The sequence below is a fragment of the Bradyrhizobium sp. Mp27 genome, from assembly GCF_029953005.1.
GTDB classification, from domain to species: Bacteria; Pseudomonadota; Alphaproteobacteria; order Rhizobiales; family Xanthobacteraceae; genus Bradyrhizobium; species Bradyrhizobium barranii.
In genome coordinates, this window is the sequence record NZ_JASAUS010000051.1 from 1 (window position 1) to 57004 (window position 57004).

Sequence of the window (57004 nt, forward strand, 5' to 3'; positions counted from 1 at the left end):
CGTCAACGCATACAACGACAGAGCCGAGCCCTTCGTCTGGACCAAGAAAAAGGTCCGTCAACGCCGTTTCAAAGGCCGCCGTATCACTCAGCTCTGATTCCGGGTACTAGGTTGACGCCGCGGCGCCGGAACACGATATCTGCCCTGATCATGCGGACCGCCGCGCGAGCCACGATATGAACGGGCAGGATATGACCGCGCCAGACCAAAATCGCCCCACCACGCTATCCGACGGCGTCGTCGACTGGCTGACCAACGGCACGAGCGCCGAGCGCTTCATCGACAACATCTTTGCCGAGATGTGCATCCGCCTCCAGCAGGCGGGCATTCCGCTCAAGCGGTCGACGATGCATGTCCGGATCCAGCATCCGCAATGGCTCGGCGCCAGCTTTACGTGGTTGGATGGCATGCGCGAAGCGAAGATCTCGCGGGTCGACTTCGACGTGCTCGAGCGATCCGAGTTCATCGGCAGCCCTGTCAGCGAAATGCTGGACGGTGCGAGCGAACTCCGCGAGAACCTCGAAGGCGATCCGTCGCTCGGCCGCAGGCACGCGGTCTATGACGAGATGCGCGCGAAAGGTCTGACCGACTACGTCGCCTGGCCGCTCCACCACACACTCGGCAAGCGCCATCTCGTCACCTTCGCGACCGATCGCCCCGGCGGCTTCGACGACGCGCATCTCGTTGCGCTCAAGAACGTGCTGCCGGTGCTGGCGCTGGTCAGCGAGATCCGCGTCAAGAACCGCCTGGCGCGAACGCTGCTCGAGACCTATGTCGGCTCCCATGCCGGCGAGCTCATCCTGGCCGGGGCCACGCGGCGCGGCACCGGCACGACGGTGCGTGCCGCGATCATGATCTGCGACCTCCGTGACTTCACGAAGATCTCGGACAACTGGCCGCGCGACGACGTCATCGATCTTCTCAACGACTATTTCGACGCGATGTCGGAGCCGATCGCGCGGCACGGCGGCGAAATCCTGAAATTCATCGGCGACGGCCTGCTCGCGATTTTCCCGCTCAGCGAGCCCAGCGCCTGCGCAAACCTGCTGCGCGCCGTGACTGAAGCCCGGCAGGCCATGGCCGCGCTGAACGAACGGAACAACGGGACCGGCCGCGCGCCGCTGAACTACGGCATCGGCGTCCACGTCGGCGACGTCATGTACGGCAATATCGGATCGTCCAGCCGGCTGGACTTCACCGTCATCGGTCCCGCCGTCAACATGGCCTCTCGTCTCGAAGCCCTGACCAAGCAGCTCGGACGACCCGTGCTGCTCTCGCGCGCCTTCGCCGATCTGGTCGAACGGGAGTTCGAGCTCGAGCATGTCGGCAAATACGAGGTGCGCGGCTTCAGCGATCCGATCGAGCTGTTTGCGTTTCACGGCTGAGGCGGAATGCTCGACGTCGCCGGCCCGTTGAAATCTTGCTGACGCAAGATTGCCGATGACCCGCGCGCCGCCAATTGCGCGGCATGGCGGAGAAATCCAGATCATCATCGGCAACGCCAGCTTGCCATCGTCCTGCACACCCCGGCATCTCCGAACGACGGTCGCTATCTCCGCTCGTCATGGCCTCGATGGGCCGTGATTAGCGGTGCATGCGTGCGTCGCCGTGACGTCGATCCAGTTCCGGAATCGGGCGATCGCGCAAACGCGCAATTGTCGGGGTACGTCCCCTGCGCACGACGGAAGTCGTGCTTATGGGCAATATCGGACGCGTTGTTGAAAGATATGTTCGCGCAGGACGCTTAGGTTGGGTTCACTGGCGGCGTTGCGATTGGTGCCGCAAGATTTGGTCGAGGACAGTCGATGCGGCTGCCTCGATGCAACAGAAAAGGTGATCGACACATCGGACGCGACCACAAGAGGAGACACCAATGCCAAACTGTTCCCAAGTTTCTGGAAGTCGAACCGCTCGCTGTGCCGCGTGCGACGGCAAGTTTGGCCTGGTCCGCTACTACTCTTGGCGAAAGCCCCTTTGCTCGAAAAAGTGCGTCGAACGTTTGGCGACGCGCCGGCAGGGTGAGCGCGACTGGTTCGGTCGATTTCCGTCGGTTGTCGACATGTTTTCAGAAAACCGCGCGAGGCGCCTATGACCATGCAGATGTCACGACGAGGAAAGGAATATCTCGAGACGGCGCAGAGCCTGCTGCGCGCGGCCCGGACCATGACGGACACCGTGGTCGCGACCCGTCTCGAGATGCTGGCCAATGACTATCAGCGGCGCGCCGAAAAGGCATCAAGCGTCGATGCGGCGAGGTCATCGGCGCGTTCGGCCGGCACCCGATACGAATCGTACCCGTGATTGCGTTCAGTTTCCTCTCTTGCCACCCCGTGGAGCCGATATGGGCGAAATTGTTCGACTGGTCACAAGAGCCGAGCGCGAGCGTGAGCGTCTGATCCGGGAAGCACGCGCCATCTATGACGCCGTGTTTCCGCCGGCCGATCCCGACGGTGAGCGGCCCATCGAGCCGCGGCCGACCACTCGGGCGGCGACGCAGAGCCCGAGCACGTCGAAGGAGCTCTCGTGACATGATCAAGATCATTGCTGTGCTCTGCAGCCTCTCGTCGCCGACGGATTGCCACGAGCAGATCGTCACGACCTCGGATTTCGCTGACGTGACGATGCAGTCCTGTCTGATGGGAGCGCCGCAGCTCGCCGAATGGATGGCGCAGCATCCAGCCGAACGTCTCGCGGCGTGGCGCTGCTCGATCGGCAAGCAGGAGGCTCGCAGGGGAGCGTAGGGTGCGAGGAGCCCTGTTGCCAATGCAGGAATGTGCGAATACGTTGGTTGCAGGTCCGCCCAAACGTTCCGTCGACTGGCCGCGCGTTCATGCCAAAATTCCTTCGCATCGGAGTCCATCAGTCGAACGTATCGGGATACACGTCGAAGGCGTGGTGTGTCAGGCGCGTCGGCTCGGCGGTTTTCCTGAAGTGGGGCGGCGTGGAGGTCCAAGGCACCGGTGCCGGGCGCAAGGTCTACTGGACGCGCTCGCCGCAGGAGAAGACAGTTCGGTGCGGCACGGCGCAGCGTGCCCAGGATTACGCAAAGGCCGCGATCGCGCGGCGCCGCAGCCATCGCTATGAGCCGCTGGTCGGAGCTATCGCGCTCCGGCGCCGCTCCGTCGAGCGCGGCACCGATCTCAAGCGGGCGCTCGCCACCATCCTGATCGTCGATATCGTCGGCTCCACCGCCAAGGCCGCGAAGCTCGGCGATGCGCGCTGGACCAAGGTGATGGGCCATTATTACGCAGCCGTCCGCAAGGAGCTGAAGAGCTCGCGCGGAAAGGAAGTCGTGACGACGGGCGACGGCGTGCTGGCGACGTTCAAGGCGCCGGCTGCCGGGATCAGTTGCGCGACCGCGATCCAGAAGGCCGTGCGCACGCTGGGGCTAGAGATCAGGGTCGGCCTGCATGCGGGCGAGTACACGATCAGCGGCGGCGAAATGGTCGGTCTCGCCTTCCACATCGGCACCCGCGTCGCCGCGAAAGCGCGGGCCGGCGAAGTCCTGGTCTCGAGCGCGGTCAAGGATTTGCTGAAGGCACAATCGACCATCAGCTTCAGGGATCACGGCATGCACCAGCTCAAGGGTGTGCCGGAGCGGTGGAGGCTGTATCGGGTGGAGGCGTGAGGGGGCCCGCAAGTGCAGTTACAAGCTCGTCGCTCGCACCGTCGCGGCTGCGCCGCGCGGACACCAGGCCCTCGAGCTCGACGCGAACGCGGTCGACGACGCTGGCCCAGTCGCCTCTCTTCGGTTGCCGGAACAGCCTCATGGAGCGATACCACGGGCTGTCGTCTCGGTCGAGCAGCCAGCGCCAATCCGGGTTGAAAGGCAACATCGTCCAGACCGGAGCGCCAATCGCGCCGGCGAGGTGAACGACGCTGGTGTCGACCGAGATCACCAGATCGAGGCAACAAACCAGCGCCGCGGTGTCGCCGAAATCCGTGAGTTGTTCCGTCAGGTCGACGATGTCAGGACGTTCGATGAGGAAGGCCCGGTCCTGATCCCGGAGGCCTTTTTGCAGGCTGACGAACTGGACGTCGCAATCCAGGAGGGGAGCAAGCGTGCGCAGGGCCATCGATCGATTGTGATCGTTGGTGTGATCCGGGTTCCCCGACCAGGCAAGACCGACGCGGAGGCGATTGCGGGGGCCAAGTTGGTCTTCAAGCCGGTCTTCCCACGCCTTCACGCACGCGGCCGGAGGCGCAGGAAGGTAGGCTTGCGCGAACGGGATCGTTTCGAGCCGCGTCCCGAACGCCAGCGGCAGGCTTCCAAGCGGACAGTGCAGGTCGAACGACAGCGACGTCGCAGACGGGCGGCCGATACATTTTGCGACGCCGGGCACATCGGCCAGGAGCCGCTGGACCGGAGGCTGGACCTCTAGGATCACTTGAGCCCCGAGCGCGGCCACCATGGGCGCATAGCGCGCGAACTGGATTGTATCGCCCAATCCCTCGTCGGAATAGAGCAAGATGGTCTTGCCTTCGATCGATTGGTCGCCAAGCCAGAGGGGTTGGGAAAAACCGCGATCGACTGGAAAGAGTCTCCAGCGCGCTTCGCGCCCGGGCAAGCCTCGCTCGAAGTCTCCGGTCAGCATCTGAAGCTGCGCAAGGTTCCAGATCGTCCGCGCATCGTGCGGGTCGACCGCCAAGGATCTGTGAAAGGTCGCGAAAGCTTCATCCGGCAACTGCAGATTCAACAACACCACTGCCTTATTGGCGAGCGCTGCGGCAAAATCCGGACGAAGTTCGAGCGCGCGATCGATGCTCGCAAATGCCTGCTCCATTCGGCCCAATCTCGAATGAAGCAAGCCGAGGTTGCTGTGCGTCTCCGCCAGGCTGGAGTCCAGCGCAATGGACTTCTCGAAGTCGGCCTCCGCTTCCTCGAATTGCTTCGTCTCCAGCAGGCAAACGCCGCGCATTTGATAGAGAGCTGCGGAATTTGGATTCAGTTTCTCGACTACGTTGAAGGATTCCAGGGCCTCCGCGTACCGGCCGAGATCAAACAGCAGCATGCCGCAGTTGTTCGCCGCCTCCAGATATTGCGGATTCAGCTCCAGTGCCCGCTGGAAATGCAGTACAGCCTCGTCCGTACGCCCGAGTTGCCAGAGCTGATTGCCGAGCTGATTCGAGAGCAGCGCATCCTGTGTCTTGGGGGACGACGCTTTGCTCTGGTGTGACCGTGCTTCCGGCTGCCATGCCGAAACCAGGCCCTCGAGCTCGACGCGAACGCGGTCCACGACGCTGGCCCAGTCGCCAATCTCCGGTTGCCGGAACAGCCTCATGGATTGATACCACGGGCTGTCGTCGCGGTTGAGCAGCCAGCGCCAATCCGGGTTGAAGGGCAACAACGTCCAGACCGGAGCGCCCAGCGCGCCGGCGAGGTGAACGACGCTGGTGTCGACCGAGATCACCAGGTCAAGGCAACCAATCAATGCCGCCGTGTCGCTGAAATCCGTGATCTGATCCGTCAGGTCGACGATGTCAGGACGTTCTCCGAGGAAGGCCCGGTCCTGGTCGCGGGCGCCCTTTTGCAGGCTGACGAACTGGACGTCGCAATCCAGGAGAGGCGCAAGCGTGCGCAGCGCCATCGATCGATTGCGATCGTTGTTGTGATCCGGATTTCCCGACCAGACGAGACCGACGCGGAAGCGCTTGTGGGGGCCAAGCCGGTCTTCAAGCCGGTCTTCCCAGGCCTTCACGCACGCCGCCGGAGGCGCAGGAAGGTAGGCTTGCGCGAACGGGATCGTATCGAGCCGCGTCCCGAACGCTAGAGGCAGGCTTCCAAGCGGACAGTGCAGGTCGAACGACAGCGACGTCGCAGACGATTGGCCGATACACGTCGCGACGCCGGGCACATCGGCCAGCAGCCGCTGGATCGGAGGCTGGACTCCCAGGATGACCCGAGCCCCGAGCGCGGCCACCATGGGCACATAGCGCGCGAACTGAATCGAGTCGCCCAGTCCCTCGTCGCAATAAAGCAGGATGGTCTTGCCTTCGATCGGTTGGTTACCAAGCCAGAGGGACTGGGGAAGACCGCGATCGAGCAAGCCGAAAGAGGGAATTCGCCAACGCGCTTCGCGCCCGAGCCAGCCGCGTTCGAAGTCTCCGGTCAGAAGCTGAAGCGTCGCCAGATTGAAGGTCGCCGGCGCATGACTCGGATCGATCGCCAGGGACCTGTGAAAGGCCGCGAAGGCTTCATCGAGCGACAGCAGATTCAGCAGCACCAGCGCCTTGTTGGAAAGCGCCGCGGCAAAATCCGGTCGAAGTTCGAGCGCCCGATCGAAGCTCGCCAATGCCTGCGGGATGCGGCCATGCTTCCAGTGAAGCGAGCCGAGGTTGTTGTGCGTTTCCTCCTGGCTGGAGTCCAGCTCGATCGACTTCGCGTAGTCGGCCTCCGCTTCCTCGAGCCGGTTCAGCTCCCGGAGGCAGGCGCCGCGCTTCTGATACAGAGCTGCGGAATTCGGCTTCAGCGGCTCGGCGGCGTTGAAGGCTTCGAGAGCTTCCGCGTGCCGGCCGAGATCGAGCAGCAGCAGTGCGAGGTTCCAGATGGTGTCCGCATTGCCCGGGTCGACCGCCTGCGATTTGCGAAAGGCGGCGAGAGCCTCGTCCCGCAATTGCAGGCTCCACAACGCCCGCGCCTTTTCGTTGAGCGCTGCGGAAAAATTCGGACGAAGTTCGAGCGCGCGATCGATGCTCGCCAAGGCCCGCTCGAACCGGTAAAATTTCGCATGAAGCGTCCCGAGGTTCTTGTGCGTCTCCGCCTCGCCGGGGTTCAGCGCAATGGACCTCTCGAAGGCGGCCTGCGCTTCCTCGAACCGGCCCAGGCGTTGCAGGCAAAGGCCGCGCGTCTGATGCAGAGCCGCGACGTCAGGATTGAACTTAGCGAACAGGTCGAAGCATTCCAGGGCTTCGGCATACCGGCCGAGATCAAACAGCGATTTGCCCTGTTTCGCGGCCTCCAGATGCCGCGGCAAAAGTCGAGGTGCGACCGTCTTGGATTGTTGCTTGGCCGCGGCCCGACGCTCTTGACGATTCATAAGCTGACCAGAAAGGGAAAAGGAGACAGCGCAAAATTGCTGACTGATGCTCAGTCACGCGAAGGAGACGTCCATCGCACTTGCCTTCTCGTTCCGTCAGTTCGCGTTCAGCCGTGCCTGCGGGATTCACCGAGCGCGACCCTAGCGTCCCGTTGCGCCAGTTTCTGGTGCGAAGCTGGTGCGAAGCTGGCGCGGCGTGAGCGTTCCGTGCCTTCATTCATCAGGGCGCGGGGGGGGCTTGGCCCGTTCGCGTCTGTCCGACGGCGGTGAAAGCCGTTCTCTAGGTCGTTGCCTGCTCACCGAACGCCGCGTAGCGCTCGCGCAGGTCGATGCGCCGTCGCGCCGTAGCGGCCTCTGCGATCGCGAGCGTCACCAGCAGGCTTCGTGCGCCGTCCTCGACCGGTTGCAGCGATGGCGTCACGCCGCGCACCACGTCGCGGAAATGATCGAGCTGGGCGACGTAAGGATCGATCGACGCCGCATGATTGGCCTGTGCCTGGATCGGCCTGTTCCAGTCCTGCGCGCCGCCTTCCTGCGTCCATTGATCGAGACTTGGGAATTCGATCGCGCCGCGGCGGCCCATCAGGCGGTAGCTGCTCTGGCCGCTGAACGGAAACTCCGGCGCCTCGCCGAGACCTTGCTCCATCGTCCAGGGCGTCACCGCGCAGTCGCTGAGGAAGAACGTGCCGAGCGCGCCGTTCTCGAACTCGAGCAGCGCGGCGGCGGTATCCTCGACTGCGAAGCCGCGCTGCCGGTTCGCGGCGATGGCCTCCACGGCGACGATCTCGCCGACCGCGAAGCGCAGGAAGTCGATCTCGTGGATCAGATTGATCAGGATCGGCCCGCCACCGGCCTGCGACCGCCAGGTCGCGGCCTTGAAATAGTCGGCCGGCTTGTGCGTGGCCCAGATCGCCGAGACGCCGACGATATCGCCGATGCGGCCCTCGCCAAGCAGCGCCTTGAGCGCCTTCACCTGCCTATGATGGCGGCGGTGATGCCCGACCAGCGACCGGATGCCGGCCTTGCGGACCTCCGCGATCAGGCCGGCGACGGTCTCCAGCGTATCGGTGACCGGCTTTTCGATCAGGATATGGATGCCGGCCCGCGCGCATGCGATGCCGTTCTCGGCGTGGAGCTGATTGGGCGATGCGATGATCACGGCCTCGGGCCGCGCCTCGTCGAGCAGCTTCCGGTAATCCGCGAAGACGCGTGCGTCGGGCTGCTCGGCTGCGACCTGCTCGGCGTTGACGTCGGCGATGCCGGCGAGCTCGTAATCGCCATGCTCGGCCAGCTTGCGCAGATGCTTGCGCCCGATCAATCCTGCGCCGATCACGCCAATCCTGATTTTTGTCATCTCGTGCATTCCGTTGGGTTTAGGCCCAGCCGTGACAGTCGCGGCGTTTGGCGCCGCGGGCATGGCCTTCGAGCAAGTTCCTGGCCGCGTTGAACGCCGTGGCGATCCGCTCTCTCGCGTCGAGTGCCGGCAACGGCATCTCGACGCTGAGGGCGGTGACGGCGGGCAGCGCCTCCAGCAGTGCGCCGAGCGGCAGAGCGCCGTCGCCGGGCGGCAGCCGCCCCGCGCGCGCCTCGGCGATGATGGCCGTGTCCGTTGCCGGCGTTTCGGCGGCGGCATCGCAGAGTTGCGCGGCGCGAAGCCAATGGTCGGGAAGCGGGATCAGGTCGGCGGCGCGGCCGCCGGAGCGCGCCAGGTGCAACGCGTCGACCAGGATGGAGCCGTTGGTCTGGCCTGCGTCGCGGATGACCGCCGCGGCCTGCGCCAGGGTGCCGATCGCGCGCCAGCGCATGAATTCGAGGTCGACGCGCAGTCCGAACGACGCGGCGAGTTGGCAGAGCTCGGCGAAACGCGCGGTGAGCCGGGATCGATCCGGATCGTCGCCCGAAGCGATGATCGCTGTGGCGCCGAGATCGGCGCCGGCTTCGAGACAGCCTGCGAGCGAGGAGATGTCGATGCCGGGCTTGAGCTGGACCAGCTCGATGTCGCTGACCCGCACGCCTTCGTCGTCAAGCACGCGCTTCAGCGCTCGGTGGGCCTCGGTGCCGACCTGCGTCGGATAGGCCGGCCCGTCGCTGGTCGCTGGGATGAAGCGCAGCGCGACGCCGGCAAACCCGGCCCGCGCCGCCTCGGCAATCAGCGCTGTGGGTGCAAGCTCCAAGGCGGTGAGATGGGCAAGGCCGAGCGCGATCATGGCCTGCTCGCCTGGACAGGTAATCGCGGCAGTCGGGAGCTGGCGCGGCGATCGCCGATCAAGCGCATGTGTCTCCTCCCTCGTAATTAATCTACGGGTTAATTGCTAATTACCCAACGGGATAATTGATGTCAAGCGCCCGCGATTGCGCTATGGAGGGAGGGCGAGGCCGCGACCGGCCGCCGCGAAGGACCGAAGGGCCAGATGCCAGGTGTGAAGAAGCAGCCCGTCCGGGCGGCGAAGCCCGTGCCGATCAGGCGGCGCGACCGCGAGCGGACGCGGCAGGAGATCCTCGACATCGCCTTCGAGGAGTTCGCCGAGAACGGCTTGTCCGGCGGCAACACCGACGCCATCGCCGCCCGTGCCAACATCACCAAGCGGCTGATCTTCTACTATTTCAACTCGAAGGAAGAGCTGTTCACCGCGGTGCTGGAGATGGCCTATGCGGAGATGCGCGCCGCCGAGGAGGATCTTCATCTCGAGGCGCTGGAGCCGGAGGCCGCGATCCGCCGGCTTGCCGAGTTCACCTTCGATTTCCACCAGGCCCATCCGCAATTCGTCCGCCTCGTCAGCATCGAGAACATCCATCGCGGACGGCACATGGCCATCAGCCGCAGGCTCAAGGAGATGACGCAGCCGAGCATCAGCCAGATTGCCAAGGTGCTGGAGCGCGGTGCGGCCTGCGGCGCGATCCGGCCCGGCATCGATCCGGTCGAGCTGCACATGACGCTGAATGCGCTGAGCTTCTTCGCGGTCGCCAACCGTCACACGTTCGAGGCGCAATTCGCCTTCGACATGTCCTCGTCAAAGGCGAGGGCGCAGCGCCGCGCCGAGATCGCCGATCTGCTGTGGCGTTATGTGCGGGGCGATTGAACGGCGGCGGCGTGAAGACCTCGCGCGGCCGGAGCGGGCAGGGTCGCCCGGCGCGCCTTCAAAGCTCACGTCCAATCAAGCGGTCCGCCGAAAATCGCCCGCCGCCCCGAAACGACAAGTGCAGGGCAACGAGGCCCATCAGGAACGGGTACTCCATGCCGCGATCGATCCAGGTCCATTTGGGGTAATGGATCAGGCAGATCATCGCCATCTGCACGGCGACCATCGGCGCGACGAGGCGAGTGAACAGGCCCGCGGCGAGCATGATGGCCCCGATGGTTTCCAGCAGCATCACGAAATAGCCGAACGCCACCGGGGCCGGAAAATGCAATGAATTGGTGATGAAATTGATGGAGCTCGCGAACGGATTGGCCATGGCGCCGTGGGACTCGCCGAGCAGTTTCGGCAAGCCATGCGTGAACAGGATCAATCCGAAGGCAACGCGCAGAAACGCATAGGAAACGGGATTGGCGATCTCGTAGAAATTTCGCAAGCCAGGCAACAGCAGGGACGCGGGGCTGCGCCGCGGGGCCCCGCCCGTGATCGCATCGCTCATGGTCATGATCTCCAGACGATGCGGCTTCAGATAATGCCGCCATTGGCGCGCAGGATCTGGCCGTTGATCCAGCCACCGTCGGGCCCGACCAGGAACGAGATCGCGCGCGCGATGTCGTCGGGTTCGCCGAGACGATGCAGAGGCGTGCGGTCGATGATCGGCGAGATGTCGTGCTGGTTGGCGTTGTGGAACAGCTCGGTGTTGACAGGTCCCGGCGCGATCGCGTTGACCGTGATCCGCCTCACGCCCAGCTCCCTCGAGAGGATGTGGGTAATCGCCTCGATGCCGGCCTTGGTCGCGGCGTAAGCCGCATAGGTCGGCTGATAAAGCCCGACCACGCTCGTCGAGAAATTCACGATCCGCCCGCCCTCGCGCAGCCGCTTCGCCGCCTCACGCAGCGCATAGAAGGTGCCGGTGAGGTTGATCGCGATGGTCTGGTCCCACACCTCGTCGGTGGTCTGGGCCAATGGGGCGACCTTCATGATCCCGGCATTGTTGACGAGCACGTCGACGCCGCCGAACGCTGTCTCGGCCGCGTCGAACAGCGCGCGCACGTCAGCCAGCTTGCTGATGTCGGCCTTGACCGCAATCGCCGCTCCGCCGGCGGCCTTGATCTTCGCCACCAGCGCCTCGGCCGGCGCAGCGCCGCTCGCATAGTTGACGACGACCGCGAGGCCGTCCCGCGCCAGCCGCTCGGCGACCGCCGCGCCGATGCCCTTCGAGCTGCCAGTGACGATGGCTGTGCGTGGGTGCTGGGTGGTCATGGTGGGGTCTCCCTGTTTGATGGGGAGATAATAGGCGGGGAGGTTGGCTGGATAATCTCGCTAGAATTGGCTTCACTGTTCGGATGGGGCGAACAGTGAATGGTGCCGGTATCCGCCGCTGACGGCTTGGAGGCCCTTACCTTGGTATGAGGGAGGTCATCACCTCACCATCACCGCAGCCCCGTGCTTGTGGGCGCGTCACGCATCTTGCGGCGCGGCTGCACCGGCGGTCCGTCGCCGTGCCGGCAGGAAAAGCCCCGCAATCGCGCCACCTAACGACAGCATTGCGGCGAGGCGCATCGCCGCAGCAAATCCGCTCTCGAAATGCGCGGCCGAGTAGACCCCGCCGTTGGCCGAGAAGGTCGCCACCAGTGCAGCGATGCCGAACATGCCGCCGAGGAAGCGGCCCATGTTGAAGACGCCGGATGCCTTGCCCATTTCGGCCACCGCGACCGAGCTCAGGATCGCGTTCTGCGCTGCCGGCATCGCCATCGAGACGCCGACGCCGGCCAGCACCAGCGGCGCGACCAGAGCGGAGTAGGCAACCGCGGGGCTCACGATCTCCGCGATCCAGCCAAGGCCGATCGCCTGCATCAGCAATCCCGTTACCACCAGCGGCCGCTCGCCGAACCTGTTGACGACGGCGCCGGCGATCGGGGCGGTGACGAACAGCGTCGCAGTCCAGGGCAGCAGGCGAAGTCCGGCGCCGAAGGCGTCGAAGCCCAGCGTGGTCTGCAGGAACTGCGGCAGCAGGAACAAGACGCCATACATCGCGGCGTAGAACAGGACGCTTGCGGACATGCCGGAGGCGAGGGCGCGCGACGCAAACAGCCGCATCGGCACCATCGGCGCGGCCGCGCGCAATTCCCAGAGCACGAAGCCGGCGGTGAACACCAGGCCTGACATCAGCGTGCCCATGACTTCGGCGCTCGCCCACCGCACGGCGTTGCCGCGCAACAGGCTCCAGACCAGCGCGAGCGCCGCGAGGGCGACGAGCACCAGGCCGGGGATGTCCAGTGCGGCGGCCGGTCCGAAGCTTTCGCGCAAGCGTGCCAACACCAGGGTGATCACGATCAGGCCGATCGGCAGGTTGATCCAGAACACCCAGCGCCAGCCGAAATGTTCGGTGATGAAGCCGCCGATGGCCGGGCCTATGATCAGTGCGCAGCCGGTGATGCTGCTGAAAATGCCGAGCGCGCGGGCGCGCTCGTCGCGGCCGAACGTGCCGCTCAGGATCGCCATCGCCAGCGGCATCACCAGCGCGGCGCCGGCGCCCTGCAACGCGCGGGCGGCGATCAGCGCGGTGGCATTGCCGGCGAGCGCACAGGCCGCCGACGCAACGACGAACAGGGCGATCCCGGCCGCGAACATGCGGCGGCGACCGAAGCGGTCGCCGAGCGCGGCGCCGGTCAGGAGCAGCACGGCAAAGGTCAGGTTGAAGGCGTTGACGGTCCATTGCAGCGTCTCGACCGGGCTGCCGAATTCGGCGCGGATGGCCGCGAATGCCGTCGTAATGACCATGGCGTCCAGCGCCATCATGAAGGATGCCAGCGCGGTGACGCCAAGCACCCAGTTCTTCTCGGCGCGATTGGTCGGGGTCTGCATCGCCCTCACTCCGTGTGTCGAGCCACCCTGTCGCGGCGCGTTCTGCGGGCTAGACGAGGCCGGAGGGGCAAAGGATGCGCCCCGAAATATTTTTTTCCGGGCCGCATCCTTCGCCGGCCGCCAAACGTCCTTGGGGATGACGCGGCCATTGAGGCGAGCTTGATCCGGAAAGGCGGGCCACCGCTTGTCCGGGAAGGTCATGCCAAAATGGAAAGATGGAGCGCGATGAGCGAGCCAGGTCGCGAGATGAACAAGGAGCGTGCGATGAAAAGGACGTTGATCAGGTACAAGGCCAAGCCGGAGCAGGCCGACAGGAACGCCGAGCTGGTTTCGGCCGTATTTGCGGAATTGAAGGCGGCCGGGCCGGACGGCGTGCGCTATCTGACGCTGCGGCTGGAGGACGACACCTTCATCCATCTGGTCGAGGCTACGGCCGAGGACGGCTCGAGCCCGATCCCGAAACTGAGGGCGTTTCAGGCGTTCCAGGACGGCATACGCGACCGCTGCGCCGAGCCGCCGCTGGTTCGTGATGTGAGGATCGTCGGCAACTACCGTATGCTGGACGAGTCCTGACCAGGCGAGGCGGAGGAGCAATGGCGCCAGAGCCACTGGCCACCATCGATATCGAGGCGCTGCTGGCGCGGTTGCGGCCGAAGCTGCATCGCTACTGCGCGCGCATGGTCGGCTCGGTCATCGACGGTGAGGACGTGCTGCAGGATGCGCTGATCAAGGCGATGGGAGCGCTGCAATCGGTCACGCCCGTCGTCAATACGGAGGGCTGGCTGTTCCGCATTGCGCACAACACCGCGTTGGATTTCCTGCGCCGCCGCAACCGGCAAGAAGCGCTGCATTCGGCTGAGGAGGTGGAGATGATTGCCGACCAGCTCGATGATGTGGAAAGCCGCCAGATCGCTGCGACCAGTCTACGCACCTTCATGCGGCTGCCGGTGGCGCAGCGGTCCAGCGTAATCCTGATGGACGTGCTCGGCTGCTCGCTTGCCGAGGTCTGCGACATCATGGATTTCAGCCTGCCGGCGGTGAAGGCCGCGCTGCATCGTGGGCGCACGCAGCTGCGTGAGTTTGCCGAGGAGCCGGACGACGCGCCGCAGCCGGGCCTGTCGGAGGCCGACCGCACGCGGCTCAACGCCTATGTCGGTCATTTCAATGCCCGCGACTTCGACGCGATCCGCGCCATGATCGCCGATGACGTCAGGCTCGAGCTCGTCAACCGCACCAGGCTGAACGGCAAGGCCGAGGTGTCGAAATACTTCGGCAATTATTCGAAGATCAGCGACTGGCACCTGGTGACGGGACAGGTCGACGGACGTCCCGCGATCCTGGTGTTCGATCCGAACGAGCCGAGCGGGCGGCCGAAATATTTCATGCTGTTGAACTGGTCCGCCGACAAGCTCGCCACCATCAGGGATTTTCGTCACGCAGCCTACGTTATCGATGGTGCGGAGTGCGTGGTGGATGAAGGGTGAGTGGGCGTGGCCGGCAGCGTGGTCTGAGCTTCAGTTTCAATTGCCGCTGAGCGGAAAGGGGCACCGACTTGCCCGGTGGCCTCGCCGCTTGTTGGAGAACCCCGCTGGTGCTATTGGTCTCCACCACCTCCTCGCTTCCATTCAGTCCGGCGGAACATCGATGGCGCGCGTTGCTCGAGTGGATTTGCCGGAACGTTCGGTGCTCAAGCCGCTCTACGCCAAGGCGGGCTTCGCTGACGCATTCGCGATCGATCTACCGAGCAATGCGACGGGCGACGCCGAGCGCCTCGCCACCCATATGCTTATGGGGCAGGCGCGGTGGGTTGGCTGGCTGGTGGCTCTAAGGGACACTTTGGTTGCGGGGTTTGGTCTTAAGACATCGTCTGAATTGCGCGGTGACGTTGCGACCGACAGGATCGATTTCTTTCGGGTCTACGATCGGCGTCGTCATGAGATTGTTCTTGGCGAGGACGATCGCCATCTCGACTTCCGTTTGTCCGTTTTGGTTGAAGAGTCCGCCTTGTGCCGCCGACTTGTCGCCACAACGGTTGTGACCTTCAATCATTTGGGAGGGCGGGCCTATATCGCGGGAATCGCACCCTTCCATCGCCTGATCGTAAAGTCGTCTTTGCGTCGAGCCGAGCGATCGGGCTGGCCAGCTGAACTGTAAGGTCGCGCGGCTAGCCGGCTGGACCAAATTCGGTACGTGCTGGGTCGGCGACAAGCCCGCCACCATCAGGGATTTTCGTCACGCACCCTACGTTATCGATGGTGCGGAGTGCGTGGTGGAGCGGAGCACGGGCGTGCCGCCCCTGTGGCACATAACAGCGATTTAATCTCTCCGCCTGCGAAGTATTCGAGATCTGAAACGTTAGCTCACGAGAGTTCTCGCATCCGGCGAGCGCTACACAGGAGTTCCCTCATGCATCGTCATCTCGCCATCGCCGTCCTTGCGGCGGTTTCCACCCTGACCGTCGCGGCATCCTCTACCGCGGCGTCCGCAACCGAGGTGCAGGACACCTATTGCCTGCAGGGCCGCCAATCGGGTTACCCCGGCAATTGCGAGTTTTCCACCTATGAGCAGTGCCGCGCCACCGCGAGCGGCACCAACGAAAGCTGCGGTATCAACCCGATGCGGGCCTACGCGCCGTAGCAGCAACGGCACGTGCTGCATCGCAGCCGGGATTGAGGGGCAAGCGATGAAGGGCGCCGGCGACGGCGCCCTTGTTCGATCTGGCTGCTCCACCGAAGAAGCCGCAATGCGCCGGGACGCACAGGCGGCCCGTCGATGGCAAGCCATTCAGCGTTGTCGTCGTCATCTCCCGAAATCGCGAAAGACCTGACGCGGCCCTCGATCGCAGACATCGGGACGGCCGCAATCGCGGCGACCGGAGTATTCGAGTATCCTCGCGATCGGAAAGGCGAGCGCGATCATGTCCAGGTTCCTGCAATGGTTCTTTCGGAATCGCGAAACCGGTGACATCACGATCGCCCAGGCCCCCAACCTCGTTCTCTGGGTCGTCATCGTGGCCGGTGTCCTGCGCTGGGTCTGGCAGCCGCCGGGCACTGCCGCTATTGCCCTGGCCATCGTGTTCAAAGGCGGCCTCATCGTTTGGGCCCTCGACGAGATTTTCCGCGGGGTGAACCCATGGCGGCGCTGTCTTGGCGGAGCCGTGCTGGCTTATGAGCTCGTGACCTTTCTGTGATGGATCGCTCAGAATACTGCACGAAGCTTGATGTTGCCGGCCGGAATACCAGTGGCTTCATGGTGCGGGCTATTACGGTGACAGTGCTTGACTGCACCCCGTAAGATATTTGACTTTGTGAAAGATAAAGCTGGTCAGGATAGCCGATCGAAAACGAGAGCCATCCAACGATGACGACCTATGTGGCCCTGCTTTACAGTGTGGTTCTCCCGCTCGGCCGGCGATTGGCGATGACCGAGCTGCGTGCCATGGCGCAAGGCCTCGGCCTCCACGACCCCAGAACCATCGGCGCGACGGGAAATCTGACGTTTGACAGCGACAAGGCGTCGACTTCCGAGTTGGAAGAAAATCTCGAAGCGGCCTTCACCGTGCGGTTCGGCAAGCATGTCGCAATCATCGTACGCAACGCTGACGCGTGGCGACGCCTGCTACGCGCAAACCCGTTTCGTGCCGAAGCGACCGCTGATCCGCAAAGGGTCGCCGTTCGCGTGATGCGCAGTCCAATCCCGAAAGGCAGCGAAAACGCCCTGGCACGCTATATCAGCGATGAACGAATTGCCGTCGCCGGCGGCGATCTCTGGATCCATTTTACGGGCGATCCAGCGCGATCGCGTTTGCTGTCGGCGTTAGGCGCGGGGCGCCTGAAGGGCGTCGGCACGTTGCGCAACACGAATACGCTAAGGCGAATCGGTGACGCCGTGACTTCGGCCCGATCCAGCCTCGCAGATCGAAAATAAAATCGATCGCTGGGGAGGTGCACTGTCATCGCAATCCCCGGGAATAGAGCGGTCATCAACTCAACATCACCGCACCCCCGTGCCCTTGCAGCGCTGGCACTTCACCACCTTGTCGCCCTTCTTGAGCAAGCCTTTGCCTTCACAATTTTTGCATTTCTGCTTCTTCTTGATGTTCGGGCCTTTTTCACTGACCATGAAATTCTCCTGCCGCGTGAGAGCGGTCAATTGCGTCTTGTTTTGGTTGGGCTCGCCCAGCAGAACAGCCGAGCGACGCCGGGTAAGTCCCTGCGCTATGCCGGCTTCGGCACGACCAGCACCGGCACGCTTCCGTACACCAGGACCTCGGATGTCTGGCTGCCCAAAAACAGCTTCCTGAGGCCGCGACGCCCGTGAGAGGCCATGACGATCAGGTCGCAGCCTCTCGACTCTGCTGTTTCAATGATCGCAGTCGCCGGGTGCGCATTCGGAACGTGCAGGAGTTCCGCAGGCGTGCCGACCTGCTCCGACATGGCGCGCGCTTCATCGAGCACTTTGCCTGCACGGGCTTTGCAGGCTGTGTCATAGCTGTCAACCTCCTCCTGCGTCGGAATCCATCCCGAGGCGTGTCCGCTTCCATAGTCGACCGGCAGCGATTCCGTCACCGTGATGATCGTCAGCCTGGCATTCAACGCCTTCGCCAGGGCAATGCCATGCTCAACGCCTTTTCGGGCGACGTCCGATCCGTCCGTGCTCAAGAGAATGTTGGCGTACATTCGACCAATCCTTTGCTCTTCGAACAAAGTGATGCCTGGGTAATATGATCGTATACGCGCCGTGGGTCCATGCGTGTTTTCGGTCTCGCCGTCACAGCCTCGAAAGGCTCGCCTCGCGCCGCGTGGACACGTCCGGTTCTCGGCTCACTAAACCTTTATTCACGTTCGATGCAGGCAACCGAATCTGGCGTAGTGCTCTGTCTCGTGTCTGAGAGGATTGTACGCGCCTCGGAAACTACTTTGTGAGTTGGGAATAAGCGCGCGACAACGCACGTCTAAGCGTGGTGGATCGGATCTCTTGCCTCGCGGGAGATCCCCCAAACGAAAGGAACCACCACGATGACACCATTCAAAAATCCCATCGCGTCAGTCCTGTCCAAAGCCCTGTTGACCGGACTGGTCGTCACCGCAATCTTCAGCACGCCGATCCAGGCGCGTGAGCACCGCACCGGCGATCGGCACACCGAACAGGGCGTGGGGGCGAACTCTCGCTTCGAGGGCGAGCGATCGATCGCTGCGCCGGCCTACCACGCATTTGCGCCAGTGCCCTCGGATCAACCGGGTGGGGTTTGCGATCACGGGGATAACCCGATGATATGCTGAGCATCCGACCTCGCCGGCGTCCGAAAGGATTGGCGCGCGGTGCGAAGCTCAAAGGTGCTTAGCCATTATCATCGCAACTTGCCGCACAGTTTAACGGCATTTCGGCCGACTGAGCGGCAGATTGCAGACCTGGCCGCCATGCGTGCCGAGGCGGATCGGGTCAATGGCGCGTACTGTCGGGCCGCGAAGGCAGAGAGGTCATTGCTTCCAGTTGCGCTGTTCGCGTCGCCAACATGGCGAGCAAGCTCTTGTGCAGCCGATCCCCGGGTTCGAAATTTTGCGCGAGCCTTCGGACGGTCTCGACAAATCGCATGCGATACGTCGCCGCCCTGTCGACGTCTCCGTACTTCGCGAAGATCTCGGCGGCCGTGCGGTACACCCGCCAGGAAGCAATCGGGAAGTCGGTACTGTCGACGATCTCCAGCGCGCGGGACAGCTGCAACCGGGCCTCCGCTGAATTGCCCAAGGCAAGCGCAGTACGGGCGAGCAGTCCGTGGGCCTGGGCCAGGTGATTGAGATCCGGAGCCGTGGCCACATAGTCGTGGAGCTGGCGCGCACAGCTCTCAGCCTGCGTAAAGTCGTCAACCTGCAAGTAATATTCGCCGAGACAATGATACACTTGCGTCGCGGCGGTAAATTCGATGTCGATGCCTTCTTCATGCCTGCGGCGCTCGATGTCGTCGAATTGCCTGCGAGCTCCCGACGGGTCGTTCAGCCCGACATAGGCCTTGGCGAGGACGGCCCGCTTGTGGAAGTACGTCGACTGATCGCCGACCAGCAGACTATCGTCGACGCTTTCGCAGAGCTCACGGGCTCCATCAAAGTCCATCGCTTCGACGTGCAACCACGCAAGCGTCAGCCGGCACAATGCGCTGCTGGGGCCGTTCGCGTTCCTGACGGCCAGTTCGAGGCCGGCCGTGATTTCACGTCGCAATTCGCGCCATTCGCCCAGATGAATAAGCGCGATCGACTCAAGAACGTTGAACAGAACAAAAGTGTAGACGTCGCCTGCCAGGCGCGCCAGCCGCTTGCCTTCCGTGCCGGCGCGGCGGCACTCCTGGTACCGCGACCTCCAGCAATCGACGATACCGGATATTCCATTGCGCCTGATCAGGATGCCATAATTCGTGGCATCCGCGCTCAGCTCGATCGCCCTGTCGCAGAGCGTGGCGTCCTGTTTGCGCCAGCCGTTGAGGAACAGGTTGACGCTCGCGCTGCTGCCCTGGACCAGAGCCTTGAATGTGTCGTCCGCCAGCGCCTGGCTTCGCGACAGCACGTCTTCAGCGGCCTCGAGGCAGGCGTGGCGATCCACGCGCAAGCAGAGGCTGCTCACCGCCGTGAGGCCGTTGAGCTGTTGCTTGATCTCGCCCGCTTGTTCGGCGCAGGCAATCATGTCTCGCAGATCGCGGATGGAGCCGGCGAGGTCGCCGCACGAGCGAAGAGCCCAGCTTCGCTCCCGCAAAAGAGCGACGCGGGTTGAGAATTTGTCGGCAGCATCGAAACGATCGAGTATGCCAAGCGCGCGGGTGAGATAGCTTGCGGCCTCCGCGTGGCCGAGGCGTTTCGTCGAGTTCTTTGCCGCTTCCCGGAGGTAACGCAACGCGCTCGGAAAGTCGCGACCCTGCTCGAAGTGAAGTGCGAGCGCGGGCGCTATTTCAGGGGTGCGGCCGGCATAGGCCTCCTCCAGCCTCTTGCCCAGGAACTTGTGCGTTTGTGCGCGGCGCCCGGGCGGCAGATTCTGGTAGATGATGTTCTGATAGAGAATGTGACGGAAGGCGTAGCAGCCCGAATATGTGCCATCGGGCCACTCGGAAGCCCCCGAACGAACGAGGATCTGATCCTTCCGGATCGACGCTTCGATGTCGCTTTCAACGTCGATCGCATCGTCGCACAGGCCGGCCGCAACGAGGGCCGCGGAGAATTCTTCGCCGGCAACGCTGGCGACATCGAGCAGGCGCCGCTCGTTGTCGGTGAGGCGATCGAGCTCGTGGCCGATCATGTTCACGAGGCTGTCTGGAATGCGGTCTTGCGCAAATGCCGCCTGTGAGGACAGGCGCCATCCGTCGTCGATTTCGATGATCGACTCCTGGTCGATCAAGTGCTTGAGCAGCGTGCCAACAAACAGGGGATGTCCCAGCGTTCGCTCGAAGACCGGCTTTGACAGGCTGGAGGCAAGCTGCTCGTCGCAGAAGCGCAATGCCAGGTAACGCTCGACCTCCGGACGCGACAACCGATCGAGGCGCAATTCGCTGCAATATCCATGAATCTCGAGATCCCGGTGCAGGCGAGGGATGGGATGCCCGCCGACGGAACTGTCGGCCGGACGATAGGAGCAGAGGACCAGCACGCGTGCCTTGCCGTTCCCGCGCGCGAAGCGAGACAGTACGTCGAGCGTCGCGAAATCGCTCCAATGCAGATCTTCGAGAACAAGAACCCAGGGGCGGTCGATGCTCAGCGCTTCCAGAAGATCGCAAAATTCGCGCAGCATCCGCTCGCGCGTCGCGCCGAACACTTCGTCCTGGAAAGCCGCGCGTTCCGATGCGTCGATGACGCCTGGCAATTGCAGGATCCAGGTGGGTGCGTGGGCGCGAACTGCCGAAATCAATTCCGGACTGTTTGCGCGATAACGGCTCACCAGCGCATCGATGAGTGGAAGAAAGACCTCGTCTGTTCCGAACCGTTCGGTGCAGCGCCCATAGAGCTGATCGAAGCCCTGTTCCGTCAGCTGCTCGAGCGCCTTGGCGACGAAGGCCGTCTTGCCGATCCCGGCTTCTCCGGTGACAAAAGCCATCTGCTGTTTGCCGGACAGGACGTGCCGCGTCATCTGGTCGATCGTCGCGAAGGAGGGGGTCCGGCCGACCACCAGGGTGGAGATTTCGGTTTTCAGAGGTACGACCGCGTTCTCGACCTCCCTGGCCGCTTCCCGCACCGTGCCGATAAAGCGGACGCCTTTGCGCGGCAAAGTCTTGATCAGCCGCTGCGTCTCGCCGGAATCGCCTATTCCGGTACGGGCTGCGTTGATGCGGGTGGTGAGCGCCGACTCCGAGACGATGCGTCCGCCCCAGATCGCACTGATCAGATCGTCCTTGGTCACCACCCGGGTGCGGTGGCGGATCAGATATTCGAGGACGTCAAAGACCTGGGGCTGCAACGGGATCGTACGTCCGTCACGGCGCAATTCCCGCCGGTCGGTGTCGAGGACAAACTCGTCAAATTGATACAGCAAAACAATGCCTTCGGAGGTGCGGCGAGGCGGATATTCAACCGGTACACCGGCCTGAAATCAAGCACGCCCGTCAGAATCAAGGAAACGATAAGAACAAATTAAGCTCGCCTTAAAGCGTGGCGAGGCGTCCCGCTCGATACTTCCAGCCGTATCCAGTCACTCACACAAGGTGCTCGTGTCATGCGCTTGGAAGAAAAGGCGCGGCGTCTCACCCGCGTGTTCTATGGGTTGTTGCTTCAGAAGATGTTTCAGTCGATCGCGGCATCCTCCGCACCATTGTTCAGCAGCAGAGCTTCAACCAGAAGCGATGCGTTGTTTTCTGCGAGTTCGTTTGTCGCCTCCACGGAATCTTCCCGAAAGGAGGGTTGGTTTGGGCGCCTCCTTCAAGCGCTCCACCATTCGCGACGGCTGCAGGCAGAGCGCACCCTTCGACAGAATCGTCACCTGACCGACGATGGGTGGCCCCAGTTTGCCTCTCGGTCAGATGTTGGAGGGCGTGACAATGCCGGTCAGTGAAAAGTCGTCCGAACGCAAGCTTCGGATTTCGGCGCCGGGCGAGACTACGCTGCTCGCAACGATCGCCATCTGCGTTGTCATTTTTCACATTCTTGCAGCCACGATGTTGACGTCGACCCGCCCGAGCGATGCTGGGGCACCGCCCGAGCCGCCCGGACTGTCGTCCGGGGACTGATCGCCAGGTCGCTATTCCAGGATTTGACAGACAAGAAGGGTTAGCTCATGGGCGACATGGCGTCGTTGTGCCTGCTCAGCATCGCCGTGTTTTGCGGCGCTTTCGTCTCGGGCCTCGCGGGCTTTGCCTTTTCGGCGGTGGCCGGCGCGATTCTCCTTCACGTTCTCCCACCACGGGAGGCGGTCCCGCTGATGATGGCCTGCAGCATCACCGTGCAAGCCGCGGGTCTTTGGGCGTTGAGAAAAAGCATCTGCTGGAAACAGAGCTCGGGACTGGTCGTCGGCGGATTGCTTGGCGTTCCGATCGCCGTGTGGTTGCTGCAAGCTGCGGACGCCCGGATCTTCAGGGAGAGCTTTGGTCTCGCCGTCGCCTGCTACGCGGCCTACACGTTGTTCCGGCCGGCGCTTTCTGATCGCCTGCAGATGAATGCGGGACGCAATGCATTGATCGGCTTCGGCGGAGGCTTTGTCGGCGGGTTAACGGCAATGCCGGGTGCAATACCGACCATATGGTGTGACATCCACGGCGTGCCGAAAACCGAGCAGCGCGGAATGGTTCAACCCTTCATCGCCGCGATGCAGATATTCGCACTGGGTCTCATGCTGATCCGAGGAGATCTGTCGACAAAGGTCCTGGTTGACTTCGCCGTCGGCATCCCGGCGCTCGTTGCTGGAACGGCGCTCGGGATTTTTGTCTTTCGCTGCGTCAATGACGCACTGTTCCGGCGAATTATCCTCAGCATCTTGCTGGTTTCGGGACTGTTGCTGGTAGTGTAGTTACGCCGGTCGCGCCTCCAGGTGAGGGTGACGAGGCCCTGCAGCGGTGCGATCCTCGTCACCCGGTTCAGCTTAGCCCGCGCTTTTCGGGACCGGTGTGTTGAGCAGCTGCTGCTCCCACAGGAACGCGATGCCACTGCCGCCGGCGTGCTGCACGATCACCTCCGTCAGCTTGACGGCCTGGTCGGCCCTGGCCCAATCGCGCTGCCATTCGGCCGCCACTGCCAACCAGGTCATCATGTTGGCGCCGGCGGTTATCATGCGCTGGATGGCGACCTCGTGGGCCTCGACCGAAACGGCACCGGACGCATCCGTGACGACAGTGACGTCCCAGCCTTCGCCGAGGGCCTGGATCGTCGGCATCGCGACGCATATCTCGGTCCATAGACCGGCGATGATCAGCTGCTTGCGGCCCGTGGCCTTGACCGCGTCCACCACCTTCTTGTCCTGCCAGGTGTTGATGAAGGTGCGGTCGATCACCTCCTGTCCGGGGAACACGTCGGTGATCTGGGGGAAGAGGAGGCCACCACGCTCGGCAATCACGCTCGTCAGGATCGTGGGGACACCGAAGGCCTTTGCTGCCTTCGCGAGAGCTGCCGTGTTGTTGATCACCATCTGCGGTTCATGGCTATTCACGTTCGCAAGCTGGTAGGGCTGGTGATCGATCAGAACGAGCACTGAGTCTTCGGGACGAAGCAGCGACGCAAGGCCGTTACGAAGTTTCATCATGACATCCTTTGTTGCCGTTGGATGCGGCATCGGTTTTGGGGAGACGTTCGCCAAGGGCGGCGTCACCTGGAGGACTTATTGCCGTTCCCGTCTTCGATGCGGTAGTACCGTTTCGTGGCAAGCTGTGTCGCGGAATGAGGAACGCCAAGGTGGACATCGAAGAGCTGCGGACATTCGTGGAAGTTGCTGATGCGGGCGGAGTTTCGCCTGCTGCGCTCCGGCTCGGCGTCTCCAAGTCGATCGTCAGTCGACGGCTCCTGCGGCTTGAATCCGAGCTTGGTGTCCAGCTTCTGGCACGAACCACCCGCGGCGCCGCTCTAACGGAAGCCGGGGCGACGTTCCGAGACTATGCTGCGAGGGTCTGCACCGAGATCGACGTAGCCGAAGAGACGATCCTGCCTGCCGGAGAGCTTCGCGGACGCTTGCGCGTTGCCGTGCCGCTGTCCTTCGGATCGACCTACTTCGCTCCCGTGATGGCGGAAATGGCGCGACGACACCCCCAGCTCCAGATCCAGACCTGCTACAGTGACCAATTCGTCGATCTCATCGCAGGAGGTTACGACTGCGCGATCCGGATTGGCCATCTTCAAGCTTCCAATTTGATCGCCAAGCGCGTCGGACCGATCCACGGCAAGTTCGTCGCGAGTCCTGGCTACATCAGGGAGCACGGGTCGCCCGAGACACCCGAGCAACTCGTCGCCCATCAAGCACTCATGCAGGGCACCGAAACCTGGCAGCTCATGGACGGCGACAAGATCATCACGGTTCGTCCACAGGGTCGCTTCAAGGCCGACAACGGCACGGCTCTGGTGGTCGCCGCAACAGCAGGGCTCGGGATTGCCTACCTCCCCGATTTCCTCACCAATGAATTGCTGGCATCGGGGGCGCTCGTTTCAGTCATGACCCGTCATCCACCACCTCCGGCGGGTGCCTATGTCATCCGCCCGCCAGGCCAGCATCCCGCGCGGAAGCAGTGCGTTCCGAGTCCTCACGGAGTTGCTGATTGAGCATTGCGACCCGGTGAAGTGATTGACACGCTGGTGAGCCCGGCAGGACTCGAACCTGCAACCAGACCATTATGAGCGGCCGGCTCTAACCATTGAGCTACAGCCCCCGCCGCGAGACGGTGGGCCGTGCTGCTGCCCCAGCCGAGGTAATCTTTCGCTTGCCGGAGGCTGCTGCCGGTCAGAACGCGCGACCTCGCGGGTGCAGCTACGTTGGGCGGGTTGTTGACGGCGTCCACTTCCTCCAAGTCAGGCAATACCTAAAATTCGATCGATCTGATTAGGCGGACCTTATGCCCGATCCAAGGCGGCGGGAGTGATTTTACCGCGTGTTCAGGTCTGGGTGGTGTCATCGCCCATTCCTTTGAAATCCGCTTTTGTCGTTCGATTATTTTCAAACTGCGAGCGCATCAATGGCTGCTATCACGTCATTCCTGGCCGAGTTGGACGAAGCAGTTGCGAGAGGAAATCCCGAGAGTTGTCTGCGGGCGCTCTGGCATGCGGCAGACATCCTGATCGCCGGCACTTATTCCGAGGATCAGATCTGGACGTTCGGTGAGGTCATCGGTCGTCTCGCGCAGGAGATTGAAACGAGCGCGCGGGCGAAGCTCGCGGGAAAGCTCGCATGCAGCCAAAATGCGCCCTATGCGTTGACCCGGCAGATGGCAAGCGACGACTGCATCGATGTCGCATGGCCGATTCTCAGCCAGTCGGAGCGCCTCGACACCGAGACATTGATTGCGTGTGCCAAGAACAAGAGCCAGCAACATTTGCTCGCAATCTCTAGGCGACAAACGGTCCCGGAAGCGGTCACCGATGTCCTGGTGGTGCGGGGATCTCCCGAGGTCGTAACCTCGGTCGCATCAAATGCTGGGGCTAGTCTCTCCAAATCCGGATTTCTGCACCTGGTGCGGCGATCGGAAGGGGATTCGATCCTCGCCGAGTCCGTGGGACTGCGAAAGGATATTCCTCGACATCTCTTCCACCAGCTGATCGCCAAAGCCTCCGAAGAGGTGCGGCAAAAACTGAAGAGGGAGCGTCCGGATATCGAACATCAGGTCCATCGCGTCGTCGTCGATGTCACCGGGGCCATTCACGCCAGGTTTGGCCCGGCGTCGAAGGATTACTTCACGGCGAAACGCACGGTGGCAAAACTGCACGAGAGAGGCGAATTGACGGAAGACAAGGTCTTCGAGCTTGCTCACTCTCTCAAGTTCAACGAGACCACCGTCGCCCTGTCGTTGCTCTGTGGGCTTCCGATAGACGTCGCGGAACGGGCATTGATCGAGAAGGATCGCGAGCCGGTGTTGATCCTGGCCAAGTCTCTCGATTTCTCATGGCCCACCACGATGGCGCTGCTGTTCCTGGGCGCGGCCAACTACCGGATAACCGTTGGCGAGCTGGATCAATTGAAGATCGATTTCCACCGGTTGAATGTCAAAGCGTGCCGGGAGGTCGTCACTATCTACCGAACGCGGAAGGAGGAGGTCTTCGGCGGCTCGTCTCAACAGCCTCGGCGCATGATCTAGGATCGCAATTGCGGTGACACAATTGCGGTGAGAGTGCACTTAATTCATGAGCCTTCGAACCCGCGAAACGGCCGGACTCATTGAGTGCACTGTCACCGTAATCCCGACGTCAGACATGCGTGGATGTGGGTGTGGCTCACGCAACGGTGAGCGTGCTGATGTGCCGTTCGCGCAGCTGTGATTTTCCACGGCGTGTCTTTTCTCAAGCGCATACCTAGCTAATCCTTATCAAAAAATTCGCAGGAAACGCTTTCAACAGAGCAGCCGATTCTAGCCAGCGCGAACGCTCCGCACGAAGACAACAACCGTTCGGAGTACGATTATGATTGGATTCAGGACTTCCATTATTGCAGCGATGATGTCGATTGGCGCGATAAGCTCTGCAAGTGCCCAGTGCCCGACGTGGGCGACTTCAAATCCAGCTTCGTTTCAGGCGCAATATCCCAACAGGGATATATTGAACGACTGCGAGTTGACGCCGGCAGGCAGAATGGGCCTCGAGCTCCCCGGCGGCGCGGCTCCCTGGTATGGGCCCAACAGGGCTTATGGGGCAATGCCTGGCGTTGCTCAACACCACAGCTTTCAGCACCGATCGCGGTGAGTAGAGCCGCCGAAGGCAGCCTTTGACCCATCTCGACCATCTCCCGGCGAATGCCCGCTTGGGCAACGGGCTCGCTAAATTGCCGCACAGACCGCTGCAAGGTGCTAACCTCGCCAGCCAATAGCGTGGCCCGTACAGGGGGGACGCATGCGACGGCGGGAGTTCATCGAATATCTCGGCGTTTTTGGCGCTGCAGCCGGATCGACATTGTTTGGTCAAGGCTCAAGAGCGCAGCCCGCGCGAAAACGTCCGCTCATCGCATGGGCAGGAGCTGCACCTCCGGGGGTGACGTTGCCCAATTCATAGTAGACTTGGCGTTCGGCAATTTCGTTAAGGGGCTCTCGGAGTTCGGCTACGAGCAAGGCCGTAACATCGATATCATTCGGCGACAGGACATCTTCCCGGACCGGGTACCGTCTATTGAGGAGATGGTGGCTCTGCTCAAACCCGATATCATCGCTGTGCCAGCAACACTGGAAGCCGTCGCTGCCCGAAATGCAACATCGACAATACCGATTGTCTGTGTAGCGCTTGCCGATGCGGTCCATCTCGGCTTGATCGCCAGCGAGGCTCGCCCAGGAGGAAATGTAACGGGCATTGAGCCCTACGTCGCGGGTTTGCCGACCAAGCAAATTGAACTCGTGCGAGAAATCGTGCCGAAGGCAAGGCGCGTCGGACTGCTCATCAACACGAACGATCCCAAGGGGCCGCCTCAAGTCGGGGATTTGAGGGCAGCTTGTGGGGCTTTGAGCCTCAGCGTGGTCGAAGCCGATGCCAGCGCGGCGAAGGACATTCCGAATGCGCTCGCTGCGCTGGCGAACGAAAAGGTCGATGTCGCCGTTGTCCTTCAGACCAACCTGCTGCTCAACATGAGCGAGCAGATCGGCGCTATCACGCTTGAAAAGCGGCTGCCGACCGTCTTCGGATATCGCGAGCACGTTGTCCACGGCGGCCTTGTGAGCTATGGCGTTGACTTGCGCTGGTGCTTTCGTCGCGCCGGCTATTTTGTGGACAAGATCCTCAGGGGGGCACACCCGGGCGATCTTCCCATCGAATTTCCAAGCAAGCTGTGGTTGGCAGTCAACCTCAAAACGGCAAAGGCTCTCGACGTGGCTGTACCGCCAGGGCTGCTCGCCCGCACCGACGAGGTGATCGAGTGAGGACGGCTTACTTCTCCTGATGGCCCCAATGCGAAGTGCAAGCGAACTGCGAAGTGGTCCGCTTGTCGGGCGGACCGGAAGTGACCGGCCGACTTCCCAAGCGCCGTTTTTGACCCGCTGCGGACATTGCGTCGCACGGTTAGGGCGGGCTGCCAGCCCTTTTCTCGCTCGGCTCCCGGTTGAAAGATGCTAGGCTGTGTGCCTCAATCGGGCGCTTCAAACGAGTAACTCAATGAGGCGGCGCGAGTTCATCACGCTCGTCGGCGTTGCCGCGGTTATGGGCCCGAGCCCGGCGCGGGCGGAGCAGACGAGAAAGCTACCCATCATCGGATTCTTGGGCCCGGCCTGGTCGGCCCAGGATTTCGAGGATCGGTTGCGCGAACTCGGTTGGATCGCGGGGCGGACCGTTGCGATCGAGTATCGCTCTGCGGAGGGACATACCGAACGCTCCAAGGAAATTGCGACCGAGTTCGTCCGGCTCAAGGTGAATGTCATCGTCACGGTGGGGGGATCTCCGACCCTCGCGGTAAAACGTGCGACATCGCTCATCCCAATTGTCTCCATTTCTGGCGACCCTGTTGGCAGCGACCTCGTCGCAAGTTTGGCCCGACCGGACGGCAATGCGACCGGCCTGGCGCTCAACCCCATCAGTCTTGCCGGCAAGCGCCTCGAGTTGTTGCGCGAGGTTGTCCCGGGTTTCCGCCGCTTATCCGTTATGGTCAATGCCAATAGCCCCGGTTTCAAAAACAGGATGGATGAGGTGCAGGCGGCGGCCTCCGCGCTCGGCCTCGAGGCGACGATATTGGAAATCCGGCGCGCAGAGGACGTTGCATCGGCTTTCGAGGCCCTCGGGGACCGTACGGACGCACTCTATGCCGTCGGCGTCCCACTCACCTTCGCCATTGCGACCCGAGCGCTGACCGCGCGAATTCCAACGATGTTTGAGTACCGAGAGTTCGTCGATGCGGGCGGGCTGATGTCCTACGGCGTGGACGCAACCCACCTATGGCGGCTTGCCGCGACCTTTGTCGACAGGATTTTGCGCGGGGCGAAGCCCGCCGACTTGCCAGTCCAACAGCCGACCAAGTTCGACCTCGTCATCAATCTGAAGACCGCCAGGGCACTCGGTCTGAAAGTACCGGAGTCATTCCTGTTACGCGCCGACGAGGTGGTTGAATGAGCGCGGCTGCCGGGCAGCCTCCAAGGGACCGCCGCCCAGGAACTGGCTGGAAAGCATGTCCGCCCGAGCTGCATGGTGTGAGACGAGAGCAAATATCGCTGCATTGGACAACAGGCCGAGATTTCGCGAGAGCCGCCCGGCGCTGCTCCAGCTCCTATTTCGCGCTCGCGAATACATCCGCTGCGTAGACGACCTTGCCACCCACGACCGTCAGCAGAGACGCCGTGGCGCCAATTTGCTCGACGGGGACGGACATGAAATCCCGGTCGAGAATCGCGAAGTCGGCGAGCTTGCCGTTTTCGAGCGTGCCGCGCCGCGTCTCGTCGAAACAGAACCAGGCGCTTCCCACGGTGTAGAGGCGCAAGGCATCTTCGCGGCTGGGTGTTTCGTCCGGCCCGCGCGTCGATAGTCCGCCGACGGTCTTGCCGTCGAGCATCCATTGCAGCGCCACGAACGGATTGTAGGATGCGACCCGATGCGCATCCGTGCCGGCCCCGACATGGACGCCCGTGCGCAACGCCGTGACGATGGGCGGCATCTGGCGCGCAGCTTCGCCGGCCTGCGCCACGATACGGTCGCCTCCGAGGTACATGGCGTCCTGCATGGTCCAGCCCACACCAAGGGCCTTCATCCGCGCCAGCGTTTCGAGCGAGGTGTTGTCGAGATGGGCGATGGACCAGCGCAACGGCGCGATCGGCGTCTCCTTGTTGACCTCTTCATAGAGGTCGAGGAGGTGATGGACGGATTTGTCCTCCTGCCAGTGGATGGTGACGGTCAGCCCTTGTTTGGCCGCCCAGCGAATGATCTCGAGGAACTTGTCCTTCGTCGCCGCATCGGGCGCGTTGTTGTTGTACATGGCGCCGGTGATCCGCTCGCCGATTCCGTTGAATCGCAGCATGTCGTCGCCGAATCCCATCGGCAGGAACGGCGTGAGGTTCTTGTACTCCTCGAATTCTGCGCCGACATTCTGGGCGAACAGGCTGTAGGCAACCCGCACCGACAAGGATTTGTCACGCCAGAGCTTCTGCAAGGCGGCGTAGTGGCTCGGATAAATGCTGAAGCCGCCGGGATCGACGATTCCGGTAATCCCGAGACGATTGAGCTCCGTGAAGAACTGCCGGGTGCCTGCGACATTGTCTTCGAAATTCGGCCTTGGCAGGCGATCGAACAGCGCGGAAATGCTGACGATGGTGCCGTTGAACCAGCCCGTGGTTTCACCCGATGCGGCGCGTTCGGCCGTGATCCCGGCCAGCAACTGATCCGCGGATATCCCGAGGGCCTGCTGCGCTTTCGGCGTCATCAGCAGCGCCGCATAGAACAGCTGGATGTAAGCCGGATTGTCGGGAACCGCCGACATCACCTCGGCTAGCGTGGGCCGCCGCTTCTCCGCAAACTGCAATTCGCTCCAGCCGCCGGCCACGATGATCCATGACTCCGGGCGCGCTTTGGCCGCCTGGCGCAGGCGTTCCATGGCCTCGCCAATGGTCTTTGCGCCGATCCAGTTGACCTCGGTTGCGTAGGTGAGCCCGGCGCGCACGGCGTGAATATGGGAATCGATCAATCCCGGAATGATGGTGCGTCCGCCGGCGTCGACGCGGCGCGTCGCGGGCCCGATCAGGCCTTCCATGGCATCGTTGCCGCCAACTGCAACGATCTTGCCGTCGCGGACTGCGAGAGCCTGCGCGATCGTCGATGCGGGATCCAGCGTCACGATCTTTGCGTTCGTGACAATGAGGTCGGCCTTTTGTGCGTAAGCCGAAGTGGCCCAGCACGAGATCACCAAAATCGCCAGAAGCTTGCGCATGTTCAGTCCCGGAATGAGAGAGGCAGGAATGAGAGAGGCAGGAACGGCGCCACACATCCGCCGCTGGATGCGCTCGCGGGCATCGCGTGTCGCAACGGGGAGTGTCGCGATCTTGATCATGTCTGGCTCCAACAAAATCAGCCGGTCCACCGGAAAATTCGGTCAAGGCCCAAATCATTGATTTCGCAGCCCGCCTTCGCCCGTCGGGCTTCGGCGCGGCAGCCTTCGCCCGCTTCGCTTGCCATTTGTGGCACCGGCTTGCCTAGCCGAAGCTCGCGAAGCTGTCGGGACCAATCAAAAGCGAGTCGCTTAACCCATTGATTTATCGCGGCCTGCCAAAAATTCTCGAGTCGAAAAACCCAAGAATCATGAGTCGATTTTCACCAAAAGCCAAAGCTCGTGAGTCGATAGGGGAAGCGCGCTCGATATTGAGTTCTGAGTTCGCGTTGCCCGCTAAATGTCGTAGGTCGAAGTCTCGTCAAAAGCAGCAACTAGCGGGCCGCGACTCGTGAACTAGGCCGCGAATTCTGACAAAAGCTCGAGCCCGCGAAAGCAGGTCCATCGACATCCGCGGGCGAGCATGCGCACTTGGCGGCGGCGATCCCCTGGCGCTTGTAAGCCGCGATCTTCTTCAGGATCCTCGACATCAGTCTTTCCTCGTGCGGGGTCTCGTTTGGCGACACACATTTTCGCGCGAGGCGCGCGTAGCGGGCGCCTTTGGCAATCAGCACCGCGGCAAACCGGGCAGTGAATTCGATCTGATAGCGATCTCGAATACTTCTACGCATCGGAATTTGGTCACAGTTGTAGCGCGCTTCGTCCGCGCTGAAACCATGCCGTGACCGGCTCGTCGCGTACTGGCTCGTCCTTTGGCGTCAACAGCCATTTCTCGAAAGAGCAGGTGCGCAATGGTCGACCGACACGCAGTTGAGTCGCCGCAAAAACAAGAAGTGAAGGTGTTTCATATGACGAATAGCAGAGATCTCGCCGATACTAGGTGCAGTTCATCGGCGGGGGTGGGACGCTTCCGATGTGATTCGTACTCCGGCAGCCTCGCGTGAGGAGGATCGGATATCGCCGTCAGGGCGGCAACCAACGCTCCTCTGGAAAATCTGTTTGAAACGCCGGGGTAATCGTCTCCGGCGAACGAATATTCTAAGGTTGGGGCCAGTTCGCAAGTGACACTCCTGTCAAGGGTATTCGTGCTGGTGGCTGTCGCGCTTTTGCCGGCGATCGCGCTCCAGGCGTACAACGAATTCGATCGGCGGCGCGCGCGCCAACTCGAAGTGCAGGACCATGCGCTCAGCCTGGCCAAGCTCGCGGCGGCAGACCAGCAACAAATCGTCCAGGGAATTCGTCAGGTTCTGATCGCGCTGTCGGAACTCCCATCGATCAAGTCGAGGGACAGCCTGGGATGCACTACTTACCTCGATGCAATTAAGCAGCGGTTTCCCGCATTCATTACCCTTATCGTGACCGACTTGAAGGGGCTGAGTTTTTGCCACACCGGCGGCAATCATAAGCAGGTTGACGTTTCCAAGCGCGCCTATTTCGCGAGCGCGCTCGCGACCGGTGCATTCACGGTCGGAGAATTCTCGATAGGTCTGTCGTCCGGCCGAAAAGTCATACTGTTTGCGCTGCCGTTCTACGACGACAATGGGAGTATGGGCGTCGTCATCATTGCGAGTCTCGGCCTGGAGTGGCTCGCCGACTACATCGCTCAAAAGGGAGCCTCGAAAGGAGCCGCGCTCGCCGTCACGGACCGCAACGGAACCTATCTCGCCCGCTATCCCGACAACGACCGGTTCGTCGGTACAAAGATGCCCGGTGACAAATATTTGACGATGGACGAACGCGGGGCGGTCGATATCGTCGACGTCGATGGCGTCGAGCGGATCGAAGGCTATTCCGCCCTTCAGGACGACTCCGGCGGGCTTGTCGTCAGCTTCGGCCTCGACAAGGCGCAGGCTTTCACCGAGATCCAACGCGAAACGCTGCGCGACACCTTCCTGATCCTCTTGAGCACCGTGCTGGTGTTGGCACTGGCATCGTTGGGCGCCCGGCAGTTCATCCATCGTCCGCTTGGGCAGCTGGTCGATGCCGCGAACCAATGGCGGCTCGGCGAATTTTCCCGACGCGTGGACATCAGCGGAAATGCAGAAATCGTGCGGGTGGCCGACGCGTTCAACACCATGGCTGATGCGTTGGAGCACCGTGAGCGGGAATTGTCCAAGGCGAAGGATATGGCCGAGGAGGCCGCCGCCCGGATCACGACCATCTTTGAGAGCACGAACGACAGCGTACTTATCATCGATCGGGACTGGCGCGTCAGCTATCTCAACGGACCGGCCTGGGCACAGGTCGCCGAGGGCCGCGATATCATCGGCATGCCCCTGTGCGAGGCGTTCCAAGACGGCCGCGACATTGAAGTCTTGCACCAAATTCGGGAGAAAATGTCAGAGCAACATCCGGCATTCGTCGAAACGTACTGCCCGTACCGGAATATCTGGTACGCAATCAATGCGTTTCCTTCCAGCCAGGGCACCGCAATTTTTCTCCGCGACATCACCGAACACAAGCATGCGCTGGAGGCGCGCCGCCGGGCCGAGGAGCAGTTGCATCAGAGCCAGAAAATGGAGTCCGTAGGCCAGCTCACTGGCGGAGTTGCGCACGACTTCAACAACCTGCTTACGGTAGTCTCCGGGAATCTCGAACTCGTCGAGACGGCCACGGATGTTGGAAAGGTTCGCAAGTTCGCCGCGGCCGCACGGCGCGCCATTAATCGGGGAGCAAAACTGACGGCGCAGCTCCTCGCTTTCTCGCGGCAGCAGACATTGAACCCAAAGCCGGTGAACGCCAACCAGCTCATTTCCGAGTTCCAGGAACTCATTCGTCAGGCTGTCGGGGCAGGGTGCGAGGTCAGGTTGCGGACGGACGATCGATTGTGGCTTTGCAACGTTGATCCGGCGCTGCTGGAGACTGCCCTGCTCAACCTGGTGCTCAATGCACGCGATGCCATGCCGGATGGCGGTGTGCTCGAGATCGAGACGAAGAACTTCGTAGGGGAGGAGGGCGCTGTTGCGGGGTGCTCGGCTAGACCATACGTCAGGCTGTCCGTCGCAGACACCGGGTGCGGGATGTCTCCCGAAGTGCGGGATCGGGTGTTTGAGCCCTTCTTCACGACCAAGGAGGTCGGCAAGGGGACCGGCCTTGGCCTCAGCATGGTCTATGGCTTTGTCCGACAGTCCGGAGGACACATTACCATTGAAAGCGCACTTGGAGTGGGGACCACGATTGCTTTGTATCTGCCTAAGACCACGCCAAGGCCTGAAGCGGAGAAGGAAACCACGCAGCCCCAGGCTATAGCGACCGGCTCGGAGCGAATCCTTTTGGTGGACGACGACGAGGATATTCTGCAAGTCACGTCGACAATGCTGACCAGCTACGGCTATCAGGTTTCCTGTGCTCGGAACGGCGCTGAGGCGCTTCGGATTCTTCAGAGCGACCAGGAATTTGAACTCTTGTTTAGCGATATTGTGATGCCAAACGGTATGACCGGAGTTGAGCTTGCCCGCGAAGCGAGGCGACTGCGGAGAGGCATCAAGATACTGCTCACGTCGGGTTACGCGAGGGATGTATTGCAACGACATGATGCGGTGGATGAATTTCCGATCATCCGCAAACCTTTTCGCTTTGTAGACTTGGCGCGGAGTCTCCAGGCAGTCCTGCGCGGTGCAACATCCTTGTCAGCCGACCGTTAAGGCTGGGAGCACTGAGCTTGCTGCATTGTCGTTCGACCTTGATTGCGTTTGCTATGGTCCGGTGAGATCGTTTCTGGTGCGAAAGTGGAGCGGTTACCATTCCGATCGAGCTGAGTATTGGCGACGCTCGGCCACGAGCGCGGCTCTTGATCGACGCGCTGCGACCTGTTCGACAGTATAGAACGAGGCGAGTGTCCGCGCTGGGCGCTGTACATTCAGCTGACTAGTGACGCGCAGGCCAAGGCCTTCGGGTTCAATCCGTTCGATCCGACCAAGGTGTGGCTGATGGGGCGAGAGGCAGTGGTGTCGCATTATCCGCGGATGCCGCATTTTACGGAAGATATTATCCAGGTCTTCTTCGATGAGATCAAGCAAAAGCCGGAGACCATATTCGGGAACGTCAAGGCGGATGTTCCGGCCGACAAATCCGGTCATCAGCCAATCGCGCTGGAAAGGCTGAGCCTTGGGATCATGAGGTCTCCACAGGAAGCGTGAAGACGTAGCCGACGCCGCGTTCGGCGCGGATGATCGGGGAGCTACCCCCACTGTCCCCGAGCTTGCGGCGCAAGCGCATGACTTGCATGTCGATGCTGCGGTCGAATACGTCTTCGTGGACGCGCGTCGCCTGTAGCAGGTATTCGCGTGACAGCGGCCGTTGTGGTGCAGCGAGGAATGCTGTCAACAGAGCATATTGGCCCTTGGTGAGGGGGACCGGTTCGCCTCGCGGATTGGTGAGGCGGCGTGTCCGCCGCTCGAGGCGCCACCCCCCGAAGCGAAGGCTGCCTCTTTCGCTCTCGCGCTGCGGTTTTGTCGGTCGGGCGTTCCGGCGTCGCAAGATGGCGCGGATGCGGGCCAACAATTCCCCCAAGCTAAATGGCTTGGTGATGTAGTCGTCAGCTCCGAGCTCCAGCCCGACGATTCGGTCGATTTCGTCGGGCCGGTGCCCGGTCGTAATGATGACGGGTATATCGGATCGCGCGCGGAGTTCACGAAGCAGATCGAGGCCATCTTCTCGTCCGAGCCGCAAATCGAGGACGATCAGATCGGGTTGGTTGCGCGCAAGCAGCGGTGCCACGTCGCACAGCCGGGATGCGCAGATCACGCGGACGTCATTTTCCTCGAGATAATTCGCCACCAGGATGCGGACGGCGTCATCGTCCTCGACGAGGAGGCATGTGAACGTGCGGTGCTCCTTGATGGGTGTGTGCGTTGGTCCAAGCGGCCCATGTGCCGCCGCGGCGACAAGAGCGGTTGGATTATTGGTCCGTTCGTCCATTTCATGTTCTCCGACGCTCCCGGATCGCTTTGGGATGCGCGATATCGAATACGCGTCTTGCGACGCCAATCTGCGGATCAAGTAAGTGGCCGTGCCTTTACAAGAGTGTGATTGCGGCGGTGACGCGAAAGGCCGGTCGTGAAATCAATTCGTACCGATTTGCCAAATGGGCGCGCCTTGCGCGCAACATGGAGTCGCCGTGCAATAGCTCGGCACGACAGGTTCGAAAGGCGTGGAATTTAAGCGCTTCAAGGGGGACGACTACGACCTCTCCCGTTGGCAGCACGTGCATACGATTACATCGGTGCGCGAGTTGATTTCAGACTGCATGAACGCTTCGCCGGAAATGGGGGCACGGCTTGGAAGTGACCTCCTTTCGATGGGGCGCGGCAGCACCGCGCCCCAACGGGTCTCACTCGGAGAGGATCGGCGTCGGTGCTGGCCGAAACGCAAGGTGCCGTTCAATTTCGGCGCGGCGCGGTTCAAGTGACTCAGGCAGGCAGAGAGACTGACCGAGATCTTCCCTATCCTCGTCTACAGTAAAATCGCTGGGCGTCGAGACGGCACAGATATGGCCGTCGGGATCACGAAAATGGAAGATCTTCGAATAGATTGCGTCCTGAATGCCGGAAACCTCGACGCCGGCGCGCTTCAGGCGTGCGCGTTGATCGGCAAGCGCCGGCACGTTTTCGACCTCCAACGTGAAATGATGGGAAAGACCGGTTCCGAGCCGTCCCGGGGCATAGTTGGGCAGGCCGAAGAACGTGATCACCGAACCGGGAGAAAGGTCTTCATCGCAGGGATAGTAGTAATGCGTTCCCCCCTTCTCGTCGAGATAGTCGGTCTTCTTGATCAGATTCAGTCCAACTGTTTCGACGAAAAACTTCTCCGTACGCTCTGCGTTGCTGGATATTGACGTGATATGGTGGAACCCACGCAGCGCATAATCATCGGTGATAAACGGCATCGGAGCCGGCCAAGTTTCTGACGCGATGGACAATTCGCTCCGGCCGCCGACCAGATTTTCCGCAGGCTGATGCTTGAATTCCGATCCCAGAACAACTTCGTCACGGCCGAAACCGGGTTCCGATGTTGCGATTTCGATGATTGCGCCGTCCGGGTCGGGAAAATAGATCGCATGGAAGTAGTGTCGATTATAGGGGCCAGTGACGTGAATGCCAAAGTCCGTAAGCCGCCGCTTCCACTTCAAGAGTCCGTTTCGATTAGGGACGTGAAGGGCAAGATGATGGTTGGTGCCGGCACCCCAGCGCCCCTTAGGATCACCTGCGCGCGGGTTTGAAACAGCATCTGCCGCGAGGGCGGGATCGGTAAATCCCTCCTTCGGCATCATGTAGAAGATCGGATTCCATTCAAGATAGGTTACGGTTTGCGAGCGTGGGAGCTCCTCCGCGAGGCTGTTAAAGCCGAAGGTGATCACTGGCAATCGTCCATCGAGATGGCTGACAGTGCGCTTGACAACGCGAAGACCGAGTATGGCCGTATAAAAATGCACGATCCTTTCGAGATTCGAGCAAACGAAGGTCTGGCTGTTGACGCCGTTGATGATCATCTGGTTCATGATTTTAGCCTCTCCTGTTGTTCGGCGCTAAGACAACTCTCCCAGCAAGGCGGACTTCCGATCTGGGCGATGATGGCAGCGGACAGCGCTCTTACTTTCCGTGCCAGAAAACGGTTCTGCGGATAGACGATGGAAAGGTCGTCGGGCACCAGCTGCCAATCGAGATCGACGACCTGGACCTCTCCCGCCTCGATCGCCTTGTGAACGATGAAGAGGGGCAGCGCTGCAATCGCCACGCCGTCTTTCACCGCCGCCAGCTGGATATCGCCGCTATTGACCCTCATGCGGCTCTTTGGCGTCACGCTCTTGAGCTCGTCGCCCCGGCGGAAGATCCATTCCGACTGAGGGGTGAGATTGGCATAGCTGACGGCGTAGTGGTTCTCGAGACTCTCGATCGAGTGGGGGTTTCCGTTCTCGGCAATGTAGCGCGGCGAGCAGACCACTACCCGATTGCTCTGCCCGAACCGGCGCGCGATCAGCGCGGAATTCTTCAGCCTTCCAATTCGGACCGCCATGTCGAAGGAGTCGCCGACCAGATCGTGCATGCGGTCGTCGAATTCGATCTGGAGATCAATCAAGGGGTGGTTTTGTAAGAAAGTCGAAAATACATCAGTCAGATGTCGTACAGCAAAACTCATCGGGGCGGCGATGCGGATCGTGCCGGAGAACTCGTCCTGCCGATCGCTCACCTCCTCGGCTGCGAGCTGGAAATCCTCGATGATTTTCTGGCAACGCTCAAAGAAGTATTTACCGCTGTCGGTGAGGGCCTGCTGCCGCGTCGACCGGCTCAGCAGCCTGACATTCAGGGCTGCCTCCAGTGCGCTGAGGCGTTGACTGACGACGGACTTGGAGACGCCAGACGCCGGCCAGCTTCTCGCATGCTTCCCGCTTCGACGATTGCGATAAACGTCGTGATGACATCGATACGAAGATTGGCGGGCTTCATGCCGCTCCGTGTGCGTTCTTGGCCAACTGCACCTCCCTTTGATTCATCCCAACACCAGTCCCTTTGGTCGGCGCTAAAGTTCATTATCCCTGGCGTCGATCCAGTCGGTACCTTTAGGTTGCAGGCAGTATAAAGTCTGCGCATTGAACCCGACAGAACCGGACGGCCATCTCGCCAACCCGGTATTGCTTAAGCAAGGAGTCCCTCGCATCGGGGCCGCGAAAGGCGCGCCATATCGTCTGTTGCTGCTCCGGACTTTCAGGTTACTTCTGCCTGATCTCCTCGCCGAGTGCCCACTTCGAGAAGAAGGCATTGATGCCGAAGGCGGTGTGCTCCTTGAGGATGTCCATCACGCCTTGGTAGGTTTCCTGGCGTCCCCAATCCTGCTGCAGTTCATAGACGAAGTGTTCGGCGGTGGTCGAAACTGCGCCGGCTTGGATCATGCGCTCGACGGCCCGCTCGTGAACCTGCAAGTCCGTGTCCCCGCAGGCATCCGCAACGAAGAAGATCTCGTATCCGCGGCGAAGACCCTCGATGACGTTGAACGCCGTGCAGGCACCGGTCCACAGGCCGGCAATGACCAGCCGCTTGCGTCCGGTTGCCTCCACGGCGGAGACGAAGCCGGAATCGAGCCAAGCATTGATCGACGTGCGATCCTGGATCGGATGATCGGGGAACACATCCTTGGCGACCTCCGGCACGAAGGGGCCGGCGAAGGTGTTCGCGGTTACGGTCGTCAGCACCGTCGGAAGCTTGAAGAGCTTGGCAGCCTTGACGATCATCTGCAGATTGTTTCTGATTTTCAGGCGGTCATGGCTTTCAACCCCCATGAACATCTGCGGCTGGAAATCGATGAGAACGAGCGCTGCGTCCTCGGGTGAGAAATGCTGGAGAAAATTAGTCGGCATCTTCTTTCCTTTGAGTCGTGAACTCTTCCTTGCGGAAGCGTCACAAGTTAAGGAAGGGCGGACAGTCCAAGAAGTGCTCTAGAGACATACTCTGTATCCGGCAAAACCGGACAATTGTCGCTGCTTCGCCGGTGCAGCCGGTCTTCTCCGCCGCTAGATTGAGGATCGAGAGCGCGCGCCGATTGTGCGCGACAAGGCCCCGCCGATATTCGACAAAATCCTGCTTGGCCGCGGCGGCCAGGTCATACAGGAAGCTTTTGACGACTCCGTTCTTTGTCCTCCAAACCGCAGGCGCAACCTTCTATTGTTCCGCGCCCGCCGTGATCAGAAGGAACTGTCTGCCATCGATGGCGACGCTCGTCGACGTGAGAAGATCTCGAGTTTCGACGAAACACATACATACCTTGCTGAGTGGGGGCGGGACCTGGCTTGCAGCACTTGGCAAGACAGTACAAGGCGGGCGCTGACTCTACAATCCGTGACATCGGTAACGAACTAGACCGCGCTTGAAATGGCTTTGGTACGGATTGGCGCCAGGCTTCACACCTCCTGTTGGGGAAAGTTTCACGAACAACCGCGAGGACGGCCGGCATGCTGGAGACAATAACTAGGGATATTGATGCTGTTCTGCGTAGGCTCAGCGGTCAACTCGAAGGTCGGGTCTCAACACAAGCCGATGAAGGCTATAGGGCCGCCTGTGCGATCTGGGCCAAGCCGGTTGGACGCCGGCCTCGTGCCATCGTCCATTGTCGGGAAGCGCGGGACATCCAGTTTGCCATTGCGGCCGCGCGTTCCGCCGGGATTCCGCTCTCCGTGCGTGGCGGCGGCCACGATTGGGCGGGTCGTGCGTTATGCGACGGGATCGTGCTTGACCTCGGCGGTATGCGGGATGTGGTCGTTAATGCCGACATTGCCTGGGTCTCCGGTGGCACCCGTGCCTCCGATCTGCTCGCGGCGACCGATCCGCTTGGCCTCGCCGCCGTAACTGGCTCGTGCAGTATGGTCGGCATGGCCGGGCTTACATTGGGTGGTGGCTACGGTCCGCTGATCGGACGTTTTGGGCTTGCGCTCGACAATCTGTTGGCGGCCGATGTCGTCCTGGCGGACGGATGTCTGGTGACCGCAGAGCGCGGGCGCAACGAAGACCTGTTCTGGGCCTTGCGCGGCGGCGGCGGCAATTTTGGCGTGGTCACGGCTATGCGGATTCGGCTGCACAAACTGCGCTGTGTCGTGTCCGGTGCGCTGGTCTATCCGTTCTCGGAAGCCCGGGACGTCCTTCGGCGCTGCGCCGACGCGGCCCGGTTCGCGCCAGACGAACTGACCGTGCAGGTCGTCGCGGGGGCGGGGCCCGATGGCACTCCGGTCATCATGATCTTGCCGACCTGGAGTGGCTCGCGCGACGAGGCCGACACTCATGTAGCGCCATTCCTCAAGCTTGGGACGGCGCTCTCCAATACAGTGGAAACGGTTCGCTACGGCGCTTCAGTGTCGGTGTTTGATCCAGCCATCGTGAATGGGCAAAGTGTGTTTATGGAAACGTGCTTGCTCCCCGTACTCGACGAGGCAGGGATCGACATGCTTTTGAAGGCAATGGCGAGTGCGCCATCGGCCGGCTGCTCGATGATCACCCATGAGTTCAAGGGAGCGGCCTCTCGGGTCCCATTGGATGCGACTGCGTTTGGCCTGCGTCGGGATCATGTGTCCATCGAAATCCTTGCTTCATTTGACGACGGAGCGGGAGCGGAGGAAGAGCGGCGGCATCGCCAATGGGTGCGTGACGCTCGCGAGGCGTTCGCAAGTATCGCGCTTCCCGGCGGATACCCAAACATGCTGGGCGAGGGTGAGGCCGCGCGCGCTGCAGCGAGCTTTGGCCAGAACTCTGAACGGCTGCTCAGGGCCAAGCGTCTTTATGACCCGGGCAATGTGTTCCGGTCTGCTATCCCGCTGCCGATCGTTGCCGAAGCTCGATGAGTGGGAAATGGGAGCAGACCTTATCATGGGCACTTCGATTTTGCGCCGTTATTTATGGCGAAGACGCTGTCGCTTTGCTGGATGAGGAAAGAACAATGACTGCACTCACCGGACGTCAAGTGGTCGGAGCTGCGGCGGCATCTCGCGTGGGGACGGCAGGAATCGATCAGACGCTGAGTGATGCGGTCAATTCCAGGAGGGTACCCGGCGTGGTGGGGCTGGCGACCAACGACAGAGGAATGATCTATTCGGGCGCGTTCGGTGTGCGGCGTCTCGCGCAGCCCCAGGCAATGACGGTCGATTCAGTATTCTGGATCGCGTCCATGACCAAAGCCGCGACGACGGTGGCGGCCATGCAGATGGTCGAGCAAGGAAAGCTGAAGCTCGATCAGCCCGCCAGCGAGGTCCTGCCGGATTTGGCGTCGGCACAGGTGTTAGAGGGGTTTGACGCGGCAGGTACGCCTAGGCTTCGCCCAGCCAAGCGGCCGATCACTCTGCGGCAACTGCTGACGCACACCGCAGGCTTTACCTACGACACGTTCAACGAGAATGCCGGTCGCTATGAAAAACAGGCCTGCCTGCCCGCCATTATCACTTGCAAGGACGACGCGCTCAAGACTCTCTTGGCTTTCGACCCTGGCGACCGTTGGGAATACGGCATCAATGTCGATTTTGCGGGCAAGATGGTCGAAAAGGCGAGCGGTAAGCGGCTGGAAAGCTATTTCCACGAGCACATCTTCGTCCCTCTCGGAATGACCGATACTAGCTTCAAGCTCAGCCCTTCCCAACGCGAACGGCTTGTGACGATGCACGCGCGAGGCGCAGATGGCGCATTGAAACCTATCGAATTTGAAATGCCGCAAGCGCCGGAGTTCTTCAGCGGCGGCGCGGGCCTATACTCGACGGGCCCCGATTACCTGAAATTCCTACGCATGTTTCTCAACAACGGTAGTCTCGATGGGAAGAAGGTACTGCGACCGGAGACGGTGGCAATGATGGGGCAGAACCAGATCGGCAACGTCAACGTCATGACGCTGAACAGCGTTCAGCCCGATAGCTCGCGTGACGTCGAGTTCTTTCCAGGGATAGTGAAGAAATGGGGACTGGGCTTCTTGATCAACACCGAGACTGCGCCGACTGGGCGAATTGCAGGCAGTCTCGCTTGGGCCGGTATCGCCAACACCTACTTCTGGATTGATCAGAGCAGGAACATCGCAGGCGTCGTCCTGATGCAGTTCCTTCCGTTTTGCGACGCGCAGGCCTTGCAGACGTTTGCTGATTTCGAAAGTCGCCTTTACGAGATCACGTAGCTCGCAGAGGGCAATCACGACTTTCGCATTCACGGTCCTCATCATTGGCACCTCTCGCGGCCTCGGCCTGCCGACACGGTGATACAATAGTGGTCGCGACTTCCAAAATTGGCCCTAGGCGCACCTCGGCTACTGGGTCTGCATGTTCATTCCGGGAACGTTGGGCATGGTGACCGGCGGCTTCTGCTCGCATAGAAGGGCACTCGACGACGCTGGAGCGTCAATCCTGCGCTCGCCCATCGTGCGGTATTGTTCCTGGCAAGATTCTTTTGGCGGCTTGCTGCCGTTTTATTGGCTGACCGTTGTTTTGGTCAGAACCGCAGGAACGGCGGTCGGTGATTTCATCTCCGGACGCAACATGCTTGGCCTGCCTGTGAGCATTGCGGTCACGGGGATCACTTCATTGGTCTCGCGCTCTTCTGGAGGCAGCAGTCGAACTGGCGGCGATGTACCAATATCAGACGCTGATGCTGCGCTCTTGATATGACCCGCGACATCCCTATATCCGCGCTCCATGACGTTGACTGACGAATTATCGCTGACGCAGCAGGACGGCGGCCTACCGGCGGCGCGGGCCGGCGGCGCGCCAGGCGAAACCGGTATTTCCATTGCGTCGCTTCAGTTCGAAGGCAGCGCGCATATTAGCGGCGCACCGCGACGGCGTCTGGTCAACCTGTCGCTGCCCGACCGCTTCGACCGCCGGATTGCGGGCCGGGAAACTCCGGCACGAACCGCCAATGGGGTCGTTGACCATCTGTCCTGCCGCCGTGGAAAACATTGCGAACACAGCACACACGCTCGATGCCCTGGTCGTCGGCATCGACCCGAACCGTTTTGCGCTGGCTGCCGCCCAGCGTTCAGCAAGCGAACAAGATGGCCGCCGGCAGTACAGAGGCTAATTTTCGTTTCTGCCGGAGCAAGCTGCATTGCCGATCACGGCCAGACCTGACGCAGCAGCCGGGCTTGGCTACGGCAAGTTTGTGAGATCAATTATGTTGGCAGATGTCAGTCATATCATCGTCGTCGATGATGATGCCGCTTTGCGGCAGATGGTGATCGAATATCTGGAACAGCACAGTGTGCCGAGCAGGGCCGCATCCAGCCGCGCCGAACTGCATCTTCATCTTGAACGAACGCAGCCTAGTCTGATCATTCTCGACCTTCGTCTAGGTCAGGACGATGGATTGAATATGCTGCGGGAAATTCGTGCACATTCCGATGTGCCTGTCATCATAACGACCGGACACCGGCTCGACGAAACCGACCGTATCGTCGGGCTCGAATCCGGCGCCGACGACTACATCATCAAGCCATTCAGCTTGAGAGAGCTCCTGGCGCGAGTCCGCGCCGTGTTGCGGCGTCAGGATATGGGGCGGGCCGCGCGTGCCCATGAACCAGAACGAGGCGGCTATCGCTTCAACGGCTGGAAACTCGAACGTCGCGGCCGCAGTCTGATAGACGTCAACAACACGAAGGTCCCCCTGAGCAAGGGCGAATACGCCTTGTTGCTGGCTTTTCTTGAAGCGCCGCAGCGCCCGCTGACGCGTGAGCACCTGCTTCAGGCGACCCGCTTCCACGAAGACATCTTTGACCGGAGCGTCGACGTTCAAGTGCTGCGATTGCGGCGGAAGCTGGAGGCCGACCCGAGCGCGCCACGCATCATCCAAACCGAGCGCGGCGTTGGTTACGTCTTCACGATCCCGGTCGAGCCGTTCTAGGCTGCCACGATTGCAATTGGATGCTGCGCACGAACGCGGCCCGACTTGCGGGGGGCTATCCTGCGCCTATGGCCGGGAGATGCAGCAGCGCGAATCGTCCACAAAGAGCGGACGGTGTGTTGCTATTTTTCTGGCTTCTGGACGAACCTTTCACTCGCTAGCTTTCGCCCCGCTCAGGCAGCTTGTTTGAGGTTTGCGCGCTCCGTCACTGCGTAAAGTCGACTCCAAAGGGGTTTTAACATGCACAAGAACGCCTTCACGCCCGACAATGCCGCGATGGTGCTGATCGACCACCAGGTCGGTACGATGTCGTGGACGCACTCTCTCGATATCAACATCGTCAGGAAAAACGCGATTAAGCTCGCGCAAATCGCGAAGGCTTTGAAAATGCCGGTGGTGTTGACCTCGAGCATGGAGGATCAGATCAATTTCACCGGCCCGCTTATACCGGAGCTCGAACAAATCCTGCCTGAGGCATTTGCTGCAAGGATCAGACGGCCGGGCATCGTCAACGCGATGCACCATGAAGGCTTCAACAAAGCCGTCAAGGCAATCGGTCGTGAGAAGCTTTTCGTGGCCGGTATTACCACCGAAATTTGTGTCACCTTTCCTGTGCTGCAAATGCTGGAGGAGGGGTATGAGGTTCAGGTATCGGCTGACGCCTCGGCTTCGTTTTCGCAAGTCGGTAATGATCTGGCACTGCAGCGCATGCACAAGGCGGGCGCAGCTATCGTGACTGTTCCACAGATCGTCTCCGAGCTGGCGCTCGATTGGACCAGCGCGAACGGCAAGAAGCTGGTCTCGATCATCGAATATTCGTGAGGCTGCCTGTCGTACGAGCGGCCTCTCGGTTGTGGCCAGGGACCTTTCGCTGGCGATAGCGACGACGGCATATCGTCGACCGGCAGGTCGGCTTCGTGACCGGCGCAAGTTCGATACCTTCTTGGCGCCGGAACGTTGACTAAGGCGGTCCGGTGCCGAAAGCGGAGAGTCATGGAATGGAATTCGACTGCTCCCTTCATGGTCGGCCCGCTTCGCGGGGCGGCGCTCGAGCAGGGGCGCGTTGGACTTCATCCAGGCCTCCCCTGGGCGCTGCTCACTATCGTTGTCGAGATCACCGGTCCGATACTTGATCAGCGGGCGCTACGTATGGTTGGGGCCGGGGATGCTCAGCATCTTCAAAGGCCTCGCCAATCTTCTCGTCAATCGAGTCTGGGAAATGACTGGCGACGAGCGTTTCGTAGCAATCAATGGCTTCTTCGAACACATCGATTTGATCGCCGGCTACATCCTGGCCGCGCTCGCGGCTGAGCAGGAATACGGACGGCGGCAGGCAGGGTGAACCAAGGCTGCTGCGCGCGAACGCGACCCGGGTTGCGGGGGTATCCTGCGCCATGGCGAGGAGAGGCAGCAGTGATGGTGAAGACGTGGCGGCAGACTGCAGCTGTAGCCGTTTTTGCTGTAGCTGTGACGGCGGCGTGACAGCGGAGCGTCAGGATGTCTCCTGCAAACACCGCGCAGGAGAAATCGTCCTATGCTGAAACAGTACTTCTCCTCAAACGTGAATCGGATGGTGCGGCCTTTCCGGATGCGGATCAGCCAGATCGCGCGCGACCTCCGTTTGTCGGATGATCGTAGCAGCGGCAGGCTCGTCCGCACAGAGTCTGTGGTGCCGGTCGCGGACACAGATAGTCCGACCAGCCGTTCGTGGTGGACGGGCCCGGCGTTCTTCGTAGAGGGTTTTGTCCTCGATGGCGTGTCGCCGCATCCAAGTGCGAGGTTCGCCGCTGATGAGGCGGAGTTGGCCACCGTACATGCTCGCCAGGTGCGCCTAGCCGCTGGCTGTCCGCCTGTCATGACGCACGGGCAGGGCGGCTTGCCGCCAAAAGAGAGCAACGTCATCGCGTCAGAGCTCGCAGCGGGTGTTGAGCAACGTCCGCCTAGCCGCGGGAACTGGATGGGCGAGCTTGGTGAGAGGGTCGTGGCGCTGTGGACGCATTGGCGCCGGGAGCGGGCGATCAAAAGCGCGGTCGCTGCCCTGGCGAAATACGACCAGCGGACCTTGCGGGACCTCGGCATCCACGGCCGAGCGGATATCGAGCGGATGGTGAGGTATTGCCGTGATTGCTGACGCGGCCTTTGCCGATCGAAGGAAATCACTGCGTTCTTGATGTGCCGGGCCAAATGCGCCCAAAGCGCGCGGCCGCCGCGAGCGCCATCGCAAAGAGCTAAATCACCACCAGTCTTCACTGCCAACAGAAATCGACGAGCACGAGGGCCGTCCACGTCTGGTTAACTCAGAGGATCCCACAGATGTACAAATTGATCCGGACCATTATTCCAATCTTGCTCCTCAGCGGTCGCGCCGCTGCCGCACACGTGATCGCGCCGGGAAGATTGTCGATCAGCTCGGTGAGTGTGCAGATCGCGTTGTCACAGCCACCCGGTCCGGACCTGGCCGGGCGCGCGCCAGTTGGCCATCGACAGCCGAAGATGAGAGATGTCCTCTTTGAAAACCCGAGCGACCTCGAACGGCGCAGCGAAGAGGACATGAAGATCGATCGCAAGCTCATCATTTGCCGCGCCTGCTGACCAGAGCAGTCGGGCAGATGACCTTGCCGGCGAAGAGGGAAGCGACCGCAAGGCCACAGCTACCCTTTGGGCCGATGGTGGTCGGACCGTCAAACTGATTCGATCAGCCCGAGTCGGCAGGCGGCAAGTCGTTACGTCTGAAACTGATTATCTTCAAAGAAGTAGCGCTCCTGTGACAAGTTTGCACGAGGATGGCATTGCAAACCAAGAGGATGCCGTCCCATGACAAGCACGCAGATCGAAACAGAAGCGGTTCGAGAGATGGCTCATGGAGTACCCTCGGTGTCCGTCGAGGAGCTGGAGGCCGATCCGCATGGTGTCTTCCGACGATATCGAGCCAACACGCCTTTGATCGAGCGCCAAGGGGCATTTGTGGTCCTCAGGGCTATGGATGTGGAACGGCTTTTCAAAGATCCCCGTTTGGGTCAGCCGAGGACCGAATTCCTGAACAGATTGGGAATCACTGAGGGTGCCCTCTTCGACCTTTTTGCCCTCAGTATGGTAGGAGCTGATGAGGAAACCCATGCCAGGCTCCGGGCGCCCTTAACGCGAACGTTTGCCGCCCGCGTGATCCGAGCCATGCGGCCTATAATTCGCGCAAGGGCGGAGGCTTTGATCGACGCCTTGGGAAATGCACGCGCGTTCGATTTGATTGCCCAATTTTCCAGCTTAATTCCTGCAATGACGATTGCCGGCATACTGGGACTTCCTGAAGAAGATGTCCCTCATTTCACAGCGGTTGTCTACGAATTGACGACGTTCCTTGGCTTCACGGCCGGACAGGATCTAGGGCGCATCAAGGTCGCGGCAGAAGACCTCAAGTCTTACGTCCACCGGACGTTTGAGGATCGTCGTATCCATCCGCGCGACGATTTTCTGACACGTTTGATCACCGACTTGGATGAGACGGGGTCAGCAACGCCGGAAGAGGCTATTGTACAGATGATGTCGTTGATCATTGCTGGTACCGATACGACCCGCGTAGCGGGTGGCGGCGTTGTGTCATTGCTACTTCAGCACCGCGAGCAATGGGACGCCGTCTGCGGCGATGCCAGTCTGATTCCCAAGGCCATCGCTGAAGCGCTGCGCTTCGAGCCCAGTGTCGGCAGCACCGCGCGGTTCAGTCTCGAGCCGATCGAACTCGATGGGAAAATTGTGCCCAAGGACGCGGCCGTCTCTTTGTCGCTGATGTCGGCGATGCGTGATGAACGGGTCTATGCGAACCCCGACACGTTCGACATCTTCCGGGACGATGGCCCTCGGATCCATCCCATTTTCGGTGGCGGGGCCCATCGATGTCTGGGCGAGGCGCTGGCTAAAGCCGAATTGGAGGAGAGCTTGGCTGTTCTTACACAGCGTCTGCCTCAGCTCCGCCTGGCTGGAGCGCCCCCAATTATCATCGGGCACGCGACAATTCGCCGGATCGGACCGATGCATTGCACCGTCTGATAATGGTCTAAGCACGTTAGAACGCTACGACGAGCTCACAGCCAACAACTGGCCTTCTACTCTTACCGAAGGGGGACCCAGAGGCCCCCTAGCTGGCGACCTGGTCTGGATCGTCGGGGCTGCTCTTCCGGTAGGGCCGTAATGATCACGCTCCTTTGTGGGCTCTCGTACTCGCTACGAGGTCCATTCCGGCGGGCCATCGGTTGCGGAAGCGCGGATGACGGGCTTTCGCCGACGGGCTAAGTTGCTTACATTTGTAGGCGGAAACCTCAGGACATCCCGGTCCGATGCATATGATTGAAATCAGCGACGAGGCCTATGAGGCGGCGAAGAGAACTGCAGCGCTCGATAGCATCGACGTGCCAACGCTCGTCGAGAGTCTCGTCCGCCGTCATGCTGAGTACATTGACCTGTTCCAGGAAACGTCGCCTGAAATGCCCCCATTTAGCCTGGAGCACTACGAGATGGATCGCGTTCCTGGGGAGTCCGAGGAGGATTATCAGGACCGCCTGAGGATGTTCACCTCCCTATGACAGGGCCGTTCGAGCCTGGTGATTTCGTCTGGACGAACTTCCCTTTCGAGAACGACCCGAGGAATCCGGGGCCGGGGCGGCATGCGGGCCTCGTCATGACGACTTTCGGTCCTCGAGACGCGCAGCGGATATCGCCCGGCCCAATCGGTCAGCACGGCTCTGCATTGACCGACGCGTAGAAGGCGTCCAAGTCGATGTGGATGATCTTGCGGTGGGAAAAGCCGATGTCGGGTTTTGGGCCGGTGCGTCCATCTCTACGGGTCCATCCTTCGCTCCGCCTTGACAAATAGAGCTGTCAGAACAAAAAAGGAACGATAAAACCGTACTTGGCGGGTCGTTGAGAACAGATTCGTCGACCAGAATTGATGGGAACCCGGCGCGCATCAAATGAAGCCTACCACGTTGCCGGTCTACTATTATCTCGACCACTTCGTCGAAATGCTCCATTTCGTGGAGAAGACATATGGCGAGATCCTCACCGACGAGCATCGCTCGTTCACCGCGCGCTTTCGCGGCCTTTCGAAGGATGCGCAATGCCTCCTCATCCGGATGGTCAACCGGCGAGGGGCGATCTTCAATCGCGCGCTCTTCAAGTACCCAGAGATAACCGACCTCGATACCGCGGCTCGCGACTTGATTGAGTGTGGCCATGCGCGCGGCCTGCGTGCCGAAGACTATTCCGCCTTCGTACTTTGCCTGCCGAAGACCGCGCTTCTCGACGGCGCCCGCGCGGCGGGGTTCGGCCGCGACGTCCGTACCTCATGGTCGAAGGCGGTGCTGGCCGACTTCTTCGTCGCCGTGATTCCATTCGACCTTGCCGCAAAGCATTGCGGCGCCGGCGGCTTCATAGCGCTCGACAACACACGACCGATCGAATTCCTGCTGTATCTCTACTTCGGGAAGACGGCCGACGACCTCAAGAACTTCGCTCTGCGCGACCTCGGCGTCCTGCGCATAAACAGGGAGACGTCGTTCAGCGCTCGCTTCACCGACGCCGACGAGGCAAATGCGTGCTTTCACTACAGCCAGGTGCTGGACCGCATCGAAGTCCGCTCCGCCGACGTGTTCGAGAGGGCGGCCGCGGCGATCCTGGACGGACCCCCGCGGACGACCGAATACGCCGCCGACCTTGCGGCCCGCGCCGCGTGCCAGGTCGGGCAGTTCTTTGAGAAGCAGAGCGACAAGGATCTAGCCGAACGGCTTTACCGTTTCGGCGGCTCGGCCGATTGCCGCGAGCGCCTCGTCCGGTTGCTGTACGCGAAGGGCGACAAGGAAGCGGCGGAGAATCTGCTGCGGGACATAATTGATGATCCCGAAAGCGACGACGAGCATCTCTTCGCGACGGATTTCTACGCGCGCAAGTTCGGAGGACGACGGACAGGTCTGTGCACCGAGTTGCTGCGATCGGGGCGGACTATCGTCGTCGACGACACACATCGCGGGAATCCCGAGGCTGGCGTCGCCGGGGTGCTGCGGCGCCAAGGCGGGCAAGTCTACTTCGCGGAGAACACGCTCTGGCACACGCTGTTCGGGCTGCTGTTCTGGGAGGAGCTTTTCGAGTCCGGCCAGCTTCACAGCGGGTTCGATTGGGTCCCGCATTGCCTTCGCGACAGAACCTTCTATCGGCGGTTCGCCCCGCAGATCGACGGCAAGCTGGCGGAGGTCAGATCCGGAAACGCGCTAGCGATCGTCTTGCGCACGGTCGCTACGAGATGGGGCCGGCCCAACGGACTCTTCGCTTGGGAGCACGTGCAGATCGGCGCATTGCGTGCCTTGCTCGAAGGCGCCGGCGCGGACGGCCTGGCCGAGATTGTTCGAGCGATGTGCGATGATTTCCGCGGCATGCGGGACGGCTTCCCCGACCTGATGCATGTGCGCGACGGCAAGGTGTCATTCGTCGAGGTCAAGGCGGAAGGCGACGCCATACGCCGAAACCAACTGACCCGCCTGCGCCAACTGGAGAGCGCCGGCATCCTGGCCGAGATCGGCCGCGTGGACTACCGGTTCGACCCGGAGCAGGTCTACGTGGTCGTCGACATCGAGACCACGGGAGCCTGGTCGTCCGGTGACCGCATCACCGAAATCGGAGCGGTCAAGGTCCGTAACCATCAAGTGGTCGACGAGTGGCACTCCCTTGTCAATCCGCAGCGGCCGATCCCCGCGAAGATCGTCGAACTGACCGGCATCACCAACCAGATGGTTCGGGATGCGCCCGCGTTCCACGAAATCGCCGACAGTTTTATGGCGTTCATGGGCGACGGCATCTTCGTCGCCCACAACGTGAACTTCGACTATGGCTTCCTGTCGTACGAGTACGAACGGCTCGAACGGCGTTTCCGCTTTCCGAAGCTGTGCACGTGCGTCGGAATGCGGCGTCGATATCCCGGGCACAAATCGTACGGACTCGGGAAGCTGTGCGCGATCTACGATATCGAGCTCGAAGATCACCATCGCGCGCTGTGCGACGCTCGGGCGGCGGCCCGGCTGTTGAACCTCATAAACAAGAAGCGAGACGAAGGCGTTTCGGCGGAAGCGGTGCAGGCCGCTTAGTCGCATTCCGGATATGTATCGCCTATGCCCTCAAGAACAGTCGCGACTGCGGCGAGATGCCGGGCGGTGGATCCTGCCTCGTAATATCGAAGGCGCGTTCGCGCGCGTGGGCATCAGCGCGATCCTGCGCCCAGCGGTGTTCCTCACACTCGCGGATAGCGCCGGTCTCCTGAAGGATACTTTGCGCTCATCCATCCAGCGCGAGGATCGTTGGCGGTTGTTACTCCGTCATCAGCATTAGAAAGGCTCCTGCCGGGACGAATTCTTGCTCCGGCTTGTAGTTCCGAGCGCATAGCACAGAGCAGAGATTCGCAATCGCAGTGGTCGATGGAAGTCACGTGTTCCCTCCACCACTAAGGTGTTGGAACGCTAGAGCGCCAACACCCAAGCGGTTGAGATCGAATCGCAATCTACCGTTTTTGAACGATACAGACTCGCGACTTCTTGGAAGTCGACTCGCGATCCTTTGGAATCGACTCGGATTAAATTTGGCGCGACACGAAGGGCGAAGCGTGGTGGGCCCGGCAGGACTCGAACCTGCAACCAGACCGTTATGAGCGGCAAGGGGGACGAGGAAGACTATGAATTTATTGGCGGATAGCTCCGGCTTTGGCACCGTTTGTTCACGTTCGGTTGCTTGGTAGCTTTGGTATTCTTTTGGTTGACAAGGCTCTGCGCTCTGGATGTTCGGCTGTCTATTTGCTTTTTGGATGAAGGTTCAAGCGACGCGCTGTTCGCTCATCAATTGACACCCAAGCGCCTCCAACCCTTCGTCCATCAGCAATGACGCTCTTTATGTTCCGAGCAGTAGAATTAAGTTCGGCCGCGACGATTGCGTAGCGCTGCTGCTTACTGAGATAAGTACCTTCCTTGCGCCTGACCTGAGTCACCCCTCGGGAGGTCTTGAACACGAACTCAGCGCTTCCACCTGTGGTGTCTCTCTGACTTTGCCAGCCCGTCCGCTGTGCGATGTCGCTAGCCAAACTCGCGCACATCTTGCCGGCCAATTCTTCAAATCGAAGAACGATCGCAGCGTATCGTTTGAGCGCAGAATCTCGAACAATCTTCAGGCCAGTCGTAATCTCCAAATATTCGCCGGGCTTATCTGCCAATGGTAGTTTGAAGATTAGCGCCATCTCATCCTGCAACTGAGAATAGATGTCCGCTAGCGAAACATCGTTTAGTTCAAAGCGCAGCACGGTGCCTCCATTCTAGGGGGAGCGTTGGAGGTTGGACAATTGAGCGAGCGCCGAGATTTGTCCAGCCGATCTTTGGACGACTTTTGACCACGCAAAAATTGTCCACCTTGAAAATGGCCCTGATTGTATCGAGCGGGCGAAAAGTATTGCGAGGTCAAATTGAAAGCGAATACGGCCAGCGGTTTCACCGCCCTAGATCGACCTGAACTTGAGCAATATGCCGAACGCCTTCATCGGTTGGCTGACGGCATCAGTGGCAAACTGATTACATCAAGTTTTCATGAGGAGCGGCCTGGAGTCGTAACTCACCACAACGTGGGAGATGTCAGAGGTACAGTCGAAGCGATTGCAGCGCATATCGAGACACCCGGCGCCAACGTCTACATGCCGCTTTGCGTGATGCGCCGTGATCTGCCACGCGGAAAGAAGGGCGGCGAAGCAGACGTGGTCGCGGTGCTTGGCTTGGTTGCCGATATGGACGCCGACACAGGAAAGATCGGCGAAATGCCGTTCGAGCCGAGCTATGTCATCGAAACGTCGCCGGGCAACACGCAACAAGTTGTCTTGTTCGACAAGCCGCTTCTGCCTGAAGAGGCTAAGCCGCTCGCTATTGCGCTGAAGAAGGCCAGTGGCTCTGATCATGGCACGGCCGACATATCCCATGTGTGGCGCATTCCTGGCACAATGAACTGGCCGACTAAGACGAAGCTCGCGCGAGGGCGCAGCGCTGAACCATGCGCAGTGCGTCTGAAAGAGCCGTTCCAAGGTCGCGTTTACAGCGGCTCTCAACTATCAAAAAGCCTGTCGGAGTTCGTAAGAGCGCCGCAGGCCGAGGCAATATTTGACGAGCGCTTTACGGGGCGAGTTGATAGCGTCCCCCTCTGGGGTCGCGCGAGCGATATTCTGCGCGCTTCGATGGTGTCAGATGGGGCGCCTAACAGATCGGATCACGCGGCCAGCGTGTTCGAACATTGTGGCTTTGAAGGGTTTACTCTCGACGAGACTATTTCACTGTGTTTCGGTCACGGCGGATCTTGGAAAGAACGATATCGCTCCGAGGCGGAACTGATCGCGGACGTGGAGCGTTGCTGGAACAAGTTCATTCTGCCAAGGGAAGCCGAGCGCGAAGACAATGCACGCGCGGCAAGGGCGTTTGTAGAGAACGCGAGAAGAAAGCGGGAAAAGCAGGAGCGCTCAAACGTCGTAACTGCGACGCCCTTTGTCTACCAAGACCCGGCGACGCTACCTCGCCGCGATAGCCTTTATGGTGGACACTTCATTCGACGATATGTGTCATCTACAGTGGGCGGTGGGGGTGGAGGCAAATCCTCACTCGAAGTCACTGACACGTTGGGAATGATCAGTGCCATCCCGCCGCTCAGGGTGTGGTACTTCAATCTTGAAGACCCTCTCGACGAAATACAGCGTCGGGTGACTGCCGCTGCTATTCACCACGGCATTAGCCCGGAGGTGTTGAACGAGAATCTCTTCGTGGACTCTGGGCGCGATCAGTCGCTGGTGGTCGTTACGCAACAGGGGCGGGAAACGAGGATTGTCGAGCCTGTTGTAAAGGCGCTGATCGACGAAATGAGAAGAAAAAGGATCGATGTGCTCATCATCGATCCTTTCGTGTCAACTCACGAAGTTGAGGAGAACGACAACAACAAGATTCAGCAAGTAGCTAATCAATTCACCCGAATAGCAAATGAAGCAAATGCCTCGGTGGAGCTAGTCCATCACATCAACAAGGCATCCGGCGACGGAAAGGGTGAGGTCACGGCCGATTCTGGTCGTGGCGCTGGAGCGCTGAAAGACAAAGCGCGCTCTGTCAGGGCGATAAATACTATGAGCGAGAAAGAAGCCGAGAGGGCGGATATCGATCTTACGGACCGGTTCTCCTATTTCCGCGTGACGAACGTGAAATCCAACATGTCTAAGCGGTCAGGACATGCGGACTGGTATCGAATCGTATCGGTGGACCTTGGCAATGGTACAAAATGGTCTTCCGGTGACAGCGTCGGCGTGGTGGAAAAATGGCAATGGCCGTCTGAAACTACCGACGATGAAATCGCGATAGAGCAACTGGACGAGATCAAGTGGCGAATCGGCTTGGGCCCGCACGGAGACAATCACCAGGCAAAGGACTGGGCTGGGCGAGTCTTCGGCGCAGTTCTTGGCCTCGACGCCAAGGCTGACAAGCGCAAAATTAGCCGGTTAATGAAGGCGCTGGTAACGGCAGGCCACTTCGCCGTAGTTGAACGGAAATCGGACAGGGGGAGGCAACGGCCCATGTTTGAGGTCGCCCCCGACCCCCACCACCCACGGGGTGGGGTGGGGAGTGGTGGTTCATAACCCCATCCGACACCCCACCACCGCCTTATATCTATAAGGCGGATGGTGGTGGTGTGGTGGCTAGATCGTAACAAGACATCAAAGGCAAGCAATGTGGCCGCATGCAGCGGTCGCAGCGGCATCATTTTGCCTGCAAAAGGGAACTAGAGCGGTGACAAAAGTACCCAACGTCCTCGAATTCAGCTCAGAGCTAAGAGAAGAAATCGCGAAGGGAGAAGAGATTTCAGGACGGAAACAGGACGCCGAGCGGCGAGCGCATCAACTTAACGAGCGTGTTCGGTCGGGACCAACTTCTGAAGAGCGAGCAGCCGACGCTGAACGAGTGGTGCGGGGAGAGACGCTGCCCGACTTCGACGCTGAACTCAAAAAGGCGCTGAGAGAATTACACGCGCTAGAGGATGCCGAGAAGGTGCAGCTTGCGCGTATTGAGACCGCACGAAAGACGGCGGCGCGAGGAATCAGCGACGAAATGCGGCCCCACTATCAGCGGGCAATGAAGAAGCTAGTTCCTTTACTCTGCGATGCCCATGCGGAGTGGAAAGAGATCGTCGCAATGAAGCGCGCCATGCTCAGCCAAGGACTGCGGCTATACGGGATTTTCGAAGTCGAACCTGACTTTCTTGGCTTACCCGATGACCCGACGAGCGATCTCGCCGGATTTTTACGGGAATGTGTCGGCGCGGGATATCTTCGTTCGCTTCCAAAGGAGTTCGAGCGATGATCAAGCGGGACTACGAGATTGCGGCGGGTGGGCCAATTGACCTGGAATACGGCGGCGGTGGGTTCGTGTCTGCCGTTGATGGTAAATCGATTGCTCCCTCCGATGGCGGAGAGGTCCGGCAACATTTGCAAGGCTATGCGCTGCGATGGCGTTCCTTAATTGAGCAAAACGGGAACTACTTTTACTTCCTTCCGCACGCGATCAAGAATCCCATGTGGGGAGAAGCGAAGCGATTATTGTTCGATCACAACGAAGGCGAGGTGATCGCGACAACGTTGAGCGGCCTACAGCTTCACTGCGATGATCACGGTCTGGCAATGCGGCTGGTGATCGGAGATGATCCGGCACGACGGAAAGCGTACGAAACAGTGAAGAGTGGCGAACGTACCGCGCTGTCAGTAGGAGTGACTATGCGCGGAGAGTTTGTCGAGGTCGATGACATCCGCGTAAAGATGGTGAAGAACGCGGCCCTACACGAAATTAGCCTGGTGGGAAGCGGAGCTTGCAAGCCCGCATTTTGTGGCTTGGTCGATGCGGATGCCTCCCGGTCCCTAGTGATGGATTCCAAAACAGCCAGAATATTGAACGACGGTGCCGCGCGTGACTTCATGCGCGCTCTCCAGAAGGTCGCCGAAGCGTTTGAACACAATCGCCGCTGATTTCAGGCAGTGGCGTGCGGCGCTCACAGCATCCCGATGTGAGCGCGGCGACCCGGTCGGTGGGGATAGGCCGCCGGCCGGGTTACATACATCCAATGAAGAAAGGAAACTTCTATGCCGTTTTCTGGCGTTCATATCGTTTGCGGATTTACTGGCCCACACGGAGGCTCAAATGGACAGGTCGCTCTACTTGGCCCCGCTGTCTGGTCTCAGACTATGAGTGCACCGGGCGCCACCAACCAAGTCAGTCCGCATGAGCGCTTTCCTGATGGCCCTGGCGAACCGGTGTTCAGCTTGTATTCGAGCGCAGATATCTATTTTGCAATCGGCACAGCACCGGATGCAACTAGTACCCACTTTTCTTGGAACGTGAGTCGTGATTCAAGGTCGGGATGATACCCGAAGCAAGAGAAGTCCACCTTTCGAGGAAAGATCGCAAGGTGCTTGAGGCGTGCT

The 57004-nt window shown here is 60.9% G+C and carries 51 protein-coding genes, 1 tRNA gene and 1 pseudogene; 36 read left to right on the forward strand and 17 right to left on the reverse strand.

The window, feature by feature from the left end:
• The first annotated feature begins 191 nt into the window (after positions 1-191).
• The 5 genes from QJT78_RS24380 (at position 192) to QJT78_RS24400 (ending at position 3628) form a co-directional block, all read left to right on the forward strand.
• Complete coding sequence (locus tag QJT78_RS24380; protein ID WP_028152542.1) at positions 192-1385, forward strand: adenylate/guanylate cyclase domain-containing protein; 1194 nt, start codon at positions 192-194, stop codon at positions 1383-1385.
• Between the two features lie 703 nt (positions 1386-2088).
• On the forward strand, positions 2089-2301 hold the full coding sequence (locus tag QJT78_RS24385; RefSeq protein ID WP_028152543.1) for a hypothetical protein: 213 nt from the start codon (positions 2089-2091) through the stop codon (positions 2299-2301).
• Between the two features lie 40 nt (positions 2302-2341).
• On the forward strand, positions 2342-2527 hold the full coding sequence (locus tag QJT78_RS24390) for a hypothetical protein (protein WP_028152544.1): 186 nt from the start codon (positions 2342-2344) through the stop codon (positions 2525-2527).
• A gap of 1 nt (position 2528) precedes the next feature.
• The gene (locus QJT78_RS24395) at positions 2529-2741 is read left to right on the forward strand and encodes a hypothetical protein (RefSeq protein WP_014497603.1); all 213 of its coding nucleotides are present in this window, start codon (positions 2529-2531) and stop codon (positions 2739-2741) included.
• Between the two features lie 89 nt (positions 2742-2830).
• Positions 2831-3628, forward strand: a complete 798-nt coding sequence (locus QJT78_RS24400; protein WP_038943508.1) for an adenylate/guanylate cyclase domain-containing protein — start codon at positions 2831-2833, stop codon at positions 3626-3628.
• Here the strand turns inward: QJT78_RS24400 and QJT78_RS24405 are convergent.
• The 3 genes from QJT78_RS24405 to QJT78_RS24415 form a co-directional block, all read right to left on the reverse strand.
• Positions 3582-7037, reverse strand: a complete 3456-nt coding sequence (locus QJT78_RS24405) for a tetratricopeptide repeat protein (protein WP_212480320.1) — start codon at positions 7035-7037, stop codon at positions 3582-3584. The genes QJT78_RS24400 and QJT78_RS24405 overlap by 47 nt on opposite strands.
• A 280-nt stretch (positions 7038-7317) precedes the next feature.
• Positions 7318-8391: a Gfo/Idh/MocA family oxidoreductase gene (locus QJT78_RS24410; RefSeq protein WP_028152545.1), complete on the reverse strand. Its 1074-nt coding sequence runs from the start codon at positions 8389-8391 to the stop codon at positions 7318-7320.
• A gap of 19 nt (positions 8392-8410) precedes the next feature.
• A complete protein-coding gene (locus QJT78_RS24415; protein ID WP_028152546.1) occupies positions 8411-9244 on the reverse strand; it encodes a TIM barrel protein in 834 nt (277 codons plus the stop codon).
• 204 nt (positions 9245-9448) lie between these two features.
• On the opposite strand from QJT78_RS24415, the gene QJT78_RS24420 reads away from it, so the two are divergent.
• Complete coding sequence (locus tag QJT78_RS24420; RefSeq protein ID WP_028152547.1) at positions 9449-10117, forward strand: TetR/AcrR family transcriptional regulator; 669 nt, start codon at positions 9449-9451, stop codon at positions 10115-10117.
• Between the two features lie 58 nt (positions 10118-10175).
• Here the strand turns inward: QJT78_RS24420 and QJT78_RS24425 are convergent, their stop codons facing one another.
• From QJT78_RS24425 to QJT78_RS24435, 3 genes are all read right to left on the reverse strand, one after another.
• Positions 10176-10673, reverse strand: coding sequence for a DoxX family protein (locus QJT78_RS24425; protein ID WP_038943505.1), 498 nt, complete (start codon positions 10671-10673; stop codon positions 10176-10178).
• A 26-nt stretch (positions 10674-10699) separates the two neighbouring features.
• Complete coding sequence (locus tag QJT78_RS24430; protein WP_028152549.1) at positions 10700-11437, reverse strand: SDR family oxidoreductase; 738 nt, start codon at positions 11435-11437, stop codon at positions 10700-10702.
• A 198-nt stretch (positions 11438-11635) separates the two neighbouring features.
• Positions 11636-13042: a DHA2 family efflux MFS transporter permease subunit gene (locus QJT78_RS24435; RefSeq protein WP_028152550.1), complete on the reverse strand. Its 1407-nt coding sequence runs from the start codon at positions 13040-13042 to the stop codon at positions 11636-11638.
• Positions 13043-13306: 264 nt separating this feature from the next.
• On the opposite strand from QJT78_RS24435, the gene QJT78_RS24440 reads away from it, so the two are divergent.
• From QJT78_RS24440 to QJT78_RS24465, 6 genes are all read left to right on the forward strand, one after another.
• A complete protein-coding gene (locus QJT78_RS24440; RefSeq protein ID WP_028152551.1) occupies positions 13307-13615 on the forward strand; it encodes a hypothetical protein in 309 nt (102 codons plus the stop codon).
• A gap of 20 nt (positions 13616-13635) precedes the next feature.
• Entirely contained in the window at positions 13636-14526 is an 891-nt protein-coding gene (locus QJT78_RS24445) for a sigma-70 family RNA polymerase sigma factor (RefSeq protein ID WP_028152552.1), read from the forward strand.
• A 160-nt stretch (positions 14527-14686) separates the two neighbouring features.
• A complete protein-coding gene (locus QJT78_RS24450; protein ID WP_028152553.1) occupies positions 14687-15196 on the forward strand; it encodes a DUF2867 domain-containing protein in 510 nt (169 codons plus the stop codon).
• A gap of 252 nt (positions 15197-15448) precedes the next feature.
• Positions 15449-15679, forward strand: coding sequence for a DUF3551 domain-containing protein (locus tag QJT78_RS24455; RefSeq protein ID WP_028152554.1), 231 nt, complete (start codon positions 15449-15451; stop codon positions 15677-15679).
• 280 nt (positions 15680-15959) lie between these two features.
• Positions 15960-16232, forward strand: a complete 273-nt coding sequence (locus tag QJT78_RS24460) for a hypothetical protein (protein ID WP_028152555.1) — start codon at positions 15960-15962, stop codon at positions 16230-16232.
• A 170-nt stretch (positions 16233-16402) separates the two neighbouring features.
• Entirely contained in the window at positions 16403-16969 is a 567-nt protein-coding gene (locus QJT78_RS24465) for a DUF1697 domain-containing protein (RefSeq protein WP_038943503.1), read from the forward strand.
• Between the two features lie 66 nt (positions 16970-17035).
• Here QJT78_RS24465 and QJT78_RS24470 read toward each other — a convergent pair whose 3' ends face one another.
• Together QJT78_RS24470 and QJT78_RS24475 are read right to left on the reverse strand one after the other, a co-directional pair.
• Positions 17036-17194 carry a hypothetical protein gene (locus QJT78_RS24470; RefSeq protein ID WP_155258027.1) on the reverse strand — a complete coding sequence of 53 codons (159 nt, stop codon included), beginning with the start codon at positions 17192-17194 and terminating at the stop codon, positions 17036-17038.
• Between the two features lie 65 nt (positions 17195-17259).
• Entirely contained in the window at positions 17260-17721 is a 462-nt protein-coding gene (locus QJT78_RS24475; RefSeq protein ID WP_028152556.1) for a universal stress protein, read from the reverse strand.
• A gap of 339 nt (positions 17722-18060) precedes the next feature.
• On the opposite strand from QJT78_RS24475, the gene QJT78_RS24480 reads away from it, so the two are divergent.
• The gene (locus QJT78_RS24480; RefSeq protein WP_028152557.1) at positions 18061-18324 is read left to right on the forward strand and encodes a hypothetical protein; all 264 of its coding nucleotides are present in this window, start codon (positions 18061-18063) and stop codon (positions 18322-18324) included.
• A gap of 160 nt (positions 18325-18484) precedes the next feature.
• Here the strand turns inward: QJT78_RS24480 and QJT78_RS24485 are convergent, their stop codons facing one another.
• On the reverse strand, positions 18485-21550 hold the full coding sequence (locus tag QJT78_RS24485) for an AAA family ATPase (RefSeq protein ID WP_049807657.1): 3066 nt from the start codon (positions 21548-21550) through the stop codon (positions 18485-18487).
• A gap of 502 nt (positions 21551-22052) precedes the next feature.
• On the opposite strand from QJT78_RS24485, the gene QJT78_RS24495 reads away from it, so the two are divergent.
• A complete protein-coding gene (locus tag QJT78_RS24495) occupies positions 22053-22241 on the forward strand; it encodes a hypothetical protein (RefSeq protein ID WP_157790188.1) in 189 nt (62 codons plus the stop codon).
• 47 nt (positions 22242-22288) lie between these two features.
• Positions 22289-23017, forward strand: coding sequence for a sulfite exporter TauE/SafE family protein (locus QJT78_RS24500; protein ID WP_028152559.1), 729 nt, complete (start codon positions 22289-22291; stop codon positions 23015-23017).
• A gap of 72 nt (positions 23018-23089) precedes the next feature.
• On the opposite strand, the gene QJT78_RS24505 is transcribed toward QJT78_RS24500, so the two are convergent.
• Positions 23090-23743 carry a hydrolase gene (locus tag QJT78_RS24505; protein ID WP_028152560.1) on the reverse strand — a complete coding sequence of 218 codons (654 nt, stop codon included), beginning with the start codon at positions 23741-23743 and terminating at the stop codon, positions 23090-23092.
• A gap of 152 nt (positions 23744-23895) precedes the next feature.
• On the opposite strand from QJT78_RS24505, the pseudogene QJT78_RS24510 reads away from it, so the two are divergent.
• Positions 23896-24775, forward strand: a pseudogene (locus tag QJT78_RS24510) (LysR family transcriptional regulator).
• Positions 24776-24784: 9 nt separating this feature from the next.
• Here QJT78_RS24510 and QJT78_RS24515 read toward each other — a convergent pair.
• Positions 24785-24860: transfer RNA gene (locus QJT78_RS24515), tRNA-Ile, on the reverse strand.
• A 303-nt stretch (positions 24861-25163) separates the two neighbouring features.
• Here QJT78_RS24515 and QJT78_RS24520 point away from each other — a divergent pair.
• The 3 genes from QJT78_RS24520 (at position 25164) to QJT78_RS24535 (ending at position 29220) form a co-directional block, all read left to right on the forward strand.
• A complete protein-coding gene (locus QJT78_RS24520; protein WP_028152561.1) occupies positions 25164-26279 on the forward strand; it encodes a DUF2336 domain-containing protein in 1116 nt (371 codons plus the stop codon).
• Positions 26280-27191: 912 nt separating this feature from the next.
• Positions 27192-28040 carry an ABC transporter substrate-binding protein gene (locus QJT78_RS24530; RefSeq protein WP_240537593.1) on the forward strand — a complete coding sequence of 283 codons (849 nt, stop codon included), beginning with the start codon at positions 27192-27194 and terminating at the stop codon, positions 28038-28040.
• Positions 28041-28272: 232 nt separating this feature from the next.
• Positions 28273-29220, forward strand: coding sequence for an ABC transporter substrate-binding protein (locus QJT78_RS24535; RefSeq protein ID WP_028152861.1), 948 nt, complete (start codon positions 28273-28275; stop codon positions 29218-29220).
• A gap of 154 nt (positions 29221-29374) precedes the next feature.
• Here QJT78_RS24535 and QJT78_RS24540 read toward each other — a convergent pair whose 3' ends face one another.
• Entirely contained in the window at positions 29375-31144 is a 1770-nt protein-coding gene (locus tag QJT78_RS24540) for an amidohydrolase (protein WP_249166112.1), read from the reverse strand.
• A 1082-nt stretch (positions 31145-32226) separates the two neighbouring features.
• On the opposite strand from QJT78_RS24540, the gene QJT78_RS24545 reads away from it, so the two are divergent.
• Together QJT78_RS24545 and QJT78_RS24550 are read left to right on the forward strand one after the other, a co-directional pair.
• Positions 32227-34785: an ATP-binding protein gene (locus tag QJT78_RS24545; RefSeq protein WP_281460339.1), complete on the forward strand. Its 2559-nt coding sequence runs from the start codon at positions 32227-32229 to the stop codon at positions 34783-34785.
• A 285-nt stretch (positions 34786-35070) separates the two neighbouring features.
• Complete coding sequence (locus QJT78_RS24550) at positions 35071-35280, forward strand: hypothetical protein (protein ID WP_038943497.1); 210 nt, start codon at positions 35071-35073, stop codon at positions 35278-35280.
• Here the strand turns inward: QJT78_RS24550 and QJT78_RS24555 are convergent.
• From QJT78_RS24555 to QJT78_RS24570, 4 genes are all read right to left on the reverse strand, one after another.
• Entirely contained in the window at positions 35255-36061 is an 807-nt protein-coding gene (locus tag QJT78_RS24555; RefSeq protein WP_080586599.1) for a response regulator, read from the reverse strand. The two genes, QJT78_RS24550 and QJT78_RS24555, sit on opposite strands and share 26 nt — an antisense overlap.
• Before the next feature lie 412 nt (positions 36062-36473).
• Positions 36474-37640 carry a VOC family protein gene (locus tag QJT78_RS24560; RefSeq protein WP_049807655.1) on the reverse strand — a complete coding sequence of 389 codons (1167 nt, stop codon included), beginning with the start codon at positions 37638-37640 and terminating at the stop codon, positions 36474-36476.
• On the reverse strand, positions 37637-38329 hold the full coding sequence (locus QJT78_RS24565; RefSeq protein WP_080586598.1) for a substrate binding domain-containing protein: 693 nt from the start codon (positions 38327-38329) through the stop codon (positions 37637-37639). Before QJT78_RS24565 ends, QJT78_RS24560 begins: the two co-directional genes overlap by 4 nt.
• A gap of 520 nt (positions 38330-38849) precedes the next feature.
• A complete protein-coding gene (locus QJT78_RS24570; RefSeq protein ID WP_028152866.1) occupies positions 38850-39494 on the reverse strand; it encodes a hydrolase in 645 nt (214 codons plus the stop codon).
• A gap of 591 nt (positions 39495-40085) precedes the next feature.
• On the opposite strand from QJT78_RS24570, the gene QJT78_RS24575 reads away from it, so the two are divergent.
• The 12 genes from QJT78_RS24575 to QJT78_RS24630 all read left to right on the forward strand — a co-directional run bounded on the left by QJT78_RS24575 (position 40086) and on the right by QJT78_RS24630 (position 51617).
• Positions 40086-41465, forward strand: coding sequence for an FAD-binding oxidoreductase (locus tag QJT78_RS24575; RefSeq protein WP_049807652.1), 1380 nt, complete (start codon positions 40086-40088; stop codon positions 41463-41465).
• A 95-nt stretch (positions 41466-41560) separates the two neighbouring features.
• Positions 41561-42775 (forward strand): serine hydrolase domain-containing protein, encoded by a 1215-nt coding sequence (locus tag QJT78_RS24580; RefSeq protein ID WP_281460340.1) that lies wholly within the window; start codon positions 41561-41563, stop codon positions 42773-42775.
• A 166-nt stretch (positions 42776-42941) separates the two neighbouring features.
• On the forward strand, positions 42942-43262 hold the full coding sequence (locus QJT78_RS24585; RefSeq protein WP_157790186.1) for a hypothetical protein: 321 nt from the start codon (positions 42942-42944) through the stop codon (positions 43260-43262).
• A gap of 250 nt (positions 43263-43512) precedes the next feature.
• Entirely contained in the window at positions 43513-43674 is a 162-nt protein-coding gene (locus QJT78_RS24590) for a hypothetical protein (protein ID WP_155258050.1), read from the forward strand.
• A gap of 93 nt (positions 43675-43767) precedes the next feature.
• Positions 43768-44493, forward strand: coding sequence for a response regulator (locus QJT78_RS24595; protein WP_028152870.1), 726 nt, complete (start codon positions 43768-43770; stop codon positions 44491-44493).
• A gap of 240 nt (positions 44494-44733) precedes the next feature.
• Positions 44734-45315, forward strand: coding sequence for an isochorismatase family protein (locus tag QJT78_RS24600; RefSeq protein WP_028152871.1), 582 nt, complete (start codon positions 44734-44736; stop codon positions 45313-45315).
• 343 nt (positions 45316-45658) lie between these two features.
• Positions 45659-45835 (forward strand): hypothetical protein, encoded by a 177-nt coding sequence (locus QJT78_RS24605; RefSeq protein WP_155258051.1) that lies wholly within the window; start codon positions 45659-45661, stop codon positions 45833-45835.
• A gap of 192 nt (positions 45836-46027) precedes the next feature.
• The gene (locus QJT78_RS24610; RefSeq protein WP_028152872.1) at positions 46028-46624 is read left to right on the forward strand and encodes a DUF1127 domain-containing protein; all 597 of its coding nucleotides are present in this window, start codon (positions 46028-46030) and stop codon (positions 46622-46624) included.
• A gap of 182 nt (positions 46625-46806) precedes the next feature.
• Positions 46807-47085, forward strand: coding sequence for a hypothetical protein (locus QJT78_RS24615; RefSeq protein ID WP_028152873.1), 279 nt, complete (start codon positions 46807-46809; stop codon positions 47083-47085).
• Between the two features lie 222 nt (positions 47086-47307).
• Positions 47308-48534, forward strand: a complete 1227-nt coding sequence (locus QJT78_RS24620; RefSeq protein WP_049807651.1) for a cytochrome P450 — start codon at positions 47308-47310, stop codon at positions 48532-48534.
• 287 nt (positions 48535-48821) lie between these two features.
• The gene (locus QJT78_RS24625) at positions 48822-49067 is read left to right on the forward strand and encodes a hypothetical protein (protein WP_028152875.1); all 246 of its coding nucleotides are present in this window, start codon (positions 48822-48824) and stop codon (positions 49065-49067) included.
• Between the two features lie 387 nt (positions 49068-49454).
• A complete protein-coding gene (locus QJT78_RS24630; protein ID WP_038943489.1) occupies positions 49455-51617 on the forward strand; it encodes an exonuclease domain-containing protein in 2163 nt (720 codons plus the stop codon).
• Between the two features lie 695 nt (positions 51618-52312).
• Here the strand turns inward: QJT78_RS24630 and QJT78_RS24640 are convergent.
• Complete coding sequence (locus QJT78_RS24640; protein WP_038943488.1) at positions 52313-52816, reverse strand: hypothetical protein; 504 nt, start codon at positions 52814-52816, stop codon at positions 52313-52315.
• 159 nt (positions 52817-52975) lie between these two features.
• Here QJT78_RS24640 and QJT78_RS24645 point away from each other — a divergent pair, with 159 nt between their 5' ends.
• The 3 genes from QJT78_RS24645 (at position 52976) to QJT78_RS24655 (ending at position 56548) form a co-directional block, all read left to right on the forward strand.
• Positions 52976-55168, forward strand: coding sequence for an AAA family ATPase (locus tag QJT78_RS24645; RefSeq protein ID WP_157790185.1), 2193 nt, complete (start codon positions 52976-52978; stop codon positions 55166-55168).
• 151 nt (positions 55169-55319) lie between these two features.
• Positions 55320-55889, forward strand: a complete 570-nt coding sequence (locus tag QJT78_RS24650; protein ID WP_028154381.1) for a hypothetical protein — start codon at positions 55320-55322, stop codon at positions 55887-55889.
• Positions 55886-56548: an HK97 family phage prohead protease gene (locus QJT78_RS24655; protein WP_028154380.1), complete on the forward strand. Its 663-nt coding sequence runs from the start codon at positions 55886-55888 to the stop codon at positions 56546-56548. Before QJT78_RS24650 ends, QJT78_RS24655 begins: the two co-directional genes overlap by 4 nt.
• Positions 56549-57004: the final 456 nt, after the last annotated feature.

Coding starts and splice junctions, on each gene's coding strand:
- QJT78_RS24430 (WP_028152549.1), bottom strand. CDS start 11,437: ATGACCACCCAGCACCCACGCACAGCCATCGTCACTGGCAGCTCGAAG.
- QJT78_RS24425 (WP_038943505.1), bottom strand. CDS start 10,673: ATGAGCGATGCGATCACGGGCGGGGCCCCGCGGCGCAGCCCCGCGTCC.
- QJT78_RS24385 (WP_028152543.1), top strand. CDS start 2,089: ATGACCATGCAGATGTCACGACGAGGAAAGGAATATCTCGAGACGGCG.
- QJT78_RS24615 (WP_028152873.1), top strand. CDS start 46,807: ATGTACAAATTGATCCGGACCATTATTCCAATCTTGCTCCTCAGCGGT.
- QJT78_RS24590 (WP_155258050.1), top strand. CDS start 43,513: ATGGGGTCGTTGACCATCTGTCCTGCCGCCGTGGAAAACATTGCGAAC.
- QJT78_RS24655 (WP_028154380.1), top strand. CDS start 55,886: ATGATCAAGCGGGACTACGAGATTGCGGCGGGTGGGCCAATTGACCTG.
- QJT78_RS24450 (WP_028152553.1), top strand. CDS start 14,687: ATGGCGCGCGTTGCTCGAGTGGATTTGCCGGAACGTTCGGTGCTCAAG.
- QJT78_RS24460 (WP_028152555.1), top strand. CDS start 15,960: ATGTCCAGGTTCCTGCAATGGTTCTTTCGGAATCGCGAAACCGGTGAC.
- QJT78_RS24395 (WP_014497603.1), top strand. CDS start 2,529: ATGATCAAGATCATTGCTGTGCTCTGCAGCCTCTCGTCGCCGACGGAT.
- QJT78_RS24400 (WP_038943508.1), top strand. CDS start 2,831: ATGCCAAAATTCCTTCGCATCGGAGTCCATCAGTCGAACGTATCGGGA.
- QJT78_RS24520 (WP_028152561.1), top strand. CDS start 25,164: ATGGCTGCTATCACGTCATTCCTGGCCGAGTTGGACGAAGCAGTTGCG.
- QJT78_RS24405 (WP_212480320.1), bottom strand. CDS start 7,037: ATGAATCGTCAAGAGCGTCGGGCCGCGGCCAAGCAACAATCCAAGACG.
- QJT78_RS24620 (WP_049807651.1), top strand. CDS start 47,308: ATGACAAGCACGCAGATCGAAACAGAAGCGGTTCGAGAGATGGCTCAT.
- QJT78_RS24480 (WP_028152557.1), top strand. CDS start 18,061: ATGACACCATTCAAAAATCCCATCGCGTCAGTCCTGTCCAAAGCCCTG.
- QJT78_RS24625 (WP_028152875.1), top strand. CDS start 48,822: ATGCATATGATTGAAATCAGCGACGAGGCCTATGAGGCGGCGAAGAGA.
- QJT78_RS24410 (WP_028152545.1), bottom strand. CDS start 8,391: ATGACAAAAATCAGGATTGGCGTGATCGGCGCAGGATTGATCGGGCGC.
- QJT78_RS24540 (WP_249166112.1), bottom strand. CDS start 31,144: ATGATCAAGATCGCGACACTCCCCGTTGCGACACGCGATGCCCGCGAG.
- QJT78_RS24575 (WP_049807652.1), top strand. CDS start 40,086: ATGCTGGAGACAATAACTAGGGATATTGATGCTGTTCTGCGTAGGCTC.
- QJT78_RS24415 (WP_028152546.1), bottom strand. CDS start 9,244: ATGATCGCGCTCGGCCTTGCCCATCTCACCGCCTTGGAGCTTGCACCC.
- QJT78_RS24610 (WP_028152872.1), top strand. CDS start 46,028: ATGCTGAAACAGTACTTCTCCTCAAACGTGAATCGGATGGTGCGGCCT.
- QJT78_RS24555 (WP_080586599.1), bottom strand. CDS start 36,061: ATGGACGAACGGACCAATAATCCAACCGCTCTTGTCGCCGCGGCGGCA.
- QJT78_RS24435 (WP_028152550.1), bottom strand. CDS start 13,042: ATGCAGACCCCGACCAATCGCGCCGAGAAGAACTGGGTGCTTGGCGTC.
- QJT78_RS24585 (WP_157790186.1), top strand. CDS start 42,942: ATGGTGACCGGCGGCTTCTGCTCGCATAGAAGGGCACTCGACGACGCT.
- QJT78_RS24390 (WP_028152544.1), top strand. CDS start 2,342: ATGGGCGAAATTGTTCGACTGGTCACAAGAGCCGAGCGCGAGCGTGAG.
- QJT78_RS24475 (WP_028152556.1), bottom strand. CDS start 17,721: ATGTACGCCAACATTCTCTTGAGCACGGACGGATCGGACGTCGCCCGA.
- QJT78_RS24535 (WP_028152861.1), top strand. CDS start 28,273: ATGAGGCGGCGCGAGTTCATCACGCTCGTCGGCGTTGCCGCGGTTATG.
- QJT78_RS24580 (WP_281460340.1), top strand. CDS start 41,561: ATGACTGCACTCACCGGACGTCAAGTGGTCGGAGCTGCGGCGGCATCT.
- QJT78_RS24465 (WP_038943503.1), top strand. CDS start 16,403: ATGACGACCTATGTGGCCCTGCTTTACAGTGTGGTTCTCCCGCTCGGC.
- QJT78_RS24500 (WP_028152559.1), top strand. CDS start 22,289: ATGGGCGACATGGCGTCGTTGTGCCTGCTCAGCATCGCCGTGTTTTGC.
- QJT78_RS24560 (WP_049807655.1), bottom strand. CDS start 37,640: ATGAACCAGATGATCATCAACGGCGTCAACAGCCAGACCTTCGTTTGC.
- QJT78_RS24455 (WP_028152554.1), top strand. CDS start 15,449: ATGCATCGTCATCTCGCCATCGCCGTCCTTGCGGCGGTTTCCACCCTG.
- QJT78_RS24380 (WP_028152542.1), top strand. CDS start 192: ATGACCGCGCCAGACCAAAATCGCCCCACCACGCTATCCGACGGCGTC.
- QJT78_RS24570 (WP_028152866.1), bottom strand. CDS start 39,494: ATGCCGACTAATTTTCTCCAGCATTTCTCACCCGAGGACGCAGCGCTC.
- QJT78_RS24445 (WP_028152552.1), top strand. CDS start 13,636: ATGGCGCCAGAGCCACTGGCCACCATCGATATCGAGGCGCTGCTGGCG.
- QJT78_RS24600 (WP_028152871.1), top strand. CDS start 44,734: ATGCACAAGAACGCCTTCACGCCCGACAATGCCGCGATGGTGCTGATC.
- QJT78_RS24630 (WP_038943489.1), top strand. CDS start 49,455: ATGAAGCCTACCACGTTGCCGGTCTACTATTATCTCGACCACTTCGTC.
- QJT78_RS24550 (WP_038943497.1), top strand. CDS start 35,071: ATGGGGCGAGAGGCAGTGGTGTCGCATTATCCGCGGATGCCGCATTTT.
- QJT78_RS24605 (WP_155258051.1), top strand. CDS start 45,659: ATGCTCAGCATCTTCAAAGGCCTCGCCAATCTTCTCGTCAATCGAGTC.
- QJT78_RS24440 (WP_028152551.1), top strand. CDS start 13,307: ATGAAAAGGACGTTGATCAGGTACAAGGCCAAGCCGGAGCAGGCCGAC.
- QJT78_RS24505 (WP_028152560.1), bottom strand. CDS start 23,743: ATGAAACTTCGTAACGGCCTTGCGTCGCTGCTTCGTCCCGAAGACTCA.
- QJT78_RS24420 (WP_028152547.1), top strand. CDS start 9,449: ATGCCAGGTGTGAAGAAGCAGCCCGTCCGGGCGGCGAAGCCCGTGCCG.
- QJT78_RS24595 (WP_028152870.1), top strand. CDS start 43,768: ATGTTGGCAGATGTCAGTCATATCATCGTCGTCGATGATGATGCCGCT.
- QJT78_RS24495 (WP_157790188.1), top strand. CDS start 22,053: ATGCCGGTCAGTGAAAAGTCGTCCGAACGCAAGCTTCGGATTTCGGCG.